Source organism: Nonomuraea pusilla (genome assembly GCF_900109355.1).
Classification (GTDB): Bacteria; Actinomycetota; Actinomycetes; order Streptosporangiales; family Streptosporangiaceae; genus Nonomuraea; species Nonomuraea pusilla.
In genome coordinates this window covers 130,124-187,794 of record NZ_FOBF01000017.1, presented here as the reverse complement: position 1 = coordinate 187,794, position 57,671 = coordinate 130,124, and the positions used below count along the sequence as shown (strand labels likewise).

Annotated in this window: 47 protein-coding genes (1 of these 47 cut by a window edge); 27 read left to right on the top strand and 20 right to left on the bottom strand. The window is 73.0% G+C overall.

Going from position 1 to position 57,671, the window contains the following annotated elements; all coding sequences use genetic code 11:
• From BMX74_RS30430 to BMX74_RS30410, 5 genes are all read right to left on the bottom strand, one after another.
• On the bottom strand, nucleotides 1-16 hold the start of the coding sequence (locus tag BMX74_RS30430; protein ID WP_091104077.1) for an acetoacetate decarboxylase family protein. It extends 698 nt beyond the left edge of the window; 16 of the gene's 714 nt are visible here — the first part of the coding sequence; the start codon lies at nucleotides 14-16; its stop codon lies beyond the left edge, outside the window.
• A gap of 253 nt (nucleotides 17-269) precedes the next feature.
• Nucleotides 270-1,181 carry a glycosyltransferase gene (locus BMX74_RS30425; RefSeq protein ID WP_256257349.1) on the bottom strand — a complete coding sequence of 304 codons (912 nt, stop codon included), beginning with the start codon at nucleotides 1,179-1,181 and terminating at the stop codon, nucleotides 270-272.
• Between the two features lie 107 nt (nucleotides 1,182-1,288).
• Complete coding sequence (locus BMX74_RS30420; protein WP_055506632.1) at nucleotides 1,289-2,533, bottom strand: acyltransferase family protein; 1,245 nt, start codon at nucleotides 2,531-2,533, stop codon at nucleotides 1,289-1,291.
• Between the two features lie 171 nt (nucleotides 2,534-2,704).
• A complete protein-coding gene (locus BMX74_RS30415) occupies nucleotides 2,705-4,360 on the bottom strand; it encodes an LCP family protein (protein ID WP_091104074.1) in 1,656 nt (551 codons plus the stop codon).
• 195 nt (nucleotides 4,361-4,555) lie between these two features.
• On the bottom strand, nucleotides 4,556-6,307 hold the full coding sequence (locus tag BMX74_RS30410; RefSeq protein WP_256257348.1) for a hypothetical protein: 1,752 nt from the start codon (nucleotides 6,305-6,307) through the stop codon (nucleotides 4,556-4,558).
• A gap of 107 nt (nucleotides 6,308-6,414) precedes the next feature.
• Between BMX74_RS30410 and BMX74_RS30405 the strand changes: the two genes are divergently transcribed.
• From BMX74_RS30405 to BMX74_RS30395, 3 genes are read left to right on the top strand one after another with little or no spacing between them, the layout of a single operon-like run.
• The gene (locus BMX74_RS30405; RefSeq protein WP_091104072.1) at nucleotides 6,415-8,412 is read left to right on the top strand and encodes a hypothetical protein; all 1,998 of its coding nucleotides are present in this window, start codon (nucleotides 6,415-6,417) and stop codon (nucleotides 8,410-8,412) included.
• A gap of 46 nt (nucleotides 8,413-8,458) precedes the next feature.
• The gene (locus tag BMX74_RS30400; protein WP_091104071.1) at nucleotides 8,459-9,388 is read left to right on the top strand and encodes a glycosyltransferase family 2 protein; all 930 of its coding nucleotides are present in this window, start codon (nucleotides 8,459-8,461) and stop codon (nucleotides 9,386-9,388) included.
• Between the two features lie 3 nt (nucleotides 9,389-9,391).
• Nucleotides 9,392-10,453: a glycosyltransferase family 4 protein gene (locus tag BMX74_RS30395; RefSeq protein WP_055506636.1), complete on the top strand. Its 1,062-nt coding sequence runs from the start codon at nucleotides 9,392-9,394 to the stop codon at nucleotides 10,451-10,453.
• Here BMX74_RS30395 and BMX74_RS30390 read toward each other — a convergent pair.
• Nucleotides 10,354-11,313, bottom strand: a complete 960-nt coding sequence (locus tag BMX74_RS30390) for a lysylphosphatidylglycerol synthase domain-containing protein (RefSeq protein ID WP_055506637.1) — start codon at nucleotides 11,311-11,313, stop codon at nucleotides 10,354-10,356. The genes BMX74_RS30395 and BMX74_RS30390 overlap by 100 nt on opposite strands.
• Nucleotides 11,314-11,431: 118 nt before the next feature.
• On the opposite strand from BMX74_RS30390, the gene BMX74_RS30385 reads away from it, so the two are divergent.
• The 7 genes from BMX74_RS30385 (at nucleotide 11,432) to BMX74_RS30355 (ending at nucleotide 20,989) form a co-directional block, all read left to right on the top strand.
• Nucleotides 11,432-12,259: a class I SAM-dependent methyltransferase gene (locus BMX74_RS30385; protein WP_091104069.1), complete on the top strand. Its 828-nt coding sequence runs from the start codon at nucleotides 11,432-11,434 to the stop codon at nucleotides 12,257-12,259.
• 92 nt (nucleotides 12,260-12,351) lie between these two features.
• A complete protein-coding gene (locus tag BMX74_RS30380) occupies nucleotides 12,352-13,254 on the top strand; it encodes a lysylphosphatidylglycerol synthase domain-containing protein (protein WP_256257347.1) in 903 nt (300 codons plus the stop codon).
• A 105-nt stretch (nucleotides 13,255-13,359) separates the two neighbouring features.
• Nucleotides 13,360-14,478 (top strand): glycosyltransferase family 4 protein, encoded by a 1,119-nt coding sequence (locus BMX74_RS30375; protein WP_091104068.1) that lies wholly within the window; start codon nucleotides 13,360-13,362, stop codon nucleotides 14,476-14,478.
• A gap of 32 nt (nucleotides 14,479-14,510) precedes the next feature.
• Nucleotides 14,511-15,590 (top strand): mannose-1-phosphate guanylyltransferase, encoded by a 1,080-nt coding sequence (manB, locus tag BMX74_RS30370; RefSeq protein ID WP_256257346.1) that lies wholly within the window; start codon nucleotides 14,511-14,513, stop codon nucleotides 15,588-15,590.
• A 46-nt stretch (nucleotides 15,591-15,636) separates the two neighbouring features.
• Nucleotides 15,637-16,533, top strand: coding sequence for a DNA-3-methyladenine glycosylase family protein (locus BMX74_RS30365; protein WP_055506640.1), 897 nt, complete (start codon nucleotides 15,637-15,639; stop codon nucleotides 16,531-16,533).
• Between the two features lie 67 nt (nucleotides 16,534-16,600).
• Entirely contained in the window at nucleotides 16,601-19,159 is a 2,559-nt protein-coding gene (locus tag BMX74_RS30360) for a bifunctional FO biosynthesis protein CofGH (protein WP_091104065.1), read from the top strand.
• 87 nt (nucleotides 19,160-19,246) lie between these two features.
• Nucleotides 19,247-20,989 carry a substrate-binding and VWA domain-containing protein gene (locus BMX74_RS30355; RefSeq protein ID WP_091104063.1) on the top strand — a complete coding sequence of 581 codons (1,743 nt, stop codon included), beginning with the start codon at nucleotides 19,247-19,249 and terminating at the stop codon, nucleotides 20,987-20,989.
• An 83-nt stretch (nucleotides 20,990-21,072) separates the two neighbouring features.
• Here BMX74_RS30355 and BMX74_RS30350 read toward each other — a convergent pair whose 3' ends face one another.
• From BMX74_RS30350 to cofD, 4 genes are all read right to left on the bottom strand, one after another.
• The gene (locus BMX74_RS30350) at nucleotides 21,073-21,501 is read right to left on the bottom strand and encodes a DoxX family protein (protein WP_082535469.1); all 429 of its coding nucleotides are present in this window, start codon (nucleotides 21,499-21,501) and stop codon (nucleotides 21,073-21,075) included.
• A gap of 2 nt (nucleotides 21,502-21,503) precedes the next feature.
• Nucleotides 21,504-22,235: a lytic polysaccharide monooxygenase gene (locus tag BMX74_RS30345; RefSeq protein ID WP_055506643.1), complete on the bottom strand. Its 732-nt coding sequence runs from the start codon at nucleotides 22,233-22,235 to the stop codon at nucleotides 21,504-21,506.
• A 150-nt stretch (nucleotides 22,236-22,385) separates the two neighbouring features.
• Entirely contained in the window at nucleotides 22,386-23,666 is a 1,281-nt protein-coding gene (locus BMX74_RS30340; protein ID WP_091104061.1) for a coenzyme F420-0:L-glutamate ligase, read from the bottom strand.
• Nucleotides 23,663-24,601: a 2-phospho-L-lactate transferase gene (gene cofD, locus BMX74_RS30335; protein WP_055506645.1), complete on the bottom strand. Its 939-nt coding sequence runs from the start codon at nucleotides 24,599-24,601 to the stop codon at nucleotides 23,663-23,665. The genes BMX74_RS30340 and cofD overlap by 4 nt, the downstream gene beginning before the upstream one ends.
• 169 nt (nucleotides 24,602-24,770) lie before the next feature.
• Between cofD and BMX74_RS30330 the strand changes: the two genes are divergently transcribed.
• From BMX74_RS30330 to BMX74_RS30315, 4 genes are all read left to right on the top strand, one after another.
• Nucleotides 24,771-27,536, top strand: coding sequence for a hypothetical protein (locus BMX74_RS30330; RefSeq protein ID WP_143078811.1), 2,766 nt, complete (start codon nucleotides 24,771-24,773; stop codon nucleotides 27,534-27,536).
• A gap of 319 nt (nucleotides 27,537-27,855) precedes the next feature.
• Entirely contained in the window at nucleotides 27,856-28,116 is a 261-nt protein-coding gene (locus BMX74_RS30325; RefSeq protein ID WP_020546325.1) for a WhiB family transcriptional regulator, read from the top strand.
• A gap of 95 nt (nucleotides 28,117-28,211) precedes the next feature.
• Nucleotides 28,212-31,013 carry a glycosyltransferase family 2 protein gene (locus BMX74_RS30320; protein ID WP_091104059.1) on the top strand — a complete coding sequence of 934 codons (2,802 nt, stop codon included), beginning with the start codon at nucleotides 28,212-28,214 and terminating at the stop codon, nucleotides 31,011-31,013.
• Entirely contained in the window at nucleotides 31,013-32,320 is a 1,308-nt protein-coding gene (locus tag BMX74_RS30315; RefSeq protein WP_055506648.1) for a DUF5719 family protein, read from the top strand. The genes BMX74_RS30320 and BMX74_RS30315 overlap by 1 nt, the downstream gene beginning before the upstream one ends.
• 153 nt (nucleotides 32,321-32,473) lie before the next feature.
• Here the strand turns inward: BMX74_RS30315 and BMX74_RS30310 are convergent, their stop codons facing one another.
• Nucleotides 32,474-32,914 carry a metallopeptidase family protein gene (locus BMX74_RS30310; RefSeq protein WP_055506649.1) on the bottom strand — a complete coding sequence of 147 codons (441 nt, stop codon included), beginning with the start codon at nucleotides 32,912-32,914 and terminating at the stop codon, nucleotides 32,474-32,476.
• A 135-nt stretch (nucleotides 32,915-33,049) separates the two neighbouring features.
• Between BMX74_RS30310 and BMX74_RS30305 the strand changes: the two genes are divergently transcribed.
• The 5 genes from BMX74_RS30305 to BMX74_RS30285 are packed head-to-tail and all read left to right on the top strand — an operon-like array spanning nucleotide 33,050 to nucleotide 37,069.
• Nucleotides 33,050-33,418: a DUF3499 domain-containing protein gene (locus tag BMX74_RS30305; RefSeq protein WP_055506650.1), complete on the top strand. Its 369-nt coding sequence runs from the start codon at nucleotides 33,050-33,052 to the stop codon at nucleotides 33,416-33,418.
• Nucleotides 33,419-33,461: 43 nt separating this feature from the next.
• Nucleotides 33,462-34,820, top strand: a complete 1,359-nt coding sequence (locus BMX74_RS30300; RefSeq protein ID WP_055506651.1) for a phosphomannomutase/phosphoglucomutase — start codon at nucleotides 33,462-33,464, stop codon at nucleotides 34,818-34,820.
• Complete coding sequence (locus BMX74_RS30295; RefSeq protein ID WP_082535407.1) at nucleotides 34,817-34,984, top strand: Trm112 family protein; 168 nt, start codon at nucleotides 34,817-34,819, stop codon at nucleotides 34,982-34,984. Before BMX74_RS30300 ends, BMX74_RS30295 begins: the two co-directional genes overlap by 4 nt.
• Entirely contained in the window at nucleotides 34,981-36,087 is a 1,107-nt protein-coding gene (locus tag BMX74_RS30290) for a bifunctional phosphoglucose/phosphomannose isomerase (protein WP_055506652.1), read from the top strand. Before BMX74_RS30295 ends, BMX74_RS30290 begins: the two co-directional genes overlap by 4 nt.
• A gap of 52 nt (nucleotides 36,088-36,139) precedes the next feature.
• Nucleotides 36,140-37,069 (top strand): cation diffusion facilitator family transporter, encoded by a 930-nt coding sequence (locus tag BMX74_RS30285; protein WP_055506653.1) that lies wholly within the window; start codon nucleotides 36,140-36,142, stop codon nucleotides 37,067-37,069.
• A gap of 7 nt (nucleotides 37,070-37,076) precedes the next feature.
• On the opposite strand, the gene BMX74_RS30280 is transcribed toward BMX74_RS30285, so the two are convergent.
• Nucleotides 37,077-38,801 (bottom strand): phosphatidylglycerol lysyltransferase domain-containing protein, encoded by a 1,725-nt coding sequence (locus BMX74_RS30280; RefSeq protein ID WP_055506654.1) that lies wholly within the window; start codon nucleotides 38,799-38,801, stop codon nucleotides 37,077-37,079.
• Nucleotides 38,802-38,875: 74 nt separating this feature from the next.
• Here BMX74_RS30280 and BMX74_RS30275 point away from each other — a divergent pair, with 74 nt between their 5' ends.
• Nucleotides 38,876-39,955 carry an alpha/beta hydrolase gene (locus BMX74_RS30275; protein ID WP_055506655.1) on the top strand — a complete coding sequence of 360 codons (1,080 nt, stop codon included), beginning with the start codon at nucleotides 38,876-38,878 and terminating at the stop codon, nucleotides 39,953-39,955.
• A 48-nt stretch (nucleotides 39,956-40,003) separates the two neighbouring features.
• On the opposite strand, the gene BMX74_RS30270 is transcribed toward BMX74_RS30275, so the two are convergent.
• On the bottom strand, nucleotides 40,004-40,360 hold the full coding sequence (locus BMX74_RS30270) for a MerR family transcriptional regulator (protein ID WP_091104057.1): 357 nt from the start codon (nucleotides 40,358-40,360) through the stop codon (nucleotides 40,004-40,006).
• 101 nt (nucleotides 40,361-40,461) lie between these two features.
• Here BMX74_RS30270 and ahcY point away from each other — a divergent pair, with 101 nt between their 5' ends.
• Both ahcY and BMX74_RS30260 read left to right on the top strand, forming a co-directional pair.
• Nucleotides 40,462-41,889: an adenosylhomocysteinase gene (ahcY, locus tag BMX74_RS30265; RefSeq protein ID WP_091104055.1), complete on the top strand. Its 1,428-nt coding sequence runs from the start codon at nucleotides 40,462-40,464 to the stop codon at nucleotides 41,887-41,889.
• A gap of 89 nt (nucleotides 41,890-41,978) precedes the next feature.
• Nucleotides 41,979-43,214 (top strand): adenosylhomocysteinase, encoded by a 1,236-nt coding sequence (locus BMX74_RS30260; protein ID WP_055506658.1) that lies wholly within the window; start codon nucleotides 41,979-41,981, stop codon nucleotides 43,212-43,214.
• 82 nt (nucleotides 43,215-43,296) lie between these two features.
• On the opposite strand, the gene BMX74_RS30255 is transcribed toward BMX74_RS30260, so the two are convergent.
• Nucleotides 43,297-43,929: a DUF305 domain-containing protein gene (locus BMX74_RS30255; protein WP_055506659.1), complete on the bottom strand. Its 633-nt coding sequence runs from the start codon at nucleotides 43,927-43,929 to the stop codon at nucleotides 43,297-43,299.
• 168 nt (nucleotides 43,930-44,097) lie between these two features.
• Between BMX74_RS30255 and BMX74_RS30250 the strand changes: the two genes are divergently transcribed.
• Entirely contained in the window at nucleotides 44,098-45,513 is a 1,416-nt protein-coding gene (locus BMX74_RS30250; RefSeq protein ID WP_256257345.1) for an LVIVD repeat-containing protein, read from the top strand.
• Between the two features lie 93 nt (nucleotides 45,514-45,606).
• Here the strand turns inward: BMX74_RS30250 and BMX74_RS30245 are convergent, their stop codons facing one another.
• A complete protein-coding gene (locus tag BMX74_RS30245) occupies nucleotides 45,607-46,644 on the bottom strand; it encodes an RDD family protein (protein WP_091104051.1) in 1,038 nt (345 codons plus the stop codon).
• A 51-nt stretch (nucleotides 46,645-46,695) separates the two neighbouring features.
• On the opposite strand from BMX74_RS30245, the gene BMX74_RS30240 reads away from it, so the two are divergent.
• Nucleotides 46,696-47,688: a stage II sporulation protein M gene (locus tag BMX74_RS30240; protein ID WP_055506662.1), complete on the top strand. Its 993-nt coding sequence runs from the start codon at nucleotides 46,696-46,698 to the stop codon at nucleotides 47,686-47,688.
• Between the two features lie 30 nt (nucleotides 47,689-47,718).
• Here the strand turns inward: BMX74_RS30240 and BMX74_RS30235 are convergent, their stop codons facing one another.
• From BMX74_RS30235 to BMX74_RS30215, 5 genes are read right to left on the bottom strand one after another with little or no spacing between them, the layout of a single operon-like run.
• Nucleotides 47,719-49,104, bottom strand: coding sequence for a DUF58 domain-containing protein (locus BMX74_RS30235; RefSeq protein WP_055506663.1), 1,386 nt, complete (start codon nucleotides 49,102-49,104; stop codon nucleotides 47,719-47,721).
• Complete coding sequence (locus BMX74_RS30230) at nucleotides 49,104-50,084, bottom strand: AAA family ATPase (RefSeq protein WP_055506664.1); 981 nt, start codon at nucleotides 50,082-50,084, stop codon at nucleotides 49,104-49,106. The genes BMX74_RS30235 and BMX74_RS30230 overlap by 1 nt, the downstream gene beginning before the upstream one ends.
• Nucleotides 50,074-51,264, bottom strand: coding sequence for a DUF4350 domain-containing protein (locus BMX74_RS30225; protein WP_256257344.1), 1,191 nt, complete (start codon nucleotides 51,262-51,264; stop codon nucleotides 50,074-50,076). Before BMX74_RS30225 ends, BMX74_RS30230 begins: the two co-directional genes overlap by 11 nt.
• Nucleotides 51,261-51,923 carry a DUF4129 domain-containing protein gene (locus BMX74_RS30220; RefSeq protein ID WP_055506666.1) on the bottom strand — a complete coding sequence of 221 codons (663 nt, stop codon included), beginning with the start codon at nucleotides 51,921-51,923 and terminating at the stop codon, nucleotides 51,261-51,263. Before BMX74_RS30220 ends, BMX74_RS30225 begins: the two co-directional genes overlap by 4 nt.
• Before the next feature lie 7 nt (nucleotides 51,924-51,930).
• Nucleotides 51,931-53,256, bottom strand: coding sequence for a DUF7847 domain-containing protein (locus BMX74_RS30215; protein WP_091104049.1), 1,326 nt, complete (start codon nucleotides 53,254-53,256; stop codon nucleotides 51,931-51,933).
• 268 nt (nucleotides 53,257-53,524) lie between these two features.
• Here BMX74_RS30215 and mtrA point away from each other — a divergent pair, with 268 nt between their 5' ends.
• From mtrA to BMX74_RS30200, 3 genes are read left to right on the top strand one after another with little or no spacing between them, the layout of a single operon-like run.
• Nucleotides 53,525-54,202 (top strand): MtrAB system response regulator MtrA, encoded by a 678-nt coding sequence (gene mtrA, locus BMX74_RS30210; protein ID WP_043620615.1) that lies wholly within the window; start codon nucleotides 53,525-53,527, stop codon nucleotides 54,200-54,202.
• Nucleotides 54,203-54,220: 18 nt separating this feature from the next.
• A complete protein-coding gene (gene mtrB / locus BMX74_RS30205) occupies nucleotides 54,221-55,951 on the top strand; it encodes an MtrAB system histidine kinase MtrB (RefSeq protein ID WP_055506668.1) in 1,731 nt (576 codons plus the stop codon).
• Complete coding sequence (locus tag BMX74_RS30200) at nucleotides 55,938-57,668, top strand: LpqB family beta-propeller domain-containing protein (protein ID WP_082535408.1); 1,731 nt, start codon at nucleotides 55,938-55,940, stop codon at nucleotides 57,666-57,668. The genes mtrB and BMX74_RS30200 overlap by 14 nt, the downstream gene beginning before the upstream one ends.
• The last annotated feature ends 3 nt before the right edge of the window (nucleotides 57,669-57,671 follow it).

The following is a 57,671-nucleotide window of genomic DNA, read 5'->3' as shown; positions in this document are numbered from 1 at the left end:
TCAGATGCGATGCCATGGCTCCAGTACATCAACCCGGGCGCGAGCCCGCCATTCCTTCCCGCCCCCGGACCCGGAGGAGGGAAGGTCAGAAGGGGGAGAGGCCGCCCGAGGGGCCTGCCAGAGGGAGAGATGTCGCCCGAGGGCCTCGCGGGCCCCGGCCGGAGGGGTGAGGCCGCGCGAGAGGCCTGGCGAGGGGCCCGCAGCCGGAGGGACATCGTGGGCGCCGTCGCCGGTCCGTCCCTTGATGGCTGCGAGTGATGGCTGCGAGTTCAGACGGCCAGTGCGTGGCGAGAGGCGCCTGCCCAGGCTTCGGCGCGGGCCACGAACGCCGCCGCGTGGTCGGGCCAGTGGTGGCGCAACCTGGCCTCGGCGTGCCCGCGTGCCCCCATGTCGGCCCGCAGCCGCGGGTCCTCCTTGAGGTCGAGGACGGCGTTCACCACCGCGTCGACGTCCAGCGGCACGACCATGCCGCAGCGGGCGCCCTCGACCAGCGCCGCGCACTGCGGCGTGGAGACGACGGGCACGCCGCGTCCCATGTAGTCGAGCACCTTCGTGGGCACGCCGGGCACGGACGGGCCGGCCAGCGCGAGGCCCGCCAGCGCGCCCTCGGTCATGCGCAGCGCGTGCCTGCTGGGCACGTAGCCGAACCAGTCGAGCAGTCCCACCCGCTGGGCGTCGCGCAGCAGCGGCCGCACGTCGGGCGCCGCCGCGCCGATGAGGTCCATCCTGACGCCGTGGGGCACCAGGCGCTCGGCCACGCCGATGAGCTCGTTCACGCCGCGCTCGGTCGACAGCCGGCCGATGTGGACCACCCTGGTGTCGCCGGGGAGGGGCGGGCCGGGCGCCACCAGGGTGGCTTCGGGAACGTCCGCCGCCGTGATCACGTGGTGCCGCCTGGTGGCGCGGGCGAGGAGCCGGGGCGAGACCCGCTCGCGTACGTCCCAGACGACGGGAGGGCGGCGGTAGGGCAGGGCGCGCAGCAGGCGGTGGTCGTGCACCAGCAGGAGGTCGGCGTCCTTGGCCGCGCGTCTCAGGGCGGCCCGCGCGCGGCCGAGGCCCGCCTGGTGCGCCACGTCCACGGCGGTGATCCCCATGGCGGGGGTCACGTTGAAGTACGTGAACGGCGCGAGGTAGGTCACCTCGTGGCCCGCGTCGAGCAGCGCCCGGATCTGCCTGTGCATGATCCGGGCGTCCTCGGGATGATGGACGGTCGTGGCGACACATGCGCGCATGTGTCGATGCTCCGCGCCAACCAGGTCAAAGGCGTTAATGCGGGTGAAACTACTGCTTAACTTCGTGAGGGGCGGCGATAGAGCCAGGTGAGGCGCGGTTCGAGCAGCCACTTGAAGACGGTGCGGGTCTCCGGCAGGCACAGGATGATCGCCAGCGCGAACGTGCTGGAGGCGATCGCCAGCACGCCGAGCGGCCCGTGCAGCCACGGCAGGTCGAGCCAGCCCTGGTCCTTGGCGATGAGGACGGGCACGCCGTGCAGCAGGTAGGCGTAGAGCGTGCGCGTGCCGAGGTCGGAGTACCAGGTCTCGCCCCTGGGCACCAGCGACAGCACGGAGAAGCACATGGCCAGCGAGCACACCAGCAGCCCGATGCGGACGAGCGGGCCCATCCACCACGACAGGTCCATGTCCTGGTAGCTGTGCTTGAAGTAGAACGGGTCGAGCGGCGCCTTGGGCGCGATGTAGATGGCGACGGCGGCGGCGCACAGCAGCGTGACGGCCGAGACGATCTTCACCCAGCGACGGTTGAGCATCTCGAAGTGCTCGGGCTGCATGACCAGGCCGAGCACGAAGAACGGCATGAGGCCGAAGAAGCGGTCCATGCTGAAGTCGCCGGCGATCTGGGAGTAGCCGGCGAACACGTAGATCGCGATGGACACCGGCACTGGGTGCTTCATCCGCTTCCACACCGGTGTGGACAGCCGCCAGAAGAGCAGCGCCAGCAGGTACCAGTTGAGCCACGCCGGGTCGATGATCGTGAGGCTCCACTTCTGGCCCAGCGAGAAGCGGAGCGCCGCGTAGCCGACCTCGACGATCACGTACGGCACGACGAACGTGTCGACCAGCTTGTTCGTCTTCGCGTTGGAGTTCCAGAAGTTTCTGGACAGGTAACCACTGATCATCACGAACAGCGGCATGTGGAACATGTAGATGAAGATGTAGGCGGCCCTGGACGAGTCGGCGTCGAGCGTGGGCACCAGCGAGTGGCCGAGCACGACCAGCGCGATCAGGACGAACTTGACGTTGTCGAGATACGGGTCGCGCTTGCGCTTCGGCTTGGGCTCCTCGGCCTCGGCGGCCTCGCCGGCCTGCGGACCCTGCGCGGACGCGCCTGGCTCACCCTGCTCCACCTGTTCCCGCAGCAGCCCGGGCCGCAGGCCCTCGGGATCGGTGCGGTCGCCCCAGACGGCGCCCTGCGGCATCGGCCAGCGGGACCCGGTGTGGGCCGGACCGCCGGGCTCGCCGGCGCCGTCGGGCGCACTCGGGGCCGTGACCGGTGGGGAGTACTTGGTGTCAGACACGGGGGAGTTCGCTCATCTCGGGGCCGGGGATCGCGACGGCAACGGGCTTGACTGACGCCTTCACGACGCCGTGCGCGCTGCGTCGCCGACCCGGAACAGATTAGCCCTCTCGCGGCGCTCCTGTCTCTCGGGCGGAGACAGAAAGCCCGGTTACACAGGGAACTTGGAGCGTCAGGTGCACACGTTCCTCTGCTCGGAGGCGGTGATCGTGCTGTTGTTCACGCTGTCAGGAAGCTTGGTCACCTTCACCGACCTGAAGTCGGAGCCCACCACGAGCTGGATGATCGGGGAGCCCTTCGAGGCCGCCGTGCCGGCCCCGCCGGCGGGCCCGGTCGCGGCCGACGGGACGTACCGCTGCAGGTTCCCCGCCCTGACCCGGCCCGAGGTGGGCGCGGGCTTGGGCAGCACCGACCCGGCGAGGGCGGCGGCGTGGTCGGCGCCGGTCGCGGCCGTCTTCGCGTAGCGGATCTGGGTGGCCGGCTGGCTGGAGCCGCCGGGGGTCTGGTAGTCGCCGACGCCGACGACGTCGAAGCCCTCCTTGCTCAGCAGGTCGGCGACCTCGCGGGCCTTGCCCGCCGTGGTGGTGCCGTTGAGCACCTGCACCTTCACCTGTTCAGGCTTGATCGTGGCCTTCGGCGGCGCGCTCGCGCTCGGGCCCGCCGACGGGAGCGCGATCTCGGTGTCGCTCTTGATCGCCTGGAACAGCTCGCCCGCGTCGGGCTGCTTCCACACCACCCGGTTCTCGTCCTGCGGGTCGGGGGTCCACGGGATGGTGATGAACTTCACGCCGCCCGCCGTCATCTCCTTGGCGCTCGTGGCGATGCGGATGAGCTCCTCGGTGTCGTTGGCCAGCTCGGGGTCCATGGTGACGGAGCCCACGGCGGCGGACACGAAGGCGCGCAGCTTGCCCACGTCGGTCAGCAGCTCGCTGCTCGTGGCCTTCTGGACGACCTTGCTGAGGAAGATCTGCTGCCGCTTGATGCGCTGGATGTCGCTGCCGTCGCCGTAGTGGCGCAGGCGCACGTAACCGAGCGCCTTCTCGCCGTTCAGCAGGCTCTTGCCGGCGGGCAGCACCAGCTTGGACGCCTTGTCGTTGACTCCCGACTTCAGGCAGATCTCGATGCCGCCGAGGGCGTCGACGATGTTCTTGAAGCCGCTGAAGTCGACCTCGACGAAGTGGTTGATCCTGATGCCGGTGAGGGTCTCCAGCGTGGAGATCGTGCAGGCGATGCCGCCCGAGTTGTACGCCGAGTTGATCATGTCGCGGCGCGGCGGCATCTCCTGCTTGGTCGTCTCGTTCCTGCACCTCGGGATCTGCACCATCGAGTCGCGCGGGAAGCTGATGAGCCGCGCCTGGTCCCGGTCGGGGGAGATGTGCATGAGCACGATCGTGTCGGTGCGCTTGCCGCCGGCGTCGGCCTCGCGGGCGAGCTTCTGGCCGTACCTGGCGTTGCCCTTGCCCGCGCGCGTGTCGGAGCCGACGAGCAGGACGTTCAGGGCGCCCGTGTCCGGCGGGCGCGGGTTCATGATGAGCGGGTTGAATCCCTTCTGCCTGATGTCGCCGACGAAGCCGCGGACCATCGCGTAGGCGGTGAAGGTCCCCGCGACCATCACGGACGTCGTCGCGATGCTGATCCAGGCCAGCACCCGCATCTTCCTCCGGCCGCCGTCGCCGCCCCTGGCACGCCTGGGCGGGGGAGCGGGCGGGCGCGCGGCGGCGGCGGCCCTGCGGGCCATGCGGCTGCCCGGCTGGGCGCCGGGCGGGCCGCCCGGCGGGGTGTTCGCGACCCTGGGGTCCTGCCCGGACGCGCTCCAGTCGTCACTCATACGCCCCCCAGCCTGACTCAGCCTGACTCCGCTCGCCGGCGGACCCGGCCCGGTCGCTCCGCGCCACGAGACCCACGGCGCCCAAGGCACCCACCAGAGCCGCGAGACCCGCGAGACCAGGTCACGTACGGCCTGCCCGTGCCGTGAGCGCCGGGATCGGCCGTGACCCCGGCGTGATGTCGCGGCACAGCATACTCAGGCCCGGACATTTCGTGGAATGTCCTTGACAAATCCTTTGCCTTCCTCGCTTCGCCCCCTCAGGCCCAGCGCGGCGGCCAGGAACGCGAGGGGCGCGGCGGGCAGCACGTACCGGTAGTCGAACTCGGCGACCGCCGCCGGCACCACGAGCAGCACCACCGCCGCCGACCACGGCACCAGCCAGTCAGGGACCCGCCGCCACGCGCCGACGCGCGGCCCGCGGCCCGCCGACCACGGCAGCAGCCGGTCAGGCACCCGCCGCCACGCGCCCCCGCGCGGCCCGCGGTTCGCCGAGCGCCGCCGCCACAGGGCCGCCGCCGGGGGCGTCAGCAGCGCCACCAGCAGCAGCGACCCCGGCACCCGCGCCACCGCCTGGTAGCCGCGCAGCCACCCCGCGAACGGCTCCACGATCCGCGTGCCGATCGGGCCCTGCTCGTAGCGCTCGGCGAACTGCGCGCCCACCCGCGCCGGGTAGCGGCCCGGCGGCCCCGGCGGGGTCCGGGGGAACTGGTAGTAGCCGTAGATCTCCGGATCGGGGTAGACCGGGCGGTCCCAGGTGAACGTGCGGCCCAGCTCCGACAGCACCGAGGCGGCGTAGTCGAGCGGCTGGCTGGTGATCGCGAGCCTGGCGAACCGGCCCGCGAGGGCGTCGGTCTCCTCGGTGAACGTGATGCCGGGCCTGGCCACCAGCGGGGAGTCCTTCGACCAGATGTACTCCTGCGACGGCGGGCGCCGCGACGGCGGGCGCGGGTCGCACAGGGTGCGCAGGTCCGGCGGCGGGTTCATCTCGGCGCAGTCGGCGAACGACATCGTGCGGGCGTACAGGAAGACGCCGTTAGCGCCCACCAGCCCCACCCGCTGGTGCGCCGCGTAGAACCACGCCCCGTACGCCAGGATCGGCACCAGGGCGACCGCGAGCAGCGTCACGGCCGGGCGCAGCCGCCCGCGCAGCGCGACCCACGCCACCGCCAGCACCACGAACGGCTGGCCGACCGTACGGGTCAGCGTCGCGGCGGCCAGCAGCAGCCCGATCGCCACCACCGGCGGCCGGCCGCGCAGGGCCAGGGCCACGGCCGCCATCACCAGGAACATGAAGAGCGTGTCCGACACCAGCAGGTGCTCCAGCTCGACCTGGTACGCGTCGAGCAGCACGGGCACGGCCGCCAGCGTGGCCGCCCACCTGGGCGCCCTCCGCACGGCCACGACGTACACCAGGACGCCCGTGGCGAGGCCCAGCAGGTGCTGCGCGGCCGTCACCACGGCGAAGGAGTGCAGCGGTTCGAACAGCTTGAGGAACATGGAGTAGCCGGCGGGCCTGACCAGGTCGGGGCGCGGCCTGAACACCGTGACGACGTAGGTGTAGGTGTCGGGGAACCACAGGGCGGGGCGGTAGCCCAGCATGGCGGCCACCCGCAACGCCACCCCGGCGGCCAGCACGCCCGCGAACCACCCGTGCCCCCGCACCCGCCGCCGCCACAGCCCGGCGAGCCACCCGTGCCCGGGTACCCGCCCCCACAGCCCGGCGAGCCGCTCCTGCCCTCGCGCCCGCCGCCAGGCGGCGGCGAGCGTCTCGCGCCGGAGGCCAGCCGCGGCGGCGCTCCCGCGGGCGCCCGGCGCTTCCCGCGGCGGGCCGCCCTCCTCGCGCGGGCCCGGTGCGGCCCGTGGCGGGCCGTCCTCCTCGCGCGGGCCCGGTGCGGCCGGCGGTGCGGTGGGCGTGTCCTGCTGGTCCGGGTGGGGCTCCGGCGTCACCCGTGCGTCCTCCCGCTCTTGCGGCACGTCTCTTGCGGCACGTCGCGTACGCTACCGCGCGTTTCCGTGCGGCCCGCGCACGCCGCGTTGGATACGCTCACTGTCCGATGGAACACGACCGCACCGGCCGCGGGCTCGCCGCGCTCTCCGTGCTGCCCGCGCTCGCCGTCGCGGGCTGGTTGCTCGCGGGCCTGCCGCTGCTGCTGCTCGGACGGTTCCAGCCGCTGCCGGCCACGCTGCTCGGCGTGCCGGTCGCGGCGCTGCTGTGCTGGGCGGGCACCCGCAGGGTCCCCGCGATCACGCCGGCGGGCCGGTGGAGGGCGGCCGGGGTGGCCGCCGTGGCCGTCTTCTCGGGCGTGTTCAACGCCGTGATGCACGGCGAGCAGGTCATCGTCAGGCGCGACCCGGCCACGTACGCGCAGTACGCCGTCTGGATCGCCAGGCACGGCTCACTGCCGATCACGTCGCAGGCGGAGGCGTTCGGCGGCCCCGACCCGTCGCTGGCCTTCGACAGCATGGGCTTCTACCCCGCCGACGGCCAGGTCGTGCCGCAGTTCATGCCGGGCGCGCCGCTGCTGTTCGCGATCGGCCACTGGCTGGGCGCGCCGTTCGTGCTGCCCGCCGTGCTCGGGGCGCTGGCCGTGCTGACGCTGGCGGGCCTGGTGGGCCGGCTGGCCGGCGGGCGGTGGATGGTGACGGCGGCGTTCGCGTTCGCGGTGAGCCTGCCCGTGCTCTACACGTCGCGCACCACGTTCAGCGAGATCCCGTCCATGATCCTGCTGTTCGGCGGCCTGTCGCTCGCGCACGACGCGCTGACCGGCCCGGCCCGTCCGACGTGGCGCGGCGGGCTGCTGGCGGGGCTGGTGCTGGGGCTGGCCGTCCTGGTGCGGGTCGACGGCCTGCGCGACGTGCTACCGGTGCTGGCGTTCGCCGGGCTGCTGGTGGCGATGCGCAGGTCCGGACGGCCCGAGGGCGCGGCGGGGCCGGGCCTGCTGCTGGGGCTGGCCGCCGGTGCCGGGGCCGGGCTGCTCGCGGCGTACGTGCTGGCCAGGCCCTACCTGAAGTACCTGTCGGGCTCGCTCGACCCGCTGCTGCTCATCTGCGGCGCCGTCCTCGCGCTGACCGCCGTGGGCACGGCGGCGGCGCCGCTGCTGGCCCGCCTCAGGCCGCCCAGGTGGGCGCCCGCCGCGGGCGCCTGGCTGGTCGTCCTCGTCATGGCCGCCCTGTACGCGCGCCCGTGGTTCCAGACGGTCAGGCGGGACCCCCAGCGTCCGGAGGACGTGATGACGGCCGGGTTCATCGCGAACGCGCAGCGCATCAACCGCCTGCCGGTCGACGGCACCCGGCTCTACTTCGAGGACTCCCTGCACTGGGTGGCCTGGTACGTCGGGCTGCCCGTGGTGGTGCTGGCCACGGTCGGCGCCGCCGTGCTCGTCCGCAGGCTGCTGCGCGACGGCGAGCCCTTCCCCTGGCTGCTGCCGCTGGCCGTCGTCGGGTGGACGACGGTCACCACGCTGCTGCGGCCCGAGATCACCCCCGACCACCCGTGGGCGGCGCGCCGCCTGGTGCCCATCGTGATCCCCGGGCTGATCCTGCTGGCGGTGCGCGGGCTGGCCTGGCTGCTCCAGACCCGGCCGGGCGTCGCCCGCTGGGGCGCGCCGCTGGGCGTGCTGCTCGTCCTGGCGCCCCCGGTGGTGACGTCGATCGGCACCGCGTTCACGCCGGTCGAGCGGGGCGAGGCGGCGGCGGTGTCGGCGCTGTGCGCGCGGCTGCCGCGCGACGCGTCCGTGCTGATCGCCGAACGGGTCACGGCCGACAGGTTCACCCAGGTGGTGCGCGGCACCTGCGGGCTCCCCACGGCGCAGGTGCGCAGGCCACACGGCGACACGGCTCCGGAGGACGAGGTGCGCAGGCTGGCCGCGCGGGTGCGCGCCGCGGGGCGGGTGCCCGTGGTGCTGGCCGCGACCGCCGGCCAGGTGCGCCCGTACGGCGAGCCCGCGCAGGTGATGGCGCTCTCGACCCGCCAGGACGAGCGGTCGCTGGTGAAGCCCCCGGACGGCACCTGGTCGCTCCGCGTGGACGTCTGGATGGCCGTCGCTCGCTGAGCGATGTGGATCCGGCGTACAGCGGGGCAGAGTACCCTCGACCCACGTGAGCACGCTAGAGACCTCCCAGAGTGGACCCGCCGTGGAAGAAGCGCCGTACGTCACGATCGTCCTGCCCTGCTACAACGAGCAGAACCACGTCATCCACGAGGTCGAGCGCATCACCAGGGCGATGGACTCCAGCGGCTACACCTACGAGCTGGTCGCCATCGACGACTGCTCCACCGACGGCACCCTGGCCAGGCTGATGGACGCCGCTCCGCGCTTCCCCCACCTGCGGGTGCGGGCCTTCCACCGCAACGGCGGCTCCGGCACCGTGCGGCGCATCGGCACGCAGGAGGCCAGGGGCGAGATCGTCGTGTGGACCGACGCCGACATGACGTACCCGAACGAGCGCATCCCCGAGCTGGTGCAGATCCTGGAGAAGGACCAGACGGTCGACCAGGTCGTGGGCGCGCGCACCAGCGAGGAGGGCTCGCACAAGCTGCTGCGCGTGCCGGCCAAGTGGGTCATCCGCAAGGTGGCCGAGATGCTGGCCGGGCAGAAGATCCCCGACCTGAACTCGGGGCTGCGCGCGTTCCGCAAGTCGGTGGCCAAGCCCTACCTGCGGCTGCTGCCGCCCGGGTTCTCGTGCGTCACCACCATCACGCTGTCGTTCCTGTCGAACCAGCACGACATCCACTACCTGCCGATCGAGTACGCCAAGCGGGCGGGCAAGTCGAAGTTCAGCTTCGTGTCCGACGCGTACCGCTACATCCTGCAGGTGCTACGGATGATCATGTATTTCAACCCGCTCAAGGTGCTCATGCCGCCGGCGCTGTGGCTGGTGGGCATCGGGCTCGTCAAGGGCGTGTGGGACATGGTGCAGCACCCGTTCTACTTCCCGGCCAACACCGTCATGATCTTCCTGTCCGGCCTGCTCATCGGGTCGGTGGCGCTGCTCGCCGACTTGATCGTGCGCTCCCGGGGAGAGTGAGCGGTGCGCGTCGCGATCGTCGGGCCGACGTACCCGTACAAGGGGGGCGGTGCGCAGCACACCACCGAGCTGGCGCACCGGCTGGCGGCGCACGGCCACGACGTGGTGATCGAGTCGTGGCGGGCCCAGTACCCGTCGTTCCTGTACCCGGGGCAGCAGACGATCTCCGCGCCCGAGGGCACGCCGTACCCGAGGACGGTGCGCAGGCTCGACTGGCGGCGGCCCGACGGGTGGGTGGCGGCGGGCCGGCGGCTGCGCCAGGCCGACCTGGCCGTGCTGGCCGTGCTCAGCCCGGTGCAGGTGCCCTCCTACCTCGGCATCCTGTACGGCGTCGGCCGCAGGACGCGGACGGTCGCCCTGTGCCACAACGTCCTGCCGCACGAGCGCAAGCCGTACGACGAGCCGCTCATGCGGGCGCTGCTCAGGCGGGTCGACGGGGTGCTCACCCACGGCGAGCAGCAGGCCGAGCTCGCCAGGGGGCTCACCGGCGCGCCGGTCCGCGTGGCGGCGCTGCCGCCGCACCTGCCGTCCACGAGCGCCGCCGCGTCCGGCGGGGTGCGGCGCAGGCTGCTGTTCTTCGGCATCGTGCGGCCGTACAAGGGGCTTGACCTCCTGCTGCGGGCGCTGCCCGAGGGCGTCTCGCTGACCGTGGCGGGCGAGTTCTGGGGCGGGCTCGACGAGACGAAGGCGCTCGTCGCCGAGTTGGGCCTGACCGACCGGGTCGAGCTCAGGCCGGGCTACGTGCCCGCCGGCGAGGTGCCCGCGCTGTTCGCCGCGGCCGACGCGCTGGTGCTGCCGTACAGGAGCGCGACGGCCAGCCAGAACGTGTGGCTGGGGCACGAGCACGGCGTGCCGGTGATCGCGACCAGGGTCGGGGCGCTGGCCGACCACGTCACCGACGGCGTCGACGGCCTGCTGTGCGAGCCTGGCGACGTGGCCGCGCTGCGCGCCGCGATCGAGCGGTTCTACGCCTCGGGCGAGCCGGAGAGGTTGCGGTCGGGGGTCAAGGCCGTCGATCCCGAGCCGTTCTGGGCGGCGTACGTGGCGGAGCTGCTGGAGACCTGACGGCCCAGCAGGAACGCGACGCCTGCGGCGGTGGCGTCGGCCAGCGTGAACGCCACGCGCGACACGATCGCCGCCGCGAGCGCCGGGCCGGTGCCGATGATCGGCCCGAGCACCAGCACCAGCGCCCCCTCCCTGACGCCGACGCCCGCGGGCACCACGAACGTGAGCAGGCCGGTGCACCAGGCGAACGCGTACGCGCCGGTGGCGATGACGTACAGGTCCCAGCGGCCGGACAGCAGCCAGGTGTGCAGGCCGTACACGAACCAGCCGAGCGCCGTCCAGGCGACGGCGGCGGCGACGGTGCGGCCGGGCAGGGCGCTCTCCAGCGGCTCCCTGCGGGCCACCCGCAGCGCCAGGTTGAGCCCCCACGTCAGCACCTTCGGGTGCAGGCAGACGACGATCACGGGGACGAGCAGCACGAGGTACCAGGCCTGGCGCACGGCCTCCTGGGTGGCGAGCGTGGCGGCGGCGATCGACAGGCCGACCCCGAGGTTGATCACCAGCCCGAGCGAGATCGTGGCGAAGGTGCGGCGCGGCGGGCTGCCGTGGTCGCGCCCGAGGTCCATCATCGCCGCGTACGCCCAGACCGCGCCGGGGATGTACTTGCCGAGCTGGCCCACGAACATGATGCGTCCCGCCACGCGCAGCGGCACCGGCGTGCCGAGCCCGGCCAGGATGCGGCGCCAGGCGACCAGCATGAGGAACTGGCCGGCGAGCACCGCGGCGAAAGCCCCGACGACGGCCAGGGGCGACATCGCGGCCACGGCCTCGACCGTCTGGTGCCAGTTGGTGGCCAGGCCGTATCCGAGGAAGGCGAGCGCGACCAGGGCGAGGGCGACGCGCAGCAGGCTGCGGAGCATTGGCCCAGGTTACGCGGAGCGGCGGGGCGCGGCCAGCGTGACGGCGAAGCGGTGGGTCCGCGGCGACGTGAGCCGGGCGGGCGGGGCGGGGGCCGGGGCGAGGGTACTGTTAACCGGCGTGGGTAAGGAACGCGTCGCACAGCTCGAGTACTCCGAGTTCCAGTCGGCCATGCTCGACGAGGGCAAGCGCAGGCGCAAGGCCGCGAAGATCATCGCGGTGCTGGAGCACTTCCACGGGCCGCTCTCGGGCCTGACCGTGGGCGACGTCGGCTGCTCGGCCGGGTTCATCGCCGACGAGCTGGCGCGGGCCGGGGCCAAGCACACCCTGGGCGTCGACATCGACGTGCCGGGGCTGCGCAGGGCCGCCGACAGGTTCGGCGAGCGGGTGGCGTTCGTCTGCGGCGACGGCACGGCGCTGCCGTTCCCCGACGGGTCCGTGGACGTGCTGGTCTTCAACCACATCTACGAGCACGTCGTCGACCCCGACGCGGTGGTGGCCGAGATGCGCCGCGTGCTGTCCGACGACGGGGTGCTCTACCTGGGGCTCGGCAACCGGCTCGGCATCATGGAGCCGCACTACAAGCTGCCGTTCCTGTCGTACCTGCCGCCCGCGCTCGCCGACCGGTACGTGCGCGCCTTCGGCCGCGCCGACCACTACTACGAGCGGTTCCGCACGCGGCGGGGGCTGCGCAGGATGCTGCGGGCCTTCCACGTCTGGGACTACACGCTGCCGGTGCTCGCCACGCCCACGAGGTTCGCGGGCGGCGAGCTGTTCCCCGGCCCGCTCGGCGCCCTCGTGCGCGCCGTGCTCTCGCGCACGCCGCGCGAGGTGCTGCGGCTGCTGCTGCCGCTCGTCCCGACGTATCTGTGGGTGGCCACGAAGACGCCGCGCCGGCCCGCGGGCCCCGCGCTGCCGCAGCCGCCCGAGCGGGTGCGGCCGCTGTGAGCCGGGGCGCGGCCCCGCGCGACGGGTCGGCGGCCTCCGGGAGGCCCGCCGGGGCCGGGGGGCGCCCCTCCCGCGATGCCGAGGGCGAGGCCGTGAGAGGCGGGCCCGCGCGGCGGGCGGCGCTGTCGAAAGCGGTGCTGCGCAAGGCGGTGCGGCCGGTGTTCCTGCTGGTCGCGCTCGGGTTCGGCGCCTGGGCGGTGGCCAGGCAGTGGGACGCCGTGGTGGCCGGGTTCGCCCGGCTGTCGTGGCCCGCGGTGGCGGGGTCGCTCGTCGCGGTGGTGGCGGCGCTGCTGGGCGCGATGCTCACCTGGCGCACCCTGCTGGCCGACCTCGGCTCGCCGCTGCCGCTCAGGCCCGCCGCGAAGGTGTTCTTCGTGGGCCAGCTCGGCAAGTACATCCCGGGCGCGGTGTGGCCCGTGCTCGCCCAGATGGAGATGGGCCGCGACCTCGGCGTGCCGCGCTCGCGCAGCGCCGCGGCGTTCTTCCTGATGATGCCGATCCAGCTGGCCAGCGGCCTGCTCGTGACGCTCGTCACGCTGGGCTGGGACCGTTACGGTTGGCTGCTGCTCGCCGTCCCGGTGCTGCTCGTCCTGCTCGAACCCAAGGTGATCAACTCGCTGATCGGGTTCGGCCTGCGCAGGCTGCGGCGCGAGCCGCTCGAACGCCCCCTCACCAGGCGCGGCATGCTCACCGCGCTCGCCTGGGCGCTCGCCGGCTGGCTCTGCTACGGCCTGCACCTGTACGCCGTCGCGCCGCAGGGCGGCGTGGTGTTCGCCGTCGGCGCGTTCGCGCTGTCGTGGTGCCTGGGCATCATGACGTTCCTCGTCCCGGCCGGGGCGGGGGTGCGTGAGGTGGCGATGGTCGCGGTGCTCGCGCCCGTGCTCGACAGCGGCTCGGCCATCGCGGTCGCGCTGTGCTCGCGCATCGTCATCGTCGCGGGCGACCTCCTGTGCGCGGGCCTCGCGGGAATCGCGACCCGCCGGGACACCGCGTGACGCGGCTCGTGTGATTCGGCCCACTATTGCCGGGATGCTCGCCATAAGCTGGAGCAGAGGGGACGCCCCAGTCCCGCGTTGATCTTGAGGGGAGAAGATCTTCGTATGCCTCGGGTGCTCGTGGACGCCGCAGCGGTCCCCGCCGACCGCGGCGCACTGATCCGCTACGTCGACGGTCTGGTGGGCGCGCTGCACCGCGCGGGAGCCGATCTGGCGGTGGTCTGCCAGCGGGCGGAGGCCGAACGCTACCGCGGCATCGCGCCGTCCGCCGACGTCATCCCCGGTCCCGTCGCCATCACGAACCGGGCGGCCAGGCTCGCCTGGGAGCAGACCGGGCTGCCGCTGCTCGCCCGCCGGGCCGGGGCCGAGGTGATCCACGCGCCGTTCTACTCGATCCCGCTGCGCGCGGGCCTGCCCGTCGTCGCGACCGTGCACGACGTCACCTGGTTCACCGAGCCGGAGCACCACAGCCCGTCCAGGGCGTCGTTCTTCCGCTCGGCCACCCGCACCGCCGTGCGCCACGCGCGGCGGGTCATCGTGCCGTCCAAGGCCACCAGGGACGAACTCGTCCGCGTCCTCGCGGCCGACCCCACGCGCATCGACGTCGCCTACCACGGCGTCGACACCGCCCAGTTCCACCCGCCGACCGAGGAGGAGATCAGGCGGGCCTCCGACAGGTGCGGGCTGCACGGCCAGCCGTACGTCGCCTTCCTGGGCGCGCTCGAACCACGCAAGAACGTCCCCAACCTGATCCGCGGCTTCGCGAGGGCCGCCGCGCGGATGGAGCGCCCGCCCGCGCTGGTCATCGGCGGCGGCGTGCACGAGGCGGACGTCGACGCCGCCTGCCGCGAGGTCGAGGCGACCGTACGCGTGATCAGGCCCGGCTACCTGCGCGCGCCCGACCTGCCGGGGTTCCTCGGCGGCGCGCTCGTCGTGGCCTTCCCCTCGCGCGGCGAGGGCTTCGGCCTGCCCGTGCTGGAGGCCATGGCCTGCGGCGCGCCCGTGCTCACCACCCACCGCACGTCGCTGCCCGAGGTCGGCGGCGACGCCGTCGCGTACACCGAGCCGGACGCCGACAGCATCGCCGAGGAGCTGGGACGGCTGCTCGGCTCGCCCGAGCGGAGGAGGCGGCTCTCCGCGGCGGGTCTGGCCAGGGCCCGCGAGTTCACATGGGACGTCTCGGCCGACGCACATCTGAGCTCTTATCAACGCGCGATCGAATAGTTCGCTAGTCTCACCGAGTGATGGAGAGCTCTTTGCCAGACCTCGAGGCGATCCTCCTGGTCGGGGGGCAGGGCACACGCCTGCGTCCACTGACACTGGGCACGCCGAAGCCGCTGCTGCCCACCGCGGGGGTGCCGTTCCTGGCCCACCAACTCGCCCGCGCCCGCTCGTTCGGCGTGCGCAGGATCGTCTTCGCGACCTCGTACAAGGCCTCGATGTTCGAGCCGGTGTTCGGCGACGGGTCTGCCCTCGGGCTCTCGCTCGAGTACATGACCGAGGAGACCCCGCTCGGCACGGGCGGCGCGATCCGCAACGCCGCGCAGGCGCTCGGCGCGGGCCCGTCCGACCCGGTGCTCGTGCTCAACGGCGACATCCTGTCCGGGCACGACATCGGCGACCAGGTGCGCGCGCACCTGGCCCGCGAGGCCGCTGTAACGCTCCATCTGACCGAGGTCGACGACCCCAGCAGGTTCGGCTGCGTGCCCACCGACGACGAGGGGCGCGTCACCGCGTTCCTGGAGAAGACCCCCAACCCCGTCACCAACCGCATCAACGCCGGCTGCTACGTCTTCACCCGCTCCGTCATCGACCAGATCCCGAAGGACGAGGTCGTCTCCGTCGAGCGGGAGACGTTCCCCGGCCTGATCGAGTCCGGGCAGCTCGTGCTCGGCTACGCCGACAGGACGTACTGGCTCGACGTCGGCACCCCGGCCGCGTACGTGCAGGGCTCGCGCGACCTCGTGCTGGGCCGCCTCGGCTCCCCGGCGCTGCCGGGGCCGCACGGCGAGTACCTCGCCCTGGAGGGCTCGCGCGTGTCGCCCGAGGCGAAGGTCAGGGGCGGCACCGCCGTCGGCGCGCGGGCCGTCGTCGAGGCCGGGGCCACGGTCGTCGGCTCGGTGCTGAGCGACGGCTGCGTCGTCGAGGCCGGGGCGATCGTCACCGACTCCGTGCTCGGCAGGGGCGCCAGGGTCTGCGCGGGCACCGTGGTGCGCGACGCGGTCGTCGGCGACGGCGCCGTGGTCGGGCCCGGCAACGAGCTGCAGGCAGGGGTGCGCATCTGGCCCGGCGTGGAGCTGCCGGAACGCGCCGTCCGCTACAGCAGCGACGTCTGACCGCCTCCCGGCGCGGGCGCTCCTTCGCGCGCGGCACACTGGACGGGTGAGGGAGCGCTGGTGGACGCCCGAGGGGCCGCTCGATGTGGGGCTCGCACTGGCGCCCCACAAGCGCGGCGGCGGCGACCCCGCCTGGCGGCAGACCGCCGACGGCGCCGTCTGGCGCACCACGAGGACTCCTGACGGCCCCTGCACGCTCAGGGTGGGCGTGCGGTCCGGCGCGGTGCACGCCCAGGCGTGGGGTCCGGGCGCGGAGTCGATCCTGGAGTCGCTGCCCGCGCTGCTCGGCGCGTACGACGACGTCTCCGGCTTCGCCGCCGCGCACCCGGTGCTCGCCGAGGCCGCCAGGCGGCACGCCGGGCTGCGCATCGGCCGCACCGGCCGGGTCATGGAGGCCCTGGTGCCCGCCGTGCTGGAGCAGAAGGTCGTCGGCCAGGAGGCGTGGCGGGCCTGGCGCTGGCTGCTGCGCCGCTACGGCGAGCCCGCCCCCGGCCCAGCCCCCGACGGCATGCTCGTGGTGCCCGAGCCGTCGGTGTGGCGGGAGATCCCGTCGTGGCACTGGCACCGGTCGGGAGCCGAGGCGGTCAGGGCCAGGACGATCGCCACGGCCGCCTGGCACGCCGCCAAGCTGGAGGCGGCGGCCACGTCGCAGGAGCTCGACCGGCTGCTGCGCGCCCTGCCCGGCGTCGGCGTGTGGACGTCGGCGGAGGTGCGCCAGCGCGTGTTCGGCGACCCCGACGCCGTCAGCGTCGGCGACTACCACCTGCCCTCGATCGTGGGGTACGCGCTGACGGGGGAGAAGACGGACGACCGGGGGATGCTGCGGCTGCTGGAGCCGTACCAGGGGCATCGGCACCGGGCGACGGTGCTGATCGGGCTGACTGGCCTGCGCCCGCCCGCGCGCGGCCCCCGCATGCCGGCCCGCGACTACCGCGCCTTCTGAGCGTGCCGCCCGGTGTGGCCGTGCCCTGGGTGCGGGGCGCGAACTCAGGGGGACGTAGTGTGCCGCTATGAGTCTCGCCCATGATTCCGCGCTCCGCCGCGCTCTGGCCCGCGCCCGCGACGGCAAGGCCCTCGACGTCACCGAGGCCGCCGTCCTGCTCCAGGCCAGGGACGAGCATCTCGACGCGCTGCTCGACCACGCCTCCCGCGTCCGCGACGCCGGGCTGCGGGCCGCGGGCCGCGAGGGGGTCATCACCTACAGCAGGAAGGTGTTCATCCCGCTGACCAGGCTGTGCCGGGACCGCTGCGGCTACTGCACGTTCGCGACCGCCCCGCACAAGCTCGACGCGGCCTTCCTGAGCCCGGACGAGGTGCTGGAGATCGCGCGGCAGGGCGCGGCCATGGGGTGCAAGGAGGCGCTGTTCACGCTGGGGGACCGGCCTGAGGACCGCTGGCACCAGGCCCGCGAGTGGCTCGACGCGCACGGCTACGACGACACGCTCTCGTACGTGCGGGCGATGGCGATCAGGGTGCTGGAGGAGACCGGGCTGCTGCCCCACCTGAACCCTGGCGTGCTGTCGTGGCGCGACCTGCAGCGGCTCAAGCCGGTGGCGCCGTCGATGGGCATGATGCTGGAGACCACGTCGCGCCGGCTGTTCGAGGAGAAGGGGCAGGCGCATCACGGCTCGCCCGACAAGGACCCGGCGGTGCGGCTGCGCGTGCTGGAGGACGCCGGGCGCTCCAACGTGCCGTTCACGACGGGCATCCTCATCGGCATCGGCGAGACGGTCGAGGACCGCGCGGAGTCGATCTTCGCGATCCGGCGGGTGGCGCGCGAGTACGGCGGCATCCAGGAGGTCATCGTCCAGAACTTCCGCGCCAAGCCCGACACCGCGATGCGCGGCATGCCGGACGCCGACCTGCAGGAGCTCGCGGCGACGATCGCCGTGACGCGGCTCGTCCTCGGGCCGCGCACGCGCGTCCAGGCGCCGCCGAACCTGGTGGACGCCGAGTACGACCTCATGATCCGCGCCGGGATCGACGACTGGGGCGGCGTGTCGCCGTTGACGCCCGACCACGTCAACCCGGAGCGGCCGTGGCCGCAGATCGACGACCTCGCCGAGCGCACCGCCACGTCCGGGTTCGCGCTGCGCGAGCGGCTGACCGTCTACCCGGAGTACGTGCGCGCGGGCGAGCCCTGGCTGGACCCGCGCGTGCTCGGGCACGTCGCCGCCCTCGCCGACCCGGACACGGGCCTGGCCCGCGAGGACGCCGTGCCCGTGGGGCGGCCGTGGCAGGAGCCCGACGGCGGGTTCGCCCCGTCCGGCCGGGTGGACCTGCACGTCGAGGTGGACACGACCGGCCGGGCCGCCGACCGGCGGGAGGACTTCGACCACGTCTACGGCGACTGGGAGGCCCTGCGGTCCCGTCTCGGGGCGGCTCCGGCCGGGCCGGGCACGCCGGACGACGTGCGCAGGGCGCTCAAGCGCGCGGAAGCCGACCCTGCGGGCCTGACCGACGCCGAGGCCGTCGCGCTGCTCGGCGCCGAGGGCGACGCCCTGGACGAGCTGGCCGGCATCGCCGACGAGCTGCGCAGGCAGGCGGTGGGCGACGACGTCACCTACGTGGTCAACAGGAACATCAACTTCACCAACGTCTGCTACACCGGCTGCCGCTTCTGCGCGTTCGCGCAGCGCAGGACGGACGCCGACGCGTACACGCTGAGCCTGGAGCAGGTCGCCGACCGCGCGGAGGAGGCCTGGGCGGCCGGCGCGACCGAGGTGTGCATGCAGGGCGGCATCCACCCCGACCTGCCCGGCACCGCCTACTTCGAGATCGCGAGGGCGGTGAAGACGCGGACGCCGCGCATGCACGTCCACGCGTTCTCGCCGATGGAGGTCATCAACGGCGCGAGCCGGACGAACCTCTCCGTCCGTGACTGGCTGGAGGCGGCCAAGGAGGCCGGCGTGGACTCCCTGCCCGGCACGGCCGCCGAGATCCTCGACGACGACGTACGCTGGGTGCTGACCAAGGGCAAACTGCCCACGCAGGACTGGATCGACGTCATCACGACCGCCCACCGGGTGGGCATCCCGACGACGTCCACCATGATGTACGGGCACGTGGACAACCACCTGCACTGGGTGCGGCACATCAAGCTGATCAGGCGGCTGCAGGAGGAGACGGGCGGGTTCTCCGAGTTCGTGCTGCTGCCGTTCGTCCACACGAGCGCGCCCATCTACCTGGCGGGCATCGCCAGGCCGGGGCCCACCGCGCAGGAGAACCGGGCAGTCCACGCGCTGGCCAGGATCCTGCTGCACGGCGCCATCTCCAACATCCAGTGCTCCTGGGTGAAGCTCCAGGACGACCTGTGCCGCCAGGTGCTGCGGGGCGGCGTGAACGACCTCGGCGGCACCCTGATGGAGGAGACCATCAGCCGCATGGCGGGGTCGGAGAACGGGTCGTACAAGACGATCAGCGAGCTGCGGGCGATGGTGGAGGTCACCGGCAGGCCGGTCAGGCAGCGCACCACCGAGTACGGGCGTCCGGACGACGAGCGGCTGGCGGCGTCGCTGGCGAGCGACGGCGTGTGCCAGAGCGTGCGCAGGACCCTGCCTCTGGTCTAGCGATAACGAGTTCTATCGAGACTTGCGCGGGGTGCAGGAGGCGCTGGGAGAATCGTCTCTCCCCTGGAGAGAGGTTCACCGTTGCGGTTGGGTCGACACCGTGCCGCGCTGACTCCTGAGCAGCGACGGAGGAAGGCGCTCCACCGAGGGACGCTCGCCGGGCTCGCCGCGGTGGCGGTCGCGGCCGCCGCCGTCGTCGTCGTGTTCGGCGGCGGCGGCGTCCTGTGCAGCACACGAGAGCCTGTTCTCGTCAGCGTCGCCGCCGCCGTGGACGTCGCGCCCGCCGCCATGAGCGCGGCCGAACGCTTCAACGAGACGAGGACGGCGGTGGGCGGGCGGTGCGTGCTCGTCCAGGTCACCGAGCAGCCGCCCGCCACGGTCCTGCGCACCCTCATCGGCGACCGCGCGGGCGTGCTGCAGAAGCGGCCCGACGGGTGGATCGCCGACTCGTCCGCGTGGATCAGGCTGGCGCGCCGGCAGGGCGCGGGCGCGCTGCCGGCGAGTGAGACCGTCGTCGCCACCTCGCCGCTCGTCTTCGCCACCCGGCAGTCGCTCGCCACGCGCTTCTCCGTCGGCAGGACCGAGATGAACTGGCGCATGGTCTTCCCCCCGACCGTGCGAGGTCGGCTGACGCCCACCGACGGCGAGCCCGACGTCGTCCGCGTGCCCGATCCGTCGCTGGCCGGGGCCGGCATCGCCACCGTGGCCGCCGCCAGGGACGTCGTCGGCACCGGGCCGGAGGCGGACAAGGCGCTGACGGCGTTCGTCCGGTGGGCGCAGGCCGGGTCCGCGCCCGACTATCGCAGCATGCTCGCCGCCGTGGACGACCGCACGTTCTGGCAGCGGCCCGTCGTGATCGTGCCCGAGCAGTCCGTCCGCGCGCACGCCATGAGTCCCTCGGGCGACCCCGTCGTCGCGCTGCACCCGCGCGAGGGCACCATCATGCTGGACTACCCGTACGTGGTGACGGCGACCGACCCCGCCGTCGCCGACGCGTCCACGGCGTTCGCCGGCTGGCTCAAGGGCCCCGAGGCGCAGGACATCGTGCGCCGGGCCGGGTTCAGGTCGGGCGACGGGACGCAGGGCCCCGTCCCGCCCGGGCCTGAGATCCCCGCCGCCGCGCCCCGGGTCAGGCAGTCGGTCGGCCAGCAGGACATCGACGAGGCGCTGCGGGCGTGGAGCAGGCTCGCCCCGCCCACGAACATCCTCGTGCTGGCCGACACGTCGGGGCACATGGCCGAGCCGCTCGCCGGGCGCACCAGGGTCGAGGTGGCCCTGGACGCCGCCAGGATCGGCCTGCGGCTGTTCCCCGACTCCACCCACATGGGCATGTGGGAGTTCGCCCACGGCATCGGCGGGATCAAGGGCTACAGGGAACGCGTCGGGCTGGGCCCCATCAGCGAGCCCGAGACCGGCCAGGTGATCAGGCGCGGCCGCCTGGACGAGCTCACCACGACGATCACCGCGCACCCGGACAGGCCCAGCTCGCTGTACGACGCCGTCCTGAGCGGCTTCCGCGAGGTCACCAGCGACTACCGCGAGGAGATGAACAACTCCCTCCTCGTCATCACGGCCGGCAGGGACGACGGGAAGGGAATCTCGCTCCAGCGCCTCCTCGACCGGCTGCACAGCGAGTGGAAGCCGGACCGGCCCGTCCAGATCGTGATCATCGCTTTCGGCTCGGGCGCGGACGCGGGCGGGCTGTCGCGGATCGCCGCCGCGACGAACGGCTCCCTGCACGAGGCCAGGCAGCCGGGGGAGATCATCGACGTCTTCCTCGCCGCCCTGGCGCGCCGCCTCTGCCACCCGACCTGCAAACCCACCGCCTAGCCGTGCTCGGCCGTGAACGGAGGCCCGGGAGCGGTGGGCGTTCCCGGGCCTCCTGGCCGGTGTTCTCGCTGTTCGTCCCGTGGTCAGGTCCGGGGGGCGGGCTCCTGGAGGCCGGCCGGCCGTCGCAGCCGCGACAGCAGCGTGTCGAGCGACCAGGCGCCGCTCCCCACCAGCGCCAGCACCAGGAACGACCACGAGAACAAAGCGGCCGGCTCCCCGCCGTTGGTCAGCGGGAAGAGCCCCTTGGGCAGGTGAACCGAGAAGTAGGCGTACGCCATCGTGCCCGAGCAGAGCAGCGCGGCGGCGCGGGTGGCGAGCCCGACGGCGACCAGGCCGCCGGCGCCGAGCTCGATCACCCCCGCCCACCAGTCGGGCCACGCGCCCACCGCCGGGACCTTCCCGCCGTGCGGGCCTCCGAGGACGCCGAACAGGGTCGCCGCGCCGTGGCAGGCGAACAGCAGCCCCACCACGACGCGGAACAGCGACACCACGGCGTCACGGACGCGGTCCACCGTCACGCCTTCTGCCACAGCGCCGGGACGTTCGGCGGCTCCCAGCCGGGCAGGGCGGTGTGGGCCTGGAGGCAGCGGTAGGCCGCGCCGCCGTACGTCACCTGGTCGCCGGGGGCGTACGAGGTGCCCGCCTGCCAGGTGCCGGACGGCGCCGTCACGGTGGGGGTGGGGGTCGGCGACTGGGTGGGGGTCACGGTCGGGGTGGGCGTCGGGGTGCCGCCGCCGCTGCCGATCTGCAGGTCGATGCAGGAGTAGAAGGCGTTGGCGGTGTCGGAGATGTTCCAGATGGCGAGGACCTTCTGGCGGCCGGAGTAGCCCGACAGGTCCACCGTGTGCGAGATCGTGGGCGGCGGCTGCTGGCCGCCGCCGTTGAACACCGCGACCCGGTTGCCGCCGATGTAGTACTCGTAGTTGAGCGTGGCGTGCCGGGCGGTGAACGTCCAGGTGAAGGTCACCGAGTTGCCCACCTGGGTGACGGGCCAGGGCTTGCTGTCGTCGTTGAGCTGGGCGAACTGCGCCAGGTTGGCGTTGCAGCTGCGCAGCCCCTTGGGCCCTTCGACGCTCTGGGGCTCGTAGATGATCTGGCCGCAGTCGGGCACCTTGCCCTGCGCGCAGAAGGCCTGCCTGCTGGGCGGCCAGTTGACGTAGCCGTGGGCGAACGCCGGCGACGAGCTGAAGACGGTGGTGGCGATCGTGATCATCGCCACCGCGACTAACGTGAGAGTCCTTCGCATGAAGTGGCTCCTTTACATGGGGGGATGCTCCAAATGTAAAGGAAAGTTTCCTAACGGTAAATGGTCCGCTGACGGATCGGACAACACCGTCGTCAACACTCGTGCCCGCCCGGCCCCGCCGCTCGAAGCGATGGCGGGGCGGAGACGTCGTCAGCGGGTGACGATGAAGTCGGACGCGTCGCGGGGCGGCCGCCGGCGCGGCGCCGCCGCCGCGTGGCCCACCGCCACGCAGCCCATCGGGTCCCAAGAGGCGGGCAGGTCGAGCACCTCCCGCACCACGGGACGGCAGAACATCGTGGACGACACCCAGGCCGACCCCAGCCCCTCGACCGCGAGCTGGACGAGGAAGTTCTCCACCCCCGCGCCCATCGCCACCACGAACATCTCCCGCTCGGAGGCGTTGCGCCGGTCGTCGCGGTACGTGTGCGACCCCTCCATCACCAGGCACGGCACGACCAGGTACGGCGCGTTTCGCAGCACGTCGCCCCGCCTGACCCGCTTGGCGATCGACTCCTCGGAGAACCCGTCGCCCCGCAGGTCGGCGATCCACGCGTCGCGCATCGCGTCGAGCAGCTTGACCCGGGTGGCGGCGCTCTCGACCAGCACGAACCGCCACGGCGTCGTGTGGTGCGGCGCGGGCGCGGCGATGCCGGCGGCCACCGCCCTGCGCACCGCCGCGGGATCGACGGGCAGGTCGGAGAACTCCCTGATCGTGCGGCGCGCGAACACCACGTCGCGCGAGCCGTGCCTGAACAGGTCCTCGTCGGCGGGACGCACGAGCGGGCGCGCGCCCGGCCCGTCGTCGTCGGTGACCAGGTGCTCCAGCCCGCGCACGATCGCGGCGGGCACGCCCGACAGCTTGCCCTTGACCAGCTCGGCCGCCGCCGCGATCTCGTCGGCGAGCGCGGTGACGGTGGCGTTGAGCTCGTTGCCGTAGCCGTCGGTGGCGCCGCGGAAGTCGTCGAGCGGGCGCACGCCCGCCGCGCCGATGGCGACGTCGGTGAGCCCGTTGCGCCACGGCCGCCCGAACGTGTCGGACACGATCACGCCCACCCGCAGCCCGAGGCCCGCCCGGATGCGCCTGGCCGAAGCGTCGGGGTCCTCGGGCAGGAGCAGGACGGTGCCGGGCTCGGTGTTGGAGGCGTCGACCCCGGCCGCGGCCATGACGAAGCCGTGGCGGGTCTGGGCGATGACCAGGTCGCCCCGCCTGGCCACCACCCGCTCGGTCTCCTCCTCGATGGCCGCCGCGCGGTCGGGCGCCTGCCTGACCCGCCCCTCGGCCTTGCTCACGACCTTGGACGTGACCACGACGACGTCGCCGTCGCGCAGGCCGGCGCCGCTCAGCAGGGCGGCCAGGTCGTCGCCGGGACGCACCTCGCCGATGCCGCTGATCGGCAGGATCTCCACGCGGTCGCTCCAACGGTCGCTCATCGGGCCAGCTCCAGGGCGAGGTCGAGGGCGGCGCGCGCGATGTCGGCCGCCGCGCCGGCGTCGTGCATGAGCAGGGGACGGGCCACGACGCGCACGCCGTCGAGCGCCACCCCGTCGTCCTCGGGGGCGACCAGCCAGCCGTCGAGGAGCCCCGCGCCGTACAGGTCGAGGACCGCCTGGGCGGTGGTCTCGACGCCGATGGCGGTCAGGCAGGCGTCGGCCATGCCGCGCACCGGCGCGCCGCCGATGATCGGCGAGACGCCGACGACGGTCTTGGCGGCCACGGCCTCGCGGATGCCCGGCACCTGCAGGATCGTCCCGATGCTCACCACCGGGTTGGACGGCGGCAGGATCACGACGTCGGCCTGCTCGACGGCCTCCAGCACGCCCGGCGCGGGCTTGGCGGAGTCGGCCCCCACCAGCGCGAACGACTCGGCGGGCACCGAGGCCCGCATGCGCACCCACCACTCCTGGAAGTGCACCGCGCGCCTGCCGTGCTCGTCGCTGATCACGACGTGGGTCTCGCAGCGGTCGTCGGTCATGGGCAGCAGGCGCACGCCCGGCTGCCACCGGGTGCAGAGCGCCTGCGTGATCTGCGAGAGCGGGAAGCCGGCCTCCAGCATCTGGGAGCGCACGATGTGGGTGGCGAAGTCGCGGTCGCCCAGCCCGAACCACTGCGGCTCCACCCCGTACGCCGCCAGCTCCTCCTTGACGACGTGGGACTCGTCGGCGCGGCCCCAGCCCTGTTCCTCGTTGATGCCCCCGCCCAGGGTGTACATGACGGTGTCGAGGTCGGGGCAGACCCGCAGGCCGAACAGGGTGATGTCGTCACCCGTGTTGCCGATGACGGTGATCGCGGCGTCGGGTGCGGCCGCGCGCAGGCCGCGCAGGAACCGGGCGCCGCCGATGCCGCCGGCGAGGGACACGATGTGCATGCGGCCAGTCTTCCACCGGCCTCCGACAACCGTTTCCCTGGACTCCGTTGCCGGGGAGTCCTGCCAGGTCTGTGCCGAATTGGGGTGCACGAGGTTCCTGGGACTCCCGCCGTGGCTCTCCGTGATGTGGCAAACTCCCTTCGGACCAAAGGGTCCGATGGGGGTACTTGTGAGCAAATTTAACGCCGAGCGGCTCAGGGAGCCTGCCGCCTGGCTCATGCTCGCTGTCGGCGCCGTGAACGTGCTGCTGTCGGCGGGCAGGGTCCTGATCGGCTCGTCGCCCGGCCCGCTCTACACCGGAACGTCCATCGCGGCCCGCGCGTACGTCAACCTCTCCGGCCTGGCCGGCCCCGTCACGGTCGCGCTGCTCGTCGGCGCGGTGCTGCTCGCCACCAGGGCAGGCCGCCCCACGCCCAAGTCCAGGCTCATCACCCTCGGCGCCACCGCCGCGCTCGGGCTGGCCACCGCGCTCGGCGCGCTCGCCTTCCTCCTCGGCCTGTTCTCCGGGTACGGGCTGCGGTCCGTGGTGGAGTTCGTGCTGACCGGCGTCCCCATGCTCGCGCTCGCCGCCGTCGCGCTGGTGTACCTGCTGCCGCAGGCGCAGTCGGGAGCGGCGGCCCCGTACCAGCAGAGCTTCCACGAGCCGTCGCAGGGGCAGCGGTTCGGGCAGCAGTTCGGCCGTCCCGACCAGGCCGACGGCGGCCAGCCCGGCGGCGCCGCCTCCCCCTACGGCGCCCCGGCGCAGCACCAGCAGCCGCCCGCGCAGCAGGGCGCCGGCTTCCCGCGCGAGATCGAGGCGGCCCCCTCCCACGCCGCCTCCCAGGAGCAGCCCCCGGCCGCCGCCGCCTCCCAGCAGGACCAGGCCGACCAGCAGGGCGCCGGATCTCGCCTGCCGGAGCCCCAGGGCTATCAGCCGCAGTCCGCGACTCAGATCATCCAACCCGACGAGGCCGCCCTGTACGGCCGCCAGGACCAGCCCCAGCAGCAGTACGGCCGCCCCGACCAGGGCCAGGAGCAGTACGGCCAGTCCGACCAGGGGCGGCAGCAGTTCGGTCAGCCTGACCATCAGCAGCAGTTCGGCCAGGGCGAGCAGGCTCAGCAGGGTTCGGGCTACGGGCCGCAGCCGCAGAGCTTCGCCGGTCGGCCGGACCAGGCGCAGCAGCAGGGCTCGGGCTACGCGCCCCAGCCGCAGAGCTTCGGCGGCGGGCCCGAGCAGGCCCCCGCCTACGCCTCCGACCAGGAGCAGCCCCCGGCGTACGCCTCACAGGGCGGGCCGGGCGACTACGGCGCTCCGGGCCAGCCGGGCGGTTACGGCGGCCAGGGCCAGGAGCCCGGTTTCGGCGGTCAGAGCCAGCCGGGCGGTTACGGCGGCCAGGGCCAGGAGCAGGGTTTCGGCGGACAGGGCCAGGCGGGCGGTTACGGCGCGCACCAGGCGGAGCCGCAGGCCGCGAACCTGGGCCCGCAGCCCGGTCTCACGGGGCAGCCCGGCCTGGGCGGGCAGCCGGAGCAGCCCCAGCAGCAGGGTTCGGGTTACGGGCCGCAGCCGCAGAGCTTCGCGGGTCAGCCCGATCAGGTTCAGCAGCAGGGTTCGGGTTACGGGCCGCAGCCGCAGAGCTACGCCGGCCAGCCCGATCAGGTTCAGCAGCAGTTCGGCCAGCCCGAGCAGATGCGGCAGGGTTCGGGCTACGCGCCCCAGCCGCAGAGCCACGCGGGCCAGCCCGACTCGGCGCAGCACTTCGGCCAGCCCCAGACCCCCTTCGGCCGGCCCGACTCCGCGCCGCAGCACTTCGGCCGGCCCGACGCCGCCGTCCAGTCCGGGCAGTCGCCGTTCGGGCAGCCGGGGCAGGCCCAGTCCTTCGGCGGCCAGTCCGACTCGGGCCCGCAGTCCGGGCAGCACGACCCGCTCCAGCAGCCCGGCCAGGCGCCGTTCGGCCAGCACGGGCAGCACGGGCAGCAGGGCCAGTCAGGGCCGCAGCCCTTCGGCCAGCCCGACGCCGCCCAGCAGCCTTTCGGCCAGTCGGACCTCCCGCAGCAGCCCTTCGGGCGGCCCGACCAGGCACAGCAGCCGTTCGGCCACGCCGACCAGGCGCAGCAGTCCTTCGGCCACGCCGACCAGGCGCAGCCGCTCGGGCAGGCGCAGTCGCCGCTCGGTCAGGCCCAGCCGTTCGGGCAGGACGGGCCGCAGGGCGCGGGCTACGGCTCGCAGCCGTCCGGCTTCGGCGGCCGGCCCGGCTACACCCCGAGCGAGACCCTGCCGGACACGGGCTTCACGTCGTCCTCCGAGTACACGCCCGGCCCGTACGTGCCCGCCGACAGTCAGCCGAGCCTGTACGCCCAGCCCGCCCCGTACGCGCCCCCCGCGAACGACCAGCAGGCGCAGGCGCCCGGCGGCTTCGGGGCCCCGGCCGACCGTTCGTACTCCTCGGTGGAGACGAGCCCGAACGTCTCCTACCCCGAGCCGCAGCAGGGCGGCCAGCCGTTCACGGGCTACTCGGGCCACGAGTACGCGGCCGCGCAGCAGCCGCAGGAGCCCTCCTATCAGGAGCCTGACCTGCCCGTGGACCCGCGCTCGCAGCAGCTCCTGCACGCCTACCAGCAGGCCGAGACCTACCAGCAGCACTCGCTGCCGGGCACGCAGCCGGAGCTGAGGCTGCCCGACTACGGCGGCCAGGGCCGGCCGTACGACGATCCGTTCGGCCATCCGCAGCAGCCGCAGTCCGGGCAGTACGAGCAGCAGCAGGGCTCGTACGAGCCTCCGCCGTACCGTCCCGCCCACCAGGCTCCGGCCGCTCCGAGCTGGTCGGACCTGCAGAGCGAGTCGACGATGCGCATCGATCCTTCGGCCTACAGGGGCGGTGACGCGCTGGGCGACCGCTCCGGGGACGACCCGATCGACCCGACCGCCATATACACCCCCAATGAGCCACGCAGGTAACGGACCCGCAAAGCACGGCTAGAGAGAAGGTGGCCCGGGGGCGGGCGTCTATACCGCCCTGGTACGGTTCCGACCGCTGACACTGTTGAACAACCCAGGCCAACGCCATGGAATAGGGGCGTCGGGCCAGGTGCGAACATCGCATGAGATGGACACCGGGGCGAGAACTGGTCTTTCCCCGGATACCGGCATGCCGCTTGACGTCGCGTGCAACACACGCGTGTAATTACAACCATGTTGTTACGCCTTCCTGTGGGTGGGTACTAAGGAAGGCGTTCATGGGGGGCTCCATTGCGGGCGGGCGGCAGGGAGGTGTGCAGTGACCGATCCGGTCATCGCACAGGATCAGCTTGACGCTGAAGAACTCGGCTGGCAGGAGCGCGCGCTCTGCGCGCAGACTGATCCGGAGGCGTTCTTCCCGGAGAAGGGCGGCTCCACCCGAGAAGCCAAGAAGGTCTGCCGATCGTGCGAGGTCCGTGCCGAGTGCCTGGAGTACGCGCTTGAGCACGATGAGCGGTTCGGCATCTGGGGTGGACTGTCCGAGCGAGAGCGGAGACGCATCAAGCGTCAGGCCGTTTAGGGGGATAAAGGGGAAAGGGTCACGCGGCTGCCGTGTGACCCTTTTTCGCATGTATGGTGGGCGCGGCCCTTCGACCCCCCTGGAGAAGCCCGCCCATGTCCCGTCCGTACGTGACCGCGGTCGTCGTCGCCCACGACGGCGGGCGCTGGCTGACGGAGACGCTGCGGGGGCTCGCCGGGCAGAGCCGGCGGCCCGACCGGGTGGCGGGCGCCGACAACGGCAGCAGGGACGGCTCGGCCGACCTGATGGCGCAGGTGCTCGGCGGGGGCAACGTCCTGAGGCTGCCGCGTTCGACCGGGTTCGGCGAGGCCGTGGCCGAGGTGCTGGACAAGCTGCCGCCGTCCGGCCCCGACGAGTGGATCTGGCTGCTGCACGACGACTGCCTCCCCGACAGGCGGGCACTGGAGTCGCTGCTCACGGCGGCTGAGCAGGACCCGAAGGCGGCGGTGCTCGGCCCGAAGTTGCGTGACTGGCTCGACCGCAGGCGGCTGGCCGAGGTGGGCGTGACCGTCGACCGCACCGGGCGCAGGGACACCGGCCTGGAGCCGCGCGAGTTCGACCAGGGCCAGCACGACGGCACCAGGGAGGTGCTGTCGGTGTCGACGGCGGGCATGCTGGTCCGCCGCGACGTGTGGGAGGCCGTCGGCGGGCTCGACCCGTTCCTCCCGATCTTCCGCGACGATCTCGACCTGTGCTGGCGCGTGCGCAACGCCGGGCACAGGGTGCTGGCGGTGACTCCGGCGGTCGCCTGGCACGCGGAGGCCGCGGCGCGCAGGCGGCGGCGCATCACCGTCAGCGGCGACCATCCGCGCAGGCTCGACCGGCGCAACGGCATCTTCGTCGTGATGGCGAACCTGCCGTTCCGCGCGATGCTGTGGGCCCTCGTCCGCAACGTGGTCGGCTCGGCCCTGCGGGCGCTGCTGTTCCTCGTGAGCAAGCAGCCGGCGAACGCGCTCGACGAACTGCTGGCGCTGGGGTCGGTCCTGGGCCACCCGTTCCGGCTGCTGGCGGCCAGGCGCAGGCGGCGCGCCGGCCGCAAGAAGCGTTACCGGCAGGTCAGACGGCTGATGTCGCCGCCCGGCGCGTCGTACCGGCGGCTGCTCGACATGGTGCAGGGCTTCCTCGCGGGAGAGGGCCCGGTGGACTCCGCCGGACGCCACCACGCGTTCGCCGACGACGACGAGGCCCAGATCGCCCCGGAGGAGCCGGGCGCGGTCAAGCGCCTCGCCGGCCGTCCCGGCGTGCTGCTCGTGGCCGCGCTGACCGTGGTCGCGCTGGTGGCGGAGCGGTCGCTGCTGGGCGGCGGGCGGCTCGGCGGCGGCGCGCTGGTGCCGGTCACCGGCGGCGCCCGCGACCTGTGGACGTTCTACACGGAGGGCTTCCACGACGTCGGGCTCGGCTCCACCGAGTGGGCGCCGCCGTACGTCGCGGTCATGGCGGCGCTGGCCACGCTCGCGCTCGGCAAGACCTGGCTGGCCGTCTCCGTGCTGTTGCTCGGCGCGGTGCCGCTGGCCGGGGCGTCGGCGTACCTGGCGACCCGGCGCATCATCCCGGCCGTGCCCGCCCGGATCTGGCTGGCGGCGACGTACGCGCTGCTGCCGGTGGCGACGGGCGCGATCGCGGCGGGACGGCTGGGCACGGCGGTCGTGTTCGTGCTGCTGCCGGTCTACGCCGCGCTCGGCGTCAACCTGCTGTCGGGGGAGCGCCGCAGGGCCAGGCGCGCCGGGTGGGGCCTCGGCCTGCTGCTCGCGGTGGGCACGGCGTTCGTGCCGCTCGTCTACCCGCTCTTCGCGGTGCTCGGCGTGCTGGCCGCCGTCGCGTACGGCGGGGTGCGCAAGGGCGTGTTCACCTCCATGGCGATCGCGCTGGCCGTGCCGGTGGCGCTGCTGTTCCCGTGGCTGGCGGGGCTGGTGGCGGACCCGGGCAGGATCCTGCTGGAGGCGGGCCTGCACGACGCCTCGTCGAGCGACTCCGCGCTCGGCCCTGAGTCGCTGCTGTCGTTCAGCCCGGGAGGGCCGGGCGTGCCGCCGTTCTGGGTGACGGCGGGCCTGGTGGCGACGGCGCTGGCGGCGCTGCTGGTCCGGCGGCAGCGCATGATCGTCGCGATCGGCTGGGGCGTCGCCCTGTACGGCGTGCTCGCCGGGATCCTGGTCAGCAGGCTCGGCGCCGACGGCGCGAGGGCGTGGCCGGGGGTGCCGCTGGCGTTCGCGGCCACCGGGCTGCTCGTCCTGGTGGGGCTGAGCGCGCACCGGCTCGCGGAGCTGCGGGCGGCCGGAGGGGTGCGCAAGGCGGCCGCCCCGCTGGTCGCGGCCGTCGCGTTCAGCACGCCGCTGCTGGCGGCCGGCCACTGGATGGCGACAGGGGTACGCGGCCCGCTGACCGGCGACGCGCCGGAGGCGCTGCCCGCGCTCGCCGCCGTCACCGCCGAGGAGGGCGAGCGCGTCCTCCTGGTCAGGGGCGCGGCGTTCACCCTGCTGAGCGGACGCATGCCGCTGCTCGGCGAGGCCGAGCTGCCCGTCGCGTCGGAGGCCCGCGCCAAGGTGGCGGCGGCCGCCGCGGGCCTGATCGCGGGGCGGGGCGGCAAGGACGCCGCCACCCTGGCGCAGCACGGCGTGGCGATGGTGGCCGTGGCGCCGCCGGTCTCGCCCGACCTGGTCGCCGCGCTCGACTCCCAGCCGTCGCTGAACCGCATGAGCCTGTCGGAGTCGGGCGGCCTGTGGGGGCTGACCGAGCCGGTGACGTCGGTGGCGGCGCAGCCGGAGAGCGCGCTGCACCGGCCCTGGCTGTGGACGCAGGGCGCGCTGGCGCTGCTCGTCCTGGTGATGGCCGCGCCCGGCAGGCGCGAGAGCGGGCAGGAGAGCGCGGAACCGGTGGCGCCCGCGCCGGCGGGTGCGTGATGAAGGCGCTGGTGGAGAACAGGTTCGGCCTGCTGGCGCTGGTCGTCGTCGCGCTGTCCGCCCTGTACGGCGTCGCCTACGTCACCAGGCCGGCCCCCGCCGCGCCGAGGCCGGAGGGTCCGAGGAGGGCGGCCGTCGAGTCGGCGACCGTGGTGTGCCCCGGCGAGAAGGGCGGCAAGGTCGGCGTCTACCTGCCGGGGACCCTGTCCGAGGACCCGATGAAGAGCGGAAAGCCGTACGTGACGGAGGGCACGGGCGGGCTGGAGGCCGGGTACGTCACGCGCGCCACGGGCGGCGCGGCCCGCGGGCTGGCGGGCGTGCGCTGCGTGGAGCCGGGCGGGCGGACGTGGCTGGTCGGGCCGGGTCCCGCCAGGGCGGCGGTGCGCCTGCACCTCGTCAACGCCGACAAGGTGACGGCCGTGGCCGACGTCGAGGTGTACGCGGCCGAGGGCAGGATCACCTCGAAGGACGGCCTCGGGCTGGAGATCGCCCCCGGCGAGAGCAAGGAGATCGACCTCAGGGCCCTCGCGCCGTCGGCGGACGTGGCGGCGGTGTCGGTCACGACCGCGTACGGCAGGCTGGCCGTCGCCGCGCGGGCCGCGCCGGAGAGCGGCGGCGTCGACTGGCTGCCGGCGGCGGCGCCGCCCGCGACCCGCGTCGTCGTGCCCGGCGTGCCGGGCGGCGGCGGGCGCAGGGAGCTGCTGGTGGCCGCGCCGGGCGACGCCGACGCGACGGTCCAGGTCAGGGCGGTGACCGAGGACGCCGCGTACGCGATGAAGGGGGTCGAGAGCGTCGAGGTGCCGGCGGGGAGCGTGGTCGCGGTGGACGTGACCACCGGCATCGGCGGCGAGTCCGCGGGCCTGGTGCTCACCTCGTCGGCCCCGGTCGTGGCCGGGATGGTCGTCACGGGCACGGGGCAGCGGCCGGACGTGGCGTTCACGGCGGGCGCGTCCTCGCTCGCGCTGGGCAGCACGGTGGCGGCGAACGCCGCGGGATCGCGCCTGGTGCTGACCGCGCCGGCGGGAGCGGCGAAGGTGTCGGTGCAGGTGGTGCCGGAGGGCGGGGCGGCGGCCCCGCCGTTCGAGGTGGAGGTGCCCGCCGGGCGCACGCGGAACGTGCGGCTCAAGGCGGGCAAGGGCGCGTACGCCGTCGTCGTGACGCCGGTCTCCGGCGAGGTGTACGGCGGCCGGGTCATCGAGGAGCGGCAGCGCGCCGGCCTGCTGCTGACGGTGCAGCCGCTGGCTCCCGGGCGGTCGTTCACGATGGTGCCGTCGCTCACGGACAGCCCGCGCGTCGTGCTGCCGTGAAAACCCGCCCCGGAAACGCCCGTCAGGAAAGCGCCCGTCCGGAAATCCCCGAAAACACCCGTCCCGAAATCCTGGAATTCTTCGGAATTTCTGGAAACTCCGGAAGCGTGGAAGCGACCGTCCCGACGGCGCGGAAGAACGCCGTGCCGATCGTCAGCGGCGGTCGTCGTAGCCGGGGTCGACCGTCTCGGGCGACAGCCCGAGCAGCGTCGCGACCTGCTCCACCACCGTGTCGTGGACCAGCGCGCTCAGCGTGTCGCGGTCGCGCGCCCTGGCCTCGAGCGGACGGCGGTAGACGACGATCGACGCGGGTGACTGGCCGTTCGCGGCGTCGGCCCTGCCGAACGGGATGGGGTCGGAGCCCAGGCGCGGCCCGTCGTCGAGCTCGCTGAGCGGCGGCACCTCCTCGACCGCGAACTCGACCGCGGACAGCTGCCTGTCCCACTTCGGCTTCAGGCGGTCGACCGCGTCGAGCACGAGGTCGTCGAACCGCTCGCTGCGCGACCTCGCCACGGGCACGTGGGAGGGAGCGAGCGGGCCGCGGAGACCCCGGCCGTGGCGATCGCGCCGCCTGGGACCGCGCTTGTGAGTCACACGGTAAGTCTAAGGGGAGGCGGCATCGGTGCATGTGGGTGGAAAGGCTGCGACAGGTGTCCGAATTGTGGCGACACGCTCGTTAAGAGCGCTCAGATAGTGGCGCCTGGCAGACTTACCAGATACGGTCCCTCCGTGAGCCCCGTCCGCCGCTGTTCCCGCACCGCCTGCAGCCAGCCTGCCGTCTTCACGCTCACGTACGTGTACGCCGACTCGACCGCGGTTCTCGGCCCCCTGGCGACGTACGCCGAGCCACACTGTTATGACCTGTGCGCAGAACACGCCGAGCGACTGACCGCGCCCCGCGGCTGGGAGGTGGTTCGGCTGCCCACGGACGGCGCCTCGCCGAGCTCCGACGACCTCGAAGCGCTGGCCAACGCCGTAAGGGAGGCCGCCAGGCCCACCCCCACCGGCGGCGCGGAGCCCGTGGGCCAGGGCGTCGAGGTCGGCCGGCGCGGGCACCTGCGCGTTCTCCGGTCGGCCCAGCAGCACCGTGACCGGTAGGCTCGTTTCACACGGAGGAACGACCTAAGGGCGGAGCTGAAGAGTGGGCGACCTCGCCAAGATCTTCAAGGCGTACGACGTTCGCGGCGTGGTGCCCGACGAACTGGACGAGACGATCGCCGAGGCCGTGGGGGCGGCCTTCGTCGAGGTCACGGGTGCCGCCTCGGTCGTCGTCGCCCACGACATGCGCGAGTCGTCCGTGCCGCTGTCCGCCGCGTTCGTCAGGGGCGCCCGCTCGCGCCGCGCCGACGTCGTCCACGCCGGTCTGGGCTCCACCGACCTGCTCTACTACGCCAGCGGCAGCCTGGGGCTGCCCGGCGTGATGTTCACCGCCAGCCACAACCCGGCCCGCTACAACGGCATGAAGATGTGCCGCGCGGGCGCCGTGCCCATCGGCGGCGAGACGGGCCTCACGGCGATCCGCGACCGCGCGGCCGAACTGGCCGGCGCGGCCGGCGGGGCGTCGGAGCCGGCCGGCGCGCTCATCGAGAAGGACCTCCTGCCCGGTTACGCCCACCACCTGCGCACCCTCGTCGACCTGTCGGGCATCAGGCCGCTGAAGGTCGTCGTCGACGCGGGCAACGGCATGGCGGGGCACACCGTCCCCGCCGTCTTCGACGGGCTGCCGATCGAGCTGACACCGCTGTACTTCGAGCTCGACGGCACGTTCCCCAACCACGAGGCCAACCCGCTCGAACCCCGGAACCTGGTCGACCTCCAGCGCGCGGTGACCGAGACCGGCGCCGACCTCGGGCTCGCCTTCGACGGCGACGCCGACCGCTGCTGGGTGGTCGACGAGCGCGGCGCGTCCGTGTCGCCGTCCGCCATCACCGCGCTCGTCGCCGTACGCGAGCTGGCCAAGCACCCCGGCGCGACGGTCATCCACAACCTGATCACCTCGCGCGGCGTTCCCGAGATCGTCACCGAGCACGGCGGCGTGCCCGTGCGCACCCGCGTCGGCCACTCCTTCATCAAGGCGGAGATGGCCCGCACCGGAGCCGTGTTCGGCGGCGAGCACTCGGCCCACTACTACTTCCGCGACTTCTGGTTCGCCGACTCCGGCATGCTGGCCGCCATGCACGTGCTGGCCGCGCTCGGCGAGCAGCGCCGTCCGCTGTCGGAGGTCGTGGCGGCCTACTCCCGCTACCACGCCTCCGGCGAGCTCAACAGCGCCGTGGCCGACCAGGGCGCGGCCTTCGCCGAGGTCAGGCGGGCGTTCGAGGGGCGCGGCGAGACGGACGAGCTCGACGGGCTCACCGTCACCGCGCCCGGCTGGTGGTTCAACCTGCGCGCGTCCAACACCGAGCCGCTGATCCGGCTGAACGCCGAGGCGGCCGACGAGGGCACAATGAAGGCGATCGCGGACGAGGTCCTCGCCATCGTGAGAAGGGTGTCAGAGTGAAGATCGATGACTGGCTGCTGGAGATCCTGGCCTGCCCGGCGTGCAAGGCGCCGCTGCGTGCCGAGACCGAGGCCGAGGAGCTGGTCTGCACGGGCTGCGGCCTGATCTACCCGGTCCGCGACGACATCCCCGTCCTGCTCGTCGACGAGGCCAGGAAGCCGTGACCTGGGAGCCCGACCGGCTCGACGACCAGCACCACCTCACCGCCGCCGACCCGGGCGGCATGCTGCCCGCGGTCGCCTCGTCCGCGGCCCAGGTCCGCACCGGCCACCGCACGGCGGTCGAGTCGGGGCTGGAAGGCCTGGCCGCGCGGGGCCGCCCCCGGGCGATCGTGGTCGCGGGCATGGGCGGTTCGGGCATCGCGGGCGACGTCCTCGCCGCGGTCTGCGGCAACGGCTCGCCGCTGCCGATCATCACAGTGCGCGGCTACCAGCTTCCCGGTTGGGTGGGCGCCGCCGACCTGGTGATCGGGGTGTCCTGCTCCGGCCAGACCGAGGAGACGCTGTCCGTCGTCGCGCAGGCCGTGCGGCGCGGCTGCGACCTGCTGACGGTCGGCGCGGCGGGCTCGCCGCTCGCCGACCTGGCCAGGCAGGCGTCGGCGCCGCACGTCCCCGTGCCGGTCTCGGGCCAGCCCAGGGCGAACCTCTGGCTGCTGACGGTCCCGCTGGTGGTCGCCGCGGCGTCGTACGGGCTCGTGCAGGCAGACGCGGCGCTGTTCGAGCAGGTGGCCGTCCGGCTGGAGGACGTCGCGCACCGGTGCAGGCCGTCGAGCGACGGGTTCGTCAACCCCGGCAAGTCGCTGGCCCTGGACATCGCCGAGAGCGTACCGATGATCTGGGGGTCGTCGCCCCTGGCGGCCGTGGCGGCGTACCGGCTGGCCTGCCAGCTGAACGAGAACGCCAAGTACCCCGCGGTGTCCGGCGAACTGCCGGAGGTCAACCACAACCAGGTGGTGGCCTTCGACGGGCCGCTGGCCGAGCGCGACATCTTCGCCGACTCCACGGCGCGGGTGCTGCGGCTGGTCGTGCTGCGCGACGTCGAGGAGCACCCGCAGGTGACGCGCCGGCGTGAAGCGTCGCTGCGCATGGCCCAGGACCGCGACGTGCGGGTGACGGAGATCGCCGCGGAGGGCACGCACCCGCTGGAGCGCCTGGCCACGCTCATCGCGCTGGGCGACTTCGCCAGCACCTACCTGGCGCTGGGCTACGGCGTCGATCCCACCCCGGTGTCAGCGATCACTGAACTCAAAGCAAGAATTTCACAATAGGATCCATTTCTGAGCCTTTTGATGTGATCTTCATGAGTGGAGAAGAAGACCGGTGAGCGCGAGCGGCGGTACGAAAGCAATCATTGCGGCTCTGTCCGCGAATCTGGCCATCGCCGTGTCGAAGTTCGTCGCCGCGGTCTTCACCGGGTCGTCGTCGATGCTGGCCGAGGGCATCCACTCGGTCGCCGACTCGGGCAACCAGCTGCTCCTGCTGCTCGGAGGCAAGCGGGCGCAGCGGGCCGGTGACAAGAAACACCCCTTCGGTTACGGGCGCGAGCGTTACTTCTACGCGTTCGTGGTGGCGGTGGTGCTGTTCACGATCGGCGCGCTGTTCTCGATTTACGAGGGCGTCCACAAGATCGCCGATCCGCACCAGGTGGAGTCGCCGATCTGGGCGTTCGCGGTGCTGATCTTCGCGATCGTCGCCGAGTCGTTCTCCTTCCGTACCGCGATCAAGGAGTCGAACCCGCTCCGCGGCGATCAGTCGTGGTTCGCGTTCATTCGCAGGTCGAAGTCGCCGGAGCTGCCGGTCATCCTGCTGGAGGACCTCGGAGCGCTGCTCGGCCTGATCTTCGCGCTGTTCGGCGTCGCCATGGCGGTCGTCACCGGCGACGGCGTCTGGGACGGCATCGGCACGCTGATGATCGGCGTGCTGCTCGCCGTGATCGCGGTCGTGCTGGCCATCGAGACCAAGTCGCTGCTCGTGGGCGAGGGCGCCACGCCCGAGGTCGAGGAGCAGATCCGCGTGGCGCTGGAGGGCTCGCCCGAGGTGGCCAGGGTCATCCACATGCGCACGATGCACCTCGGCCCCGAGGAGCTGCTGGTGGCCGCCAAGATCGCGGTGGAGCACGACGACACCGCCGGCGAGGTGGCCCGCGGCATCGACGAGGCCGAGCGGCGCATCAGGGAGGCCGTGCCGATCGCCCGGGTCATCTACCTGGAGCCCGACCTCGACCGGATGCGTACGGGCGCGTCGGGCTGACCCAGCTTCACGACGGGAGCGGCGCGGCGCCGCCGCGCCGCAGCGGGCGGGGCAGCCGCAGCGCCCGCGGCACGGAGAGGCGGAAGGTGAGGAACGCCTCCGCCTGCAGGGCCGACACGCCGATGCGGGGCAGGTCGCGGGCGTTCGGGTAGACGACGAAGCGCGGCTCCCAGATGGGCCGGAACTTGGCGTTGAACCGGTAGAGCGACTCGATCTGGAACCAGTGCGACAGGAAGAGCAGCACCGCGCGCCAGGCACGCAGCACCGGGCCCGCGCCGAGCCGTTCGCCGCGGGCCAGCGCCGACCTGAACATGGCGAAGTTCAGCGACACCTGGGTGACGCCGAGCGCGGGCGCGGCCAGCAGCGTCTTGACGATCAGGAACTCGTTGAGCCCGGGGTCGGCGGCGCGGTCCCTGCGCATGAGGTCGAGCGAGATGCCGCGCGGCCCCCACGGCACGAAGTGCAGCACCGCCTTGAGCTCGCCGTCCTTGTGCGCGGTCGCCACCAGGCAGTCGGGGTCGGACGGGTCGCCGAAACGGCCGAGCGCCATCGAGTAGCCGCGCTCCGTCTGGCTGCCGCGCCAGGCGTCGGCGGCCTTCCTGACCCGCTCGCGCTCGTCGTCGGACAGGTCGGCGGCGCGCCGCACCCGGCAGGTGTAGCCGGCCCGCTCGGTCCTGTTGACCATCTGCCGCACGTTGCGCATGGCGCGGCCCTCCAGTGTGAACCCGGACACCTCGACGACGGCCTCGTCGCCGATCTCCAAGGCGGACATGCCGGCCTCGCGCGTCCAGACCTCGCCTGCCGTCTCGCCGCAGCCGATGACGGCGGGCACCCAGGCGTGGCGCCTGGCCTCCGCCATGAACGTCCTGATCGCGGCGGGCCAGGCCTCCCTGTCGCCGATGGGGTCGCCGCTCGCCAGCATGACGCCGGAGACGACGCGGTAGGCGACGGCCGCCTTGCCGGACGGCGAGAAGACGACGCTCTTGTCGCGGCGCAGCGCGAAGTAGCCGAGCGAGTCGCGGGAGCCGTGCCTGCCGAGCAGGTCGCGCAGGCGGCGCTCGTCGTCCTCGGTGAGCACCGCGGCCGGGCGCTCGGGACGCAGCAGCAGGTAGAGCGTGGTGACGGCGGTGAGCGTGCCGAGCGCGACCAGGGAGAAGTAGACCAGGTCGGAGACGTGCTCCGACGTGAAGGTCACGGGCCCCTCGATGCCGGCCAGGCCGAGCACGACGTGTTCCAGCCGGGCCTGCACGCCGGGGTGCCCGGCGACGGCGGCGGGCCGCCCGCTGACGATGAGGTAGCCGAGCCCGAGGTCGAGCGCGCCGAGGACGAGCAGGTTGCCCAGCGCCCGCCAGCGGGTGCGCGGGTCGGACAGCGCGTAGAACTCGCCCCTCGCGACCACGAGCGCGGCGAGGACGACGAGACAGATCACGACGGTCACCACGTGCAGGTGGAGGGCGCCCATGACGGCGTTGACCGGCAGCAGCACGACGACGGCCCGCCAGGCGCGCACCTTCCTGCGGCGCAGCCCGTGCGCGATCATCACCAGCGCGATGCCGACCACGAGGGACGTGGCCCTGGCCACCGTGGTGACGATGCCCGGCAGCAGGCCGTACCACTCGGCCATGCGCGTGTGGCCGACGCCGGGCACGACGGCCTTGACGATGTCGAGCAGCCCGACCGCCAGGGAGGCGTGTCCGGCGACGGCGGGCACCCAGGGGCGTGACAGTTTCACGACTCCATTGAAGGCGCACCGGGTTAATCTCGTTGTTAACTCCTGGCTTATGACCTGCGCGGTATCCCTGCTGGATGGGACTCACCTCGATGGGGCTGCAACTCGCCGCGGCCGTGCTGGCGCTCGCGGCGTTCGCCGGGGCCGTCTGGGCCTGGCCGCGACTGGCCGGGCGGGGCGTGCCGCCGGTGCTGGGCAGGGTGGGCGTGCTCGCCGCCTGCCAGGTGCTCACGCTGGTGGCGCTGGGGCTCGCGGTCAACACGTACTACGGCTTCTACGGATCCTGGGCCGACCTCCTGGGCACCGACACGGGCACGGCGCAGATCGTCATGGCCGGGGCGGGGGCGGGGCTGCGGGTGCTGGACAGCCGGCCCGTGGCGGGCGGGCGCGTCGAGCAGGTGGTGATGCCGGGGCCGTCCACGGGGCTGAGCGAGGAGGCGTACGTCTTCCTGCCGTCGGCCTACTTCAAGGACAGGCAGGCGCGTTTCCCCGCGATCCTCGCGCTCACCGGCTACCCCGGCGACCCGCGCAACCTGATGACCCGCATGGACCTTCCCGGGCGCCTGGCCAAGGCCGTGGCGCAGCGGCAGGTGAAGCCGGCGATCCTCGTCATGATGCGGCCGAGCGTGGTGCTGCCGCGCGACACCGAGTGCGTGGACGTGCCGGGCGGGCCGCAGGTGCAGACGTACTTCGCGCAGGACGTCAAGCGGGACGTGACCGCGCACTACCGGGTGGCCCCGGGCAGGGAGTCGTGGGGCATCCTGGGCGGCTCCACGGGCGGCTACTGCGCGCTCAAGCTGGCCATGAGCCACTCGGACGCGTTCTCCGTGGCCGTCTCGCTCTCCGGGTACTTCAAGACGATCATCGACGGCACGACCGGCGACCTGTTCCGCGGCGACAAGGCGCTGGAGCAGCGCAACGACCTGATGTGGCGGCTGGCGAACCTGCCCGCGCCCCCGGTGAAGGTGCTGGTGACCAGCAGCAGGAAGGGGGAGAGCGACTACGCGGCGACGGAGAGGTTCCTGGCGGCGGTCAGGCCGCCGATGCAGGCGTCGTCGCTGATCCTGCCGAGCGGGGGCCACAACTTCAACACCTGGAACAGGGAGCTGCCGCAGGCGCTGCCGTGGCTGGCGCAGCAGCTCACCGTGCCCGCGTAGCCGTCGCCGCGCCCGCCTGGAGCGTCACCGCACCGCGCCGTGCGGCCGTCACCGCGCCCGCCTGGGGGGTTCTGGGGTGTGGCGGAGCAGCCGCAGGGCCTTCTCCTTCTCGAAGTCGAGCGCCCTGCGGGGCGCCTGGATGCGGCCGATGCGCACCCCCAGGTCGCGGACGGCCGCCGCGACGGCGGGCTCGCTCAGCACGCGCAGCGCGAACGCCAGCTCGGCGGGGGAGACGTCGAACCGCTTCTCCAGCTCCACCGCCTGCGCCACGGCCGCCAGCTCCTCCTGGCCGAACCTGCGGTGCGCCCCCTGCTCCCTGACGGGCGGCAGCAGCCCCAGGGCCTCCCGGTACCGGAGCATGCGCGGGGACATGCCGAGCCGCTTGGCCGCTTCCGTGATACGCATTCTTACATTCTTACGTCAGTTTGGCGCGCCTCAGGATGCGTCCGCTCGACCGCGCCGCCTAAACTCGTCGGGACAACCATCGTGACGCGAGGGGAACCCAGATGGACTTCAAGGTCGCCGACCTTTCACTTGCCGAGTTCGGCCGCAAGGAGATCCGGCTCGCCGAGCACGAGATGCCCGGCCTGATGGCCATTCGCAAGGAGTACGCGGCCTCCCAGCCCCTCCGCGGCGCGAAGATCATGGGCTCGCTGCACATGACGATCCAGACGGCCGTCCTCATCGAGACGCTCGTCGCGCTCGGCGCCGAGGTCCGCTGGGTCAGCTGCAACATCTTCTCCACCCAGGACCACGCCGCCGCCGCGGTCGTCGTCGGCCCCGACGGCACGACCGACGCCCCCAGGGGCGTCCCGGTGTTCGCCTGGAAGGGCGAGACGCTGGAGGAGTACTGGTGGTGCACCGAGCAGGCGCTCACCTGGCCCGGCGGTGACGGCCCGAACATGATCCTCGACGACGGCGGCGACGCCACGCTCCTCGTCCACAAGGGCGCCGAGTACGAGCGCGCCGGCGCGGTCCCCGCGGCCGGCGAGGACGACCCGGAGGAGTGGCACGTCATCATCGACCTGCTCACCCGCACGGTCGGCGCCGACAAGAAGTGGACGAAGATCGCCGAGCAGATCAAGGGCGTCACCGAGGAGACGACCACCGGCGTGCACCGCCTGTACGAGATGCACAAGAACGGCCAGCTCCTCTTCCCGGCGATCAACGTCAACGACTCGGTCACCAAGTCGAAGTTCGACAACAAGTACGGCTGCCGCCACTCCGTGATCGACGGCCTCAACCGCGCCACCGACGTGCTCATCGGCGGCAAGGTCGCCGTGGTCTGCGGCTACGGCGACGTCGGCAAGGGCTGCGCCGACGCGCTGCGCGGCCAGGGCGCCCGCGTCATCGTCACCGAGATCGACCCGATCTGCGCCCTTCAGGCCGCGATGGACGGCTTCCAGGTCACCACGCTCGACGAGGTCGTCGGCATCGCCGACATCTTCGTCACCGCCACGGGCAACTTCAACATCATCACCGCTGAGCACATGGCGAGGATGAAGCACCAGGCGATCGTGTCGAACATCGGCCACTTCGACAACGAGATCGACATGGCGGGCCTGGCCAAGCTGCCCGGCATCGAGAAGCGCAACATCAAGCCGCAGGTCGACGAGTGGGTCTTCGCCGACGGCCACTCCATCATCGTGCTGGCCGAGGGCCGCCTGATGAACCTCGGCTGCGCCACCGGCCACCCGAGCTTCGTGATGTCCAACTCGTTCACCAACCAGGTCATCGCGCAGATCGAGCTGTTCACCAAGACCTCCGAGTACCCGATCGGCGTCTACACGCTGCCCAAGCACCTCGACGAGAAGGTGGCCCGCCTGCACCTCGACGCCCTGGGCGTCAAGCTCACCGAGCTGACCAAGGAGCAGGCCGCCTACATCGGCGTCCACGTCGAGGGGCCGTACAAGTCCGACCACTACCGCTACTGATCGCGGCACCCGTCCGCCACTGAACCACGCTGCGCCCGGGCCGCCACCTCGGCGGCCCGGGCGCAGCCATCCCTCCGGTTGGGGCTCGCATGGAACTTTGGGAGAGCGGCGAGCGGCACGTCTCCTGGGCCGCCAGGTCGATGCCGGTGCTGACGGCCATCGGCGAACGGTTCGCCCTGGAGCGCCCGTTCGACGGGCTCACCATCGCGGCCTGCCTGCACGTCACCGCCGAGACGGCCGTACTCATGGGCGCGCTCAAGGCCGGAGGCGCCACGATCGCGCTGGCCGCGTCCAACCCGCTGTCCACCCAGGACGACGTGGCGGCGGCGCTGCGCGAGTACGGCGTGGCCGTGCACGCCCGCGCCGGGGTCGACCGCGCCACCTACTACCGGCACATCCACCAGGCGCTCGACGTCGAGCCCGACCTCGTGCTCGACGACGGCTGCGACCTGGTCAACATCCTGCACACCGAGCGCACCGACCTGCTCGGCCGGGTCGGCGGCGGCTGTGAGGAGACCACCACCGGGATCATCAGGCTGCGGCAGATGGCGGCCGAGGGCGCGCTCAGGTTCCCGGTGGTGGCGGTGAACGACACCCGTACGAAGCGGATGTTCGACAACAGGTACGGCACCGGGCAGTCCACGCTCGACGGCATCATGCGGGCCACCAACACGATGCTGGCGGGCCGTACGGTGGTGGTGGCCGGGTTCGGCTACTGCGGGCGCGGCGTGGCCGAGCGGGCCAAGGGGCTCGGCGCGCGGGTCATCGTGACGGAGATCGACGCCGTGAAGGCGCTCGACGCGACCCTGCAGGGTTACGAGGTGCGGCCGATGGCGCAGGCGGCTCCGTCGGGCGACCTGTTCGTCACCGTGACGGGCAACCGCGACGTCATCACCGCCGAGCACCTCGCGGTCATGAAGGACGGCGCGATCCTGGCCAACGCCGGGCACTTCGACGTCGAGATCGACGTGCGGGCGCTGGACGAGCTGGCCTCGGAGGTGCACAGGGGCGTGCGGCCCAACACCGACGAGTACGTCATGCCCGACGGCCGCAGGCTGCTGCTCCTGGCGGAGGGGCGGCTGGTCAACCTGACGGCGGCCGAGGGGCATCCGGCGGCGGTCATGGACATGTCGTTCTCCGCGCAGGCGCTGGCCGTGGCCTGGCTGGCGCGGGAGCGGTCCGGTCTGGAGCCCGGCGTGTACGACGTGCCCGAGCACATCGACCACGAGGTGGCCGGGCTGAAGCTGGCCGCCACGGGCATCTCCATCGACGTGCTGACGGAGGAGCAGGAGGACTACCTGCACTCCTGGCGGGTCGGCTCGTAGAACAGGCGGCCTCACGGAAGGCCCGCCGGAAGGGCCGGGCGGAAGGGGGCTCCTGCCGCAGGGCGGCCCCTGCGCGGGGTGGTCAGCTCTTCGCCTGCATCTCCTGCATGCGGCGGATCTCGGCCGCCTGGGTCACGCTGACGTCGGTCGCCAGTTCCTCGATCTTGACGTGCGAGCCCTTGAGCAGCACCTGCTCCGACATCGTGATCGCGCCCTCGTGATGTCTGATCATGAGCTGCAGGAACAGCCTGTCGAACTCCTCGCCCTGGGCCGCCTTCAGCGCCTCCATCTGCTCGGGCGTCGCCATGCCGGGCATGCCCTCGTGCCCGGCGTGGTGGTCGGGCACCGCCTGGTCCTGCCCACGCAGCCAGGTCGTCATGTACTGGATCTCGGGCCCCTGGGCCGCCTTGATCCGGTCGGCCAGGGTCTTGAGCTGCGCGGACGCCGCCCGGCTCGGGGCGAGGACGGCCATGTCGAGCGCCTGACGGTGATGGACGATCATGTCCTGGACGTAGGTGATGTCGGCGGCGTTCGCCGTGGGCCCCGGCACGGCGGTGGCGGCCTCGCCCGGTGACAGCGTCCGCGCCTGCTCGCCGGGCCGGCCCGGCGCGAGGACCGGGGCCGTCGAGTCGGCCCGGGGCGGCTGCGCCGCCCCCGAACTGCAGCCCGCGAGGGCTAACACCGTGCCCGTGACGGCGATGAGCGCGGCTCGCACCCGGCCTCCCTGACTGTCGCGGTGGAGAATGCGCACTCTAGGACAGAAGGTTGATCATTAAAAGAGGATGAATCGAAATAAAATTTGACATGTTGCACGCTGGCGGGACACGTCGGGATGAAGCACGATGTGGTCAATTTATGCCCCCTTTATAGGAGGTTTCACCCGGTGTTAACCCCCCGCAGGGTCCTCACGCTCCTCGCGGCCTTCGTGGCCGCCGCCGGAGTGACGCTCCCCGCCCAGGCCGCCGACATCCCGGCCCCCGGCGAGATCGTCATGAGCCCCAACATCAGCCACGTCGCGAACGTCCCCAAGCCCGAGGCGCTCGCCGACATCCACACCGACATGGCCTTCCAGGGCGACTACGCCTACGTCGGCAACTACTACGGCTTCTCCATCTACGACATCAAGAACCCGCGCAAGACCTCCCTGGTCAGCTCCGTCGTCTGCCCCGGCGGCCAGATGGACATGTCGGTGTACGGGAACCTGCTGTTCGGGTCGGTCGACTCCTCGCGCAACGACGACTCGTGCAACAGCCACTCCCAGACGGCGGCCGAGAAGTCCTCGTGGGAGGGCATCCGCATCTTCGACGTCTCCGACAAGTCCGCGCCGAAGTACATCAAGTCGGTCGAGACGAACTGCGGCTCCCACACCAACACCCTCATCCCCGACAAGACCGGCGAGAACGTCTACCTGTACATCTCGTCGTACGGGCCGAGCGACAACTACCCGGACTGCCAGAAGCCCCACGACCTGATCTCGATCGTCAAGGTGCCGCTGAACAACCCGACGGCGGCCAGCGTCATCGCGACGCCCGTCCTGTTCCCCGCGGAAGACGGCGGCGGCTACGGCGGTGTGAAGCTGCCGTACCCGTACGGCAAGTCGGAGACGACCGGCTGCCACGACATCACCGCGTACCCGGAGAAGGACATCGCCGCCGGCGCCTGCATGGGTGACGGCATCCTCCTGGACATCTCCGACCGCGAGCACCCGAAGGTGACGGCGACCGTCCGCGACCTGGAGAACTTCGCCTTCTGGCACTCGGCCACGTTCAACAACGACGGCACGAAGGTCGTCTTCACCGACGAGCTGGGCGGCGGCACCCGCGCCACCTGCAACGAGGCCATCGGCGCGAACAAGGGCGCCAACGCCTACTACGACATCGCCGGCGGCCAGCTGGTGCGCAAGGGCTACTTCAAGATCGGGCGGCACCAGGCCGACAGCGAGAACTGCGTCGCCCACAACGGCTCGCTGATCCCGGTCAAGGGCCGCGACATCATGGTCCAGGCGTGGTACCAGGGCGGCATCTCGGTCGTGGACTTCACCGACTCGGCCCACCCGCAGGAGATCGCGTTCTTCGAGCGCGGCCCCGACAACACCGCCCCGCCCCTCGACGGCGGCTTCTGGTCGGCGTACTACTACAACGGCTACATCTACGGCTCCGACTTCAACCTCGGGCTGGACGTCCTCAAGCTCAACGACCCCCGGACGAACCAGGCCAACAGCGTGAAGATGGACCTGCTCAACGCGCAGACCCAGGGCTCGTACCCGGAGCACGGCAGGGGCGTGCCCGGCGGGCAGTGACCCCGTGCCGCCGGGTTCCTTCCACCGGGAGCCCGGCGGCCGCCGCTCCGCCGGGGGCGGCGGAAGCCACGAGCGCCCGCCGCGGTGACCCGCTCACTGCGGCGGGACGAACCCGCCAGGGGTGGCCGCCGGCGGCTCAGGCAACCGGCCGCCCGCCGGCCGCCCCTGGCCGTGATAAGGCTGCGGCTGCGTGGGCCCCGCCTGCGGCTGCGTGGGCCCCGCCTGCGGCTGCGTGGGCCCCGCCTGCGGCTGCGTGGGCCACGCCTGCGGCGGCGGGCCCGGCTCGGCGTACGGGCCAGACGGACCGTACGGCGCCCGCGTGGACTGCACGGAGTGCGGCGGGTAGGCGGGCGCCGGTGCGGAGCCCGCGTAGGGGGCCCGGGCCGAGCCCCGGGCCAGGCGGGCCTCCTCGCGCCTGCGCCGCTCCGCCAGGACGGCGCTCAGGTACGCGTGCGGCGGCACCCCGGCCGGCGGCGCCGGCGAGACGTACGCCGCCACCTGCGTCGCGATGCGCACCCCCATCTCGTGCTGGACCCGCGGCGACAGGTCGTGCCAGCGCGTCAGGTACTGCCTGGCCGCGGCCACGACCTCCTCGGGCAACTGGGACAGCTCCAGCGTGGCCGCCCACCCGGCGAGCGGCGGCGGCATGAGGACGACCTGCCCGCCGTCGCTCGGCAGCCGCTCGGAGATCACGATCGTCCCGGAGAAGATGTCGCCGAGCCGCTTGCCCCGCTGCGACACCAGCGACGAGATCAGCGCGGGCGCGCCGGAGAACATCCAGAACTCCATCACCCCGGCCAGCCCGCGGAACAGCGCCTGCCGGAAGCGCTCGGGGCTGCCGTCGTCGCCGACCACCCGCAGGCCCATCGCCAGCTTGCCGAGGCTGCGGCCCCGCGTCAGCGTCTCGAAGAGCACGGGGTAGCCGACGAGCACCAGCACCACGAGCACGATCATGACCGCGCCGGAGAACGCCGTGTCGGAGATCGCGGAGAACGCCCCGAGCAGCATGTACGCCGCGATGAGGATGGTGAACTGCACCACCATGTCGATGATGATGGCCACGGCCCTGGACGGCATCTGGGCGATGCGCACCTCGACGACGACCGCGTCCCCCGTCACAACCTCTGACATATGTGGAGCCTAACGGCAATGCCCGGGTGATCGAGCGGCCACAATGGTCGGGTGGACATCGACGCGTTCGTCACGGCGCACCGCCCGGCCTGGGACCGGCTCGACCACCTGGTGAAGAACCGCTCGTCCCTCACGGGCGCGGAGGTGGACGAACTGGTCGAGCTGTACCAGAGGGTGTCCACGCATCTGTCGATCGTGCGGTCGTCGTCGGCCGACGCGATGCTGGCGGGCCGGCTCTCCGCGCTCGTCGCCAGGGCCAGGTCCGCCGTCACCGGGGCCCACACGCCCGCCTGGCGGGAGTTCACGCGGTTCTTCACCGTGTCGTTCCCGGTGGTGGCCTACCGGGCGCGCTGGTGGTGGCTGGCCACCGCGCTGGCGTTCCTGGCGGTGTCCTGGGCGCTCGGCGCGTGGGTCGCGGGCGACCCACGGGTGCAGGCGTCCATCGCGTCGCCCGACGAGATCGCCCAGCTCGTCGACCACGACTTCGCCGACTACTACTCCGAGAACCCGGCCGCGTCCTTCGCCAGCCGGGTGTGGGTCAACAACGCCTGGGTGTCGGCGCAGGTCATCATCTACGCCATCTTCCTCGGCATCCCGATCCCGCTCGTGCTCTACTCGAACGCCGCCAACGTCGGCATCTCCGGCGGGCTCATGGCGTCCAGGGGCAAGCTGGACATCTTCTTCGGCCTCATCACCCCGCACGGCCTGCTGGAGCTGACCGCCGTCTTCCTGGCGGCCGCCGTGGGCATGCGCCTCGGCTGGACGGTCATCGACCCAGGGCCGCGCCGCCGCCTCGACGCGCTCGCCGAGCAGGGGCGGGCCGTCATCGCCGTGGCGCTCGGGCTCGTCGCCGTGCTGTTCGTGTCCGGCCTGCTGGAGGCGTTCGTGACGCCGTCCGGGCTGCCCACGGCGGTGCGGGTCGGCATCGGCGTGCTCGCCGAGGCCGCCTTCCTCGCGTACGTGATCGTCTTCGGGCGGCGCGCGCTGCGCCAGGACGAGACCGGCGACGTCGAACGGGCACCCGACGTCGCCCCCACCGCCTGACCGCCACCGTCCCTTTGACAGTCGGCCCCTTTACAGGCGGCCCGCCGCCTTCAGCGCGAGGTAGGCGTCGGCCAGCGCCGGCGCTATGTCGTCGGGCGGCGCGTCCACGACCTCGACGCCGTGCCGCCGCAGCCTGGCCGTGATGCGCCGGCGTTCCAGCCGCGCGTGCTCGGCCGCCGCCGCGTCGTACACCTCCTCGGCGGAGCCGCGCGCCGCCGCCATGGCCGCCAGCCGAGGGTCGGAGATGCCGGCCACCAGCACCAGGTGCCGCGAGGACAACTGGGGGAGCACCGGCATGAGCCCCTCGTCCAGCGCCGCGCCGTTCAGGTCGGTGAGCAGCACCACCAGGCACCGCCGCCTGGCCCGCGACAGGACGGCCGCCACCATGCCCTGCGCGTCGGCCTCGACGAGCTCCGCCTCGATCGGCGCCATGGCGTTCACCATCGACGGCAGCAGCTCCGTGCGCGACGCGCCGCTCACCCAGGCGCGTACCGACCTGTCGTAGGCGAGGAAGTCCACCTGGTCCCCGGCGCGGGCGGCGAGCGCGGCCAGCAGCAGCGCCGCGTCCATCGACCAGTCGAGCCGCGGCCAGCCCGGCACCGCGCGCGCCGCCGAAGGCGGGGCGGAGCTGGGCAGCAGCCCGCCGCCCTGCGCGACCGCCCCGGCCAGCGGCACCGGCGCGTCGCCCACGCGGCCCGCCGACGTGCGTCCCGTGTCGAGCACGATGAGCACCCGGCGGTCACGCTCGGGACGCCAGGTGCGCACCACCACGTCATGCCGGCGCGCCGTGGCCCGCCAGTCGATGGAGCGCACGTCGTCGCCCACCACGTACTCGCGCAGCGAGTCGAACTCGGTGCCCTGGCCGCGTACCAGGGCCGGGTGCTGGCCCTCCAGCTCGCGCAGCCTGGTCAGCCTGGACGGCAGGTGCTTGCGCGACAGGAACGGCGGCAGCACCCGCACCGACCACGGCGCCCGGTGCGTGCCCTGGCGGGCGGCCAGGCCCAGCGGGCCGACAGAACGCACCGTCACCGCCACCGACGACCGGTCGCCGCGCCGGGTCGGCTCCAGCGTCACGACCACCTTGCGGCGCTCGCCGGCCGGCACGTCCAGCGGGATCAGGCGGGGGCCCGCCCCCGCGGAGGGCGGCCAGGCGTCCCTGAGCACGCCCCGCACCCGCCGGCCGCCCGGATTCTCCACGATCAGCTCGACCGAGGCCCGCCCGCCCAGCCGGACGAGCGTGTCGCCCGACCGGTGGAAGCGCAGCGGCCGCACCGCCCCCGCGAACACCAGGTCCACGACGATCGCGGCGGCCAGCAGCAGGCACACGCCGGCCACCGCCGCGCCGGGCACGGGCGCGAGCAGCACGACCACGATCCCGAGCGCCGCGACGAGCCCGGCGCGTCCCGTCAGAGCCATCAGCGCGGGACCGGGACCGACGCCAGGATGCCGTCGAGCAGGCCGTCGGAGGTCGCGCCCTCCAGCTCCGCCTCGGGGCGCAGCTGCACCCGGTGCCGCAGCGCCGGCCTGGCCAGCGCCTTCACGTCGTCGGGCGTCACGTACGGCCGCCCCGACAGCCACGCCCACGCCCGCGAGGCCGCCAGCAGGGCCGTCGCGCCGCGCGGTGACACGCCGAGCTGGAGCGACGGCGACATCCTGGTGGCCCTGGCCACGTCCACGATGTAGCCGAGCACCTCGGGCGCGACGTGCACCCGCGACACCGCCTCACGGCCGGCCGCCAGGTCGTCGGCCGTGGCCACGGCCTTGACCTCCGACAGGTCGCGCGGGTCGAAGCCCCTGGCGTGCCGCTCCAGCACCGCGATCTCGTGCTCGCGCGGCGGCAGCGGCACGGTCAGCTTGAGCAGGAACCGGTCGAGCTGCGCCTCCGGCAGCTGGTACGTGCCCTCGTACTCGACGGGGTTCTGCGTCGCGCACACCACGAACGGGTCGGGCAGCGCCCTGGCAGAGCCCTCGACGCTGACCTGCCGCTCCTCCATCGCCTCCAGCAGCGCCGCCTGCGTCTTCGGCGGCGTCCTGTTGATCTCGTCGGCGAGCAGCAGGTTGGTGAAGACGGGCCCCTCGCGGAACTCGAACTCGGCGGTCCTCGTGTCGTAGACCAGGGAGCCGGTGACGTCGCCCGGCATGAGGTCGGGCGTGAACTGCACCCGCTTGAAGTCGAGCGACAGGGCCGCCGCCAGCGTGCGCACCATCAGCGTCTTGGCCACGCCCGGCACGCCTTCGAGCAGCACGTGCCCCCTGCACAGCAGCGCGATGACCAGCCCCGTCACCACCGCGTCCTGGCCCACCACGGCCTTGGACACCTCGGCGCGCAGCGCGCCCAGCGCCTCTCTCGCGGCGTCGGCCGAGCCGGTGACGCGGAAAGTCTCCTCAGAGTTCACTGACCTGCCTTTCGATGAAGTCCAAGTATCGGGCCAGGGCGACGAGCCCGGCGTCGTCGCCGGGCGGCGGGCCGTACAGCGCGGAGCCGACCTGGTGCGGGTCCTGCCCCGTGCGTGCCGCCAGCGCCGCGACGACCTCGTGCCCGCCCGCGCCCGGGGCGAGGCCGAGCCTCGGCGTGAGCCTGTCGATCGTGCCCGCCCGCAGCGCGCCCGCCGCCCGCTCCCTGGCCCGCCTGGCCCGGTAGAGCCGCCCGCGGCCCTCGACGGTCTCGGCCGCGCGCACGACGACGGGCAGCCGTTCCGCGACCACCGGCCCGAGACGCCTGCCCCGCCAGAACGCCACCAGCGCCACCGACAGGCAGCCCATGAGCACGGCCCACCCGACCCCGGCCGGCATCAGGTCGTACATCGACTCGCCACGCGTGCCGGGCAGCTCGCCGACGGGAGGCGTCTGGGGGCGCACCAGCCAGGTCACGGGCTTGCCGGTGCCGATGAGGTTCAGCGCGAGCGCCGCGTTGCCGTCCTCGGCCAGGCGCTGGTTCGTCATGAACGAGCCGCTGCCGACCACGGTGACCCTGCCGCCGTCGTGCTCGTACGTCACCAGGGCGTGGCCATCGCCCGCCGGGTAGCAGCCGGTGGAGCCGGAAGGGCCGGCGAAGGCGGTGCCGCCGACGTACGCGCTGCCCGCGGCGGCGACGCCGGGCAGGTCGCACCTTGGCTCGCGGGAGCGCTCGCGCGGCTGGCCGGGGAGCGGCCGCACGCCGGGGGCGAGCGCCTCCAGGCCGGGGACGGCTCCCACGACGAGCTTGTCGCCGGGGACGGCCGCCAGGCGGAACTCGTTGACGTACACGGTGTCGGTGATCAGCAGCAGCCGGTCGCCGCCCCCTGCGCTGGCCGCCGCCGCCTCGGCGGAGTCGACCCTGTCGACGGTGACGCCGCGGGCGCGCAGCAGCTCGGCGAGCGCCTTCGAGCCGGCGAGCGACGTGTCGTCCGGGTCGAGGTAGCGCGACTCGCGCTGGCCGGGGGCGAGCAGCACGCCGAGCGCGGCGGCCAGCACGATGACGAGCCCGAGCAGCGCGGCCACCCGGCCGGCGCGCCAGGTCGAGCGGAGCGTGGGGGAGACGGAGGCGGACGCGCCGCCCGCCGGCGGCGCCGCGACGGGCCGCAGGTCGGCGCTCACCGCGTGTCCCCTCCCGTCGCGCCGGAGCCGCCCTCGGCGCCCGCGTGGGCGGGGGCGAGGGGCGCGGGCCTTGCCCGGCGCAGGCGCTCGTCGAGGTCGCTCATGCTCAGGTACGCCTCCTGCGTGCCCTCCACCCCGCCGTACGTCACGTCGTCGAAGGAGCGGGCGGCGGCGGCCAGCTCGGCGGCGAACGCGGGCAGCGCCACCCCCGCCTCCGCGGCCAGCTCGTCGGCCGTGCGGCCCGGCATGCCGTCGACGAGGGCGCGTTCCTCCAGGTCGCGGGCGATGGCCCGCAGGCGTTCCCTGACGGCCTCGGACCACCGGCCCTCGGCGGCCAGCCGCTCGGCCGCCGCGCGGTGCTCGGCCGCGGTCAGTGCCCGCTCGCCGAACAGGCCGCCCGCGGCCGGCGCGGCCGCGCGCGACGCCTTGCGCAGCTGCCTGCCGACCAGCACCAGGACTCCCAGGATGATCAGCGTGATGACGACGGCGGCGATGACGCCCCCGGCCGTGCCGCCGCCCGTCGCCCCGTCGAGCAGGTCGCCGAGGAACTGGGTGACGTACCTGTAGAGCCGGTCGAGCCACGACTCCTTCTCGTAGCCCGGCTTGAGCAGCTCCTCCGCGGCCCTGCGCGCGGCGTCGTCCCTGCCGATCGGCGTCACGGCCCCGTCACGACCCGGCGGAGTTGGACGGGTGCCAGAGCTCGTCGGCGGAGCCGTGCACCCAGCCCTGCCGCTGCTGCTCGATCGCGGCCGTCTGCAGCACCAGGTCGAACGCCTCGCTGCGCATGCGCCGGTCGGCGTACAGCAGCCCGGAGACCCCGGCCTCGAACGGGTAGGAGAGCATCGCGCTCAGCATGCCGCCGATCGCGAGCAGCACGGCCGCGACGAGGGCGTTGGCGGCGGAGCCCGCGCCCAGCATGCCGAAGAGCGTGCCCGCGAACGTGAACGGCAGCGCCAGCACGGCCGACACCAGCCCGACGAGCAGCGACGTGAGCAGCAGGATGCCGAGGACGCGCCAGAAGTCGCCGGTGACGAGCCGCCAGGAGCGCCGCATCGCGTCGACGGGGCCCCTGCCCTCCAGGACGACGGCGGGCGCGGCGAACGCGAAGCGCGTCCTGAAGAACAGGATGTACGCGATGTAAAGGAGGACGAAGAGGACGGTCAGGCCGAGGAACGGGCCGACCAGGCCGGACGGCTCGTCGCTGGCGACGGCCGCGGTGACCATCAGGACCAGGATCACCGCGAAGAGGGCCAGCGGGGCGAGCAGGATCAGGCCCGTCAGCGCGACGACGCCGAACAGCGCGGGGATGCGGCCCTTGGTGAGCCGCCACGCCTCACCCGCGGTGATCTTCCCGCCGAAGACGGCGCGGCCCAGGATGCGGGTGATCACCCCGGTCAGCAGCGTGACCACGACGAACGTGACGAGGGACGAGACGCCGGTGCCGCCGTACTGGGAGAGCAGGCCGCTCGCGCTGTAGAGCCGGGACTCGGCGGCCACGGGGTCGCTCAGGACGTCGTCGAGCGAGCCGAACAGGAACGCCTGCCCGACGGCCACGGGCACACTGACCAGCAGGGCGGCGACGGCGGACAGCCCGAGCACGGCCTTCGGGTTGGACCTGATGAGCTTGATGGTGCCGTCGAGGATGTCGCCGAGGCCGAGCGGCCGCAGCGGGATGATGCCGGGGCGCAGCGCGGCCGGCTGCCCCCAGCCGGGGCCCGGCTGCTGCTGGTAGGGCTGCTGATGAGGCTGCTGGTACCCGTGCTGGTAGGGCTGCTGCGGAGGGTACGGCTGCTGTGGCCCTGGCTGTGTCCCTGCCTGGGGCCCTGGCTGCGGCCCGGGACCCTGCCCGCCGATCTGCCCGCCGATCTGCCCGCCGATCTGGCCACCGCCCGGTGCGGTCCACGGGGAGGCCGGCGGGGCGCTGAAGGGCGGGGGCTGCTCGGCCGACCAGCCTGATGGCGTATCGGGCGTGGGACCCTGACCGTCTGACATATCCCAATCCTGGCATGGTGGTGGGTGCAATGGTGTCACGGAGCCGATTCCCCGGGTCATCTTCGCCGTATTCCACGGCGAATCGGGTCGAGGATCTCATCTGGGGATGGCCGAATGTCGGTCGGTTACCGCAGACTGAGATTGAGGTCGCGGGGGCGAACGTGAAATCCGCCTTTTGCCGGTCGGTGTCCCACACACGGGCCAAGCAAGGGTAACCTTCAGCGATCGTGCGGGTATGTCCCACAATGCGTAGAACGAATGAGGGGCCATGAAAGGTCGCGTGCTGGTCGTCGACGACGACGCCGCTCTCGCCGAGATGCTCGGCATCGTGTTGCGCGGAGAAGGCTTCGAGCCATCGTTCGTGTCCGACGGCGACAAGGCCCTCGACGCGTTCCGGGACACGCGCCCGGACCTTGTCCTGCTCGACCTGATGCTGCCGGGGGCCGACGGCATCGACGTGGCGCGCAGGATCAGGGCTGAGTCGGGGGTCCCGATCGTGATGCTCACCGCCAAGAGCGACACGATCGACGTCGTGCTCGGGCTCGAGTCCGGGGCCGACGACTACATCGTCAAGCCGTTCAAGCCGAAGGAACTGGTGGCCAGGGTGCGCGCGCGGCTGCGCCGCACCGACGAGCCCACCCCCGAGATCCTCCAGATCGGCGACATCACCATCGACGTGGCGGGCCACTCGGTCAAGCGCGGCGAGGAGACCATCAACCTCACCCCGCTGGAGTTCGACCTGCTCGTCGCGCTGGCCCGCAAGCCGCGCCAGGTGTTCACCCGCGAGGTCCTGCTGGAGCAGGTCTGGGGCTACCGCCACGCCGCCGACACCCGCCTGGTCAACGTGCACGTCCAGCGGCTGCGCGCGAAGATCGAGAAGGACCCCGAGCACCCCGAGATCGTCGTGACGGTGCGCGGCGTCGGCTACAAGGCCGGCCCCGCGTAACCAGCCGCGCTCCCCGCCATGCCCCCGACCAAGAACGCCCGCGCCCGCCGGCGCACGCTCCGCCAGATCCTGGGCGGCGTCCGCCGGCGGGTGCGCCGTGCGGCGGGCGGGGCGCGCAGCGTCTGGCGGCGCTCGCTCCAGCTCCAGGTCGTCACCAGCACGCTGGTGATCTCCGTGACCGTGGTCGTGGTGCTCGGCGCGTTCCTGTTCGACCAGATCAACCGCTCCGTGCTGGAGAGCAGCAGGCAGTCGTCCGTCAGCGAGGCGTTCGCCGACCGCCTGCAGATCGAGGACGCGCTCACGCCGAAGTCCGACGACCAGAGCAAGCCCTCCGACGCGGGCGGCGCGCCGTCGGGCAACCCGCTCGACGACGTGATGGACACCGTCACCGGCTCCGGCGAGGACGGCTCCAAGAAGCGCTACGACGTGCTCATACTCAACCCCGCGGTGCCCGGCCAGTCGCGGGCCTCTGGCAACGTCGTGCCCGAGAACATCCCGCTCACCCTGCGGCTGAACCTGCAGCGCAACGGCAAGACCGTCGCCTACATCGACCGGGTCAGGTTCCCCGGGCAGAGCCTGCCGAGGCTGACGTTCGTGGTGGGCGGCCTGGTGCACGAGCCCGTCACCGGCCAGACGTACCAGATCTACCACCTCTTCCCGCTGGACGAGGAAGAGCAGCTCCTGTCCAACGTCAGGCTCGCCATCGTCGTGGTGGGCCTCGGGCTCGTCCTGCTGCTCGCCGCCATCGCGTACCTGGTGACGCGGCAGGTCGTCACCCCCGTGCGGCTCGCCCGCCAGGCCGCCGAGCGCCTGGCCGCCGGCAAGCTCGACGAACGGCTCAAGGTGCGCGGCGAGGACGACCTCGCCAGGCTCGCGAACTCGTTCAACGAGATGGCCGCCAACCTCGCGCTCAAGATCCACCAGCTGGAGGAGCTGTCGCAGGTCCAGCGCCAGTTCGTCTCCGACGTCTCCCACGAGCTGCGCACGCCGCTCACCACCGTGCGCATGGCCGCCGACCTGCTGTACGACGCCCGCGAGGACTTCGACCCCATGGCCGCCAGGTCGGCCGAGCTCATGCAGGCCCAGCTCGAACGCTTCGAGTCGATGCTCGCCGACCTGTTGGAGATCAGCCGCTACGACGCCGGAGCCGCCACCCTCGACCTCGACCCCGTCGACGTCCGCGACGTGGTGCTGCGCGCCATCGCCGACTCCGAGGCGCTGGCCGAGCGGCACGCCACCCGCTTCGAGCTCAGGCTGCCGAACGAGCCGTGCATGGCCGAGATCGACAACCGCCGGGTCGAGCGCATCCTGCGCAACCTGCTCTTCAACGCCATCGAGCACGGCGAGGGCCGCGACATCGTGGTCACCGTCGGCGCCGACAGGGACGCCGTGGCCGTCGCCGTGCGCGACCACGGCATCGGGCTGAAGACGGGCGAGGAGACCATGGTGTTCGACCGGTTCTGGCGGGCCGACCCGTCCAGGGCCAGAACCATCGGCGGCACCGGCCTCGGCCTCGCCATCTCCCGCGAGGACGCCACCCTGCACGGCGGCTGGCTCCAGGCGTGGGGCCAGCCCGGCGAGGGCTCCCAGTTCAGGCTCACGCTGCCGCGCGTCGCCGGCGCCGACCTGAAGGGCTCGCCGCTGCCGCTGGTGCCGCCCGAGATCGAGATGCGGCGCACCTGGCGCGGTCACATGACGCCCGTGCTGCTGCCCGCCACGGGGGACGGAGCCGGGCATGACGAGGGCTAGGCGGCTCGGCGTCCGCCTCGCCGTGGCCGCGGCCGTCGCCTGCGCCGGGTCGGGCTGCGCGGTGATCCCCGTGGGCGGCCCGTCCATCGTCAACGACGCCGGAGGCGGCGACCCGCTGAGCAAGCCGTTCCAGCGCATGATCGCCACGCCGCCCCAGCCCACCTGGGACGCCGAGCAGGTCGTCAGGGGCCTGCAGGCCGCCATGGCGGCGTACGACGACGACCCCGCCACCCTGCCGCTGTACCTCACGCCCGAGGCCAGGGCCGCCTGGAAGCCCACCGGCACGGTCACCGTGATCGACGACGCCTTCCAGGTGACGTACGCCGACGACCGCGAGGCCGACGCCGGCGAGGAGCGGAAGGTCAGCATCAAGGCCCGCCAGATCGCCACGATCGGCGACGACGACGCCTACGTGCCCTCGCCCGGCCCCGCCCCCGAGAAGGACTTCACACTGGTCAAGACCGACAAGGGCTACCGGGTCGACAAGCTGCCCGACGGGCTGCTGCTCACCAGCTCCGACGTCGCCCGCGCCTACCGCGGCACGAACCTGTACTACCTCAACGGCGTCAGCCAGGACCGCCTCGTCGTCGACCGGGTCTGGCTGCGCGTCAGGCCCACCGAGAGCTTCGCCAGAACCATCGTCGAACGCCTGCTCAAGGAGCCCAGCGCCGGGCTGCGCGGCGCCGTCACCACCGGCTTCCCGCCCGGCACCAAGGTCGACTCGGTGCGCGTCGGCGAGGAGGACCGCGTCGTCATCAGCCTGTCCGGCCCGCTCTACCTGACCAAGCCCGACGCCCTGATGGCCCAGCTCAAGCTGAGCCTCAACAAGAACGGCATGGCCATCGGCCGCACCATCGAGGTGCAGGTGAACGGCGAGCCGTTCGCCTCCGCCGACCGTGACCTCGACCAGGGCTGGACCGACAACGGCGGCAACACGCCGTTCTACACCGACAGGGAAGGCGCGCTGCACGTCCTGACCGACGACGGCTCCGGGGTCACCGTGCCCGGCGCCGCCGGGCAGCCGAACCCCGGCTTCCGCTACTTCGCCCTGGCCAAGCAGACCAGCGGGCTCGTCGCCGCCATGACCTCCACCGGCATCTCCATCACCACGCTCACCCAGGAGGGCCGCTGGCAGCAGGTGATCCAGGGCGACCCCGACAAGCTCACCCCGCCCACCTGGCACCGCGACGGCTCCCTGTGGACGTACGACCGCAAGAACGGCGTCGTCCTGCGCTACGACCCGCAGTCGGGGCGCGGCCCCGAGCGCGTCGCCGCCCCCAAGCTCCAGGGCCTGGACGTCACCCAGCTCAGGATCGCCAGGGACGGCGTCAGGGTCGCGGTGATGACGGGCAGGAACACCGTCCAGGTCGGCGCGCTGACCGGGGGAGCGGCGGGCTACATGCTGGCCAACTTCCACCTCCTGACCACGGTGGAGGTGGGCGGCGAGATCCTCGACATCGCGTGGGGCGACGGGGAGCACGTGCTCGTCCTCGTCAAGAGCAAGGCGGGCCAGAGCCTCAGGGAGATCAACGTCGGCGACGGCGAGACCGTGCAGCTCCCGCTGAAGGACAAGCTGACCTACCTGGCGGCGCTGGGCGAGCGCATCCTCGCCGCGGCCGACACCGACAAGGGCACCCAGATCCTGGAGCTCAACCAGGACCACCAGAGCTGGACCGCCAGACTGGAGGCCACCCGCCCCCTCTTCCCCCTCAGCTGAACC

Coding starts and splice junctions, on each gene's coding strand:
- cofD (WP_055506645.1), bottom strand. CDS start 24,601: ATGCACATCGTGTCCCTCGCCGGCGGCATCGGCGGCGCCCGGTTCCTG.
- BMX74_RS30245 (WP_091104051.1), bottom strand. CDS start 46,644: ATGTCAGAGGTTGTGACGGGGGACGCGGTCGTCGTCGAGGTGCGCATC.
- BMX74_RS30415 (WP_091104074.1), bottom strand. CDS start 4,360: ATGAGTGACGACTGGAGCGCGTCCGGGCAGGACCCCAGGGTCGCGAAC.
- BMX74_RS30345 (WP_055506643.1), bottom strand. CDS start 22,235: ATGCGAAGGACTCTCACGTTAGTCGCGGTGGCGATGATCACGATCGCC.
- BMX74_RS30425 (WP_256257349.1), bottom strand. CDS start 1,181: ATGCACAGGCAGATCCGGGCGCTGCTCGACGCGGGCCACGAGGTGACC.
- BMX74_RS30360 (WP_091104065.1), top strand. CDS start 16,601: ATGAGTCTCGCCCATGATTCCGCGCTCCGCCGCGCTCTGGCCCGCGCC.
- BMX74_RS30200 (WP_082535408.1), top strand. CDS start 55,938: ATGACGAGGGCTAGGCGGCTCGGCGTCCGCCTCGCCGTGGCCGCGGCC.
- BMX74_RS30405 (WP_091104072.1), top strand. CDS start 6,415: ATGGAACACGACCGCACCGGCCGCGGGCTCGCCGCGCTCTCCGTGCTG.
- BMX74_RS30390 (WP_055506637.1), bottom strand. CDS start 11,313: ATGCTCCGCAGCCTGCTGCGCGTCGCCCTCGCCCTGGTCGCGCTCGCC.
- BMX74_RS30260 (WP_055506658.1), top strand. CDS start 41,979: ATGGAACTTTGGGAGAGCGGCGAGCGGCACGTCTCCTGGGCCGCCAGG.
- BMX74_RS30275 (WP_055506655.1), top strand. CDS start 38,876: ATGGGACTCACCTCGATGGGGCTGCAACTCGCCGCGGCCGTGCTGGCG.
- ahcY (WP_091104055.1), top strand. CDS start 40,462: ATGGACTTCAAGGTCGCCGACCTTTCACTTGCCGAGTTCGGCCGCAAG.
- BMX74_RS30320 (WP_091104059.1), top strand. CDS start 28,212: ATGTCCCGTCCGTACGTGACCGCGGTCGTCGTCGCCCACGACGGCGGG.
- BMX74_RS30375 (WP_091104068.1), top strand. CDS start 13,360: ATGCCTCGGGTGCTCGTGGACGCCGCAGCGGTCCCCGCCGACCGCGGC.
- BMX74_RS30215 (WP_091104049.1), bottom strand. CDS start 53,256: ATGTCAGACGGTCAGGGTCCCACGCCCGATACGCCATCAGGCTGGTCG.
- BMX74_RS30340 (WP_091104061.1), bottom strand. CDS start 23,666: ATGAGCGACCGTTGGAGCGACCGCGTGGAGATCCTGCCGATCAGCGGC.
- mtrB (WP_055506668.1), top strand. CDS start 54,221: ATGCCCCCGACCAAGAACGCCCGCGCCCGCCGGCGCACGCTCCGCCAG.
- BMX74_RS30270 (WP_091104057.1), bottom strand. CDS start 40,360: ATGCGTATCACGGAAGCGGCCAAGCGGCTCGGCATGTCCCCGCGCATG.
- BMX74_RS30235 (WP_055506663.1), bottom strand. CDS start 49,104: ATGGCTCTGACGGGACGCGCCGGGCTCGTCGCGGCGCTCGGGATCGTG.
- mtrA (WP_043620615.1), top strand. CDS start 53,525: ATGAAAGGTCGCGTGCTGGTCGTCGACGACGACGCCGCTCTCGCCGAG.
- BMX74_RS30315 (WP_055506648.1), top strand. CDS start 31,013: ATGAAGGCGCTGGTGGAGAACAGGTTCGGCCTGCTGGCGCTGGTCGTC.